Raw genomic sequence first — 57671 nt, 5'->3', positions numbered from 1 at the left:
AGCTCCGAGACCCCGGGTTAGATTGTTACCCAGTTGAATGCGTTTTGAGGCTTTACTGTTTTGTAAAGACTGTGCGTCAGTATTAGCACTGATAAACTCAATACCGGCAACCGCATTTTCAACCATATTGTTAATAGCATTACAGCCACCACCGCCAATACCAATGACTTTGATAACGGCAGCACCGACTACTGTCTCCACAACATCATATACCAATTGCATTTATGTCTCCTGACAAAACATGCGCATAATCATTTTAAACCCTTGTATAACTATCATTATATCGACAGTTATACACAATGCGCAAAAGTTCTGTCATTTATTGTGTTGGATAAGTTAAAAATTGTTTTTAAACCAAGCTTGTAATTTGGAAAGCCATGACTCTTTCGGTTCGGCAGCAGTGGCAACAGGCAGGTCATTTTTACTGTCATCTTCACATGCTGCCTGCAATAGGCCAATTGCGGTGGCATAACGCGGGTTGCGAATCCGCTCGGATACACCGCCCATTTCCTGTGGAACGCCAATACGCGCAGGCAGATTGAATACATCTTCAGCCAGCTCTACCATGCCGGGTAATAATGACGCACCACCAGTTAAAACCACACCGGACGTGAGCACATCTTCCGGAAAGCCAGAACGACGTAATTCGTTTAATGTCAGCTCCAGAATTTCTTCCACACGCGGACCAATAACACTGGCCAATGTCCGGCGTGAAATCTGACGTGGATTGCGATCTCCAACGCTGGGCACTTCAATCATGTCATCCAGTCCATCCATTGTAGCCAGCGCTACGCCATGGTTGATTTTGATGTATTCAGCAGCACTGTGCGGTGTGCGTAATGCCTGAGCCAAATCCTTGGTAATCAAGTCTCCCGCAACAGGAATGACAGCTGTATGCCGGATAGCTCCGTTGGTGTAAACAGCAATATCAGTGGTACCTCCGCCGATATCAATTACACAGACGCCAAGATCCTTTTCATCTTCAGTCAACACCGCTTGTCCGCTCGCCAACGGCTGAAGAATCATTTTGCTGATTTGCAAACCGCAACGATTGACGCATTTCTGAATATTCTGCATGGCAGTGACTGCACCAGTGATAATGTGAATGCGTGTATCCAGACGCACGCCGCTCATACCGATCGGTTCGCGTACACCGGGCTGATTATCAATAATAAATTCCTGTACCACTGTATGCAGAATATCGTGGTCAGGCGGAATATTCACTGCTTTAGCGGTTTCAATCGCACGGTCGATATCGGCCTGACTAACTTCACCATCCTTGATTTTTACCACACCCTGCGAATTGAAACTACGGATATGATTGCCCGCAATGCCGGTGGTAACGCTTTCTACCGGTACATCAGCCATCATCTGTGCTTCTTCCATGGCCTGCTTGATAGCCTGTGCTGTGGTTTCGATATTGGTCACCATCCCTGCCTTCAAACCGCGAGATGGCGCTTGTCCCAGACCAACAATGTGGATTTGGTTGTCTTCCTGTACTTCACCAATCAGGGCGATTACTTTTGACGTGCCGATATCCAACGCACTGATGTATTTTTTACCTTTAACCATGGTCATCACTTTAAATTCAAATTATCAATCGGTCTGTCCGGATCAATCCAACTGTGCTTCCTGCTGATCCATTGTTGCAGCATCTTCTGAAAGATTAACGTCAGCAGAAGCTGATACAGCTTTGTTTTTATAACGTATTGCAAAACCATCTGGATAACGCAAATCCACATAGTCAATAGCAGCGGCCTGATTGTGCAATACCTGAGGCCATGCCCAGACAAAATGCGACAGACGCTGCTGTACTTTTTCCCGCCCCAGTCGCAGTGTCATACCATTAGTCAGTTTCAACTGCCAGGCAGAACGGTCACTCAGCTGTAATTGCTGAATATGCAAGCCGGTTGGTTGTAGCAAACTTTCGAATGTTAGCAAATGTACAGTCATGTAGCGAGCGGAACTGTTGGTTCCAGTAAATAATGGCAACTGTTGCTGACTGGTTGCAGTAAATATTTGTCCATCGTTGTCCACCAGTTGCTGAGCATTCCAACGTGCCACAGGTACCCGCTCTTTAATCTCCAGCTGTACAGTATCAGGCCATATCCGCTTTACCTGAACTTTGGCGACCCATGGCAGTTTAGCTAAAGCCGCCTGTGCAGCACTAACATTCACGGTAAAAATATTACCACGCAAATACTGCTTACTGATTTCTTCAATTTCGGAAGACTGCAAATTTTTCAACGGCTGTAACACTTTTATTTGCCGTACCGGAAAGTAAGGTGAGTGAACCAGCCACGTTCCGCCTGCACCAAGCAGACAGAACAATACACAAACATATAACCAGCGATAAAGCCGTTTTAAGGCCTGCGCATTATCCCAAAGTCGCATGACTTAAAATTTCAACACACAAATCTTCAAAACTCAAGCCAATTTCACGTGCCGCTTTAGGCACCAGACTGTGACCTGTCATGCCTGGCACAGTATTGACTTCCAGAATATAAATCGTTCCGTCTGCATCACGGAGAAAATCTACTCTTCCCCAGCCGCGACCCCCCAGAGCTTTAAATGCTCGGGCTGTCAGATCCCGCATGTGCTGCTCATCTGGGGGTGTCAGATCTGCGGGACACAAATAAACGGTATCATCACGGTGGTATTTGGCCTCATAATCATAAAAGTCAGTTGCCGGAAGAATACGTATACTGGGCAACACCTTCTCACCCAAAATAGCACAGGTATATTCTCCACCCTCAATAGCACGTTCTGCCAGAATTTCACCGTGATATTGTTTAAGCTCCTGATAAGCCTTAGCCAGTTCACCCGTCTGTCTGATTTTCATCACACCTACACTACTGCCTTCGGCTGCCGGTTTAACAAACAGAGGCAAACCCAGTTTTGCTTCTACATCAGCAAAATCACTATCGTCATGTAATACAATAAAGGGGACACAGGGTAAACCAACACCCTGCCAGATAAGACGGCTGCGAAATTTGTCCATACCTATAGCACTAGCAGCTACGCCGCAACCCGTATAAGGTATACCCAAGGCTTCTAGTGCGCCTTGCACCACACCGTCTTCCCCAAAGGAACCATGCAAAATATTGAAAGCATGTTTAAACTTTTCACTGACCAAGTCAGACAAGGGTCGCTCAGCTGGGTCAAAAGCATGTGCATCCACACCTCGGCTTTTGAGCGCTGTTAAAATTGCCGCGCCACTGGCCAGTGACACCTCACGTTCACTGGAGAAGCCACCCATCAGTACGGCGACTTTACCAAAATTATTCATTACTTTATTTTTTCCTGTATTTCTTTCAATTATTACTATTTTTGCACACGATATAGATTGCCATACCTAAATAGCTGCGGCCATTTCTGTAATCATGGCTGGTACTTTATTGATACTACCAGCACCCATATTGAGCAAAACATCACCATCTTGCAACACATTTAATAAAGTGGGTGCCATTTCATCCACGTTTGCTACATAAATCGGTTCAACTTTGCCTAAAACCCGAATAGCTCGCATTAATGCTTTACTGTCTGCGGCCACAATTGGATCCTCACCTGCTGCGTATACTTCCGTTAACACTACGCCATCAGCTTTAGTCAGTACCTGTACAAAATCTTCAAAAAGGTCACGGGTTCGGGTATAGCGATGCGGCTGAAAAGCCACTACCAGCCGGCGGTCTGGATAGGCACCACGCGCCGCAGCAATAGTAGCAGACATTTCCACCGGATGATGTCCATAATCATCAATAAGTAATGCTTTACCGCCATCCGGCAAAGAAATATCACCGTATTGCTGAAAACGGCGACCAACACCGGCAAAGCTTTCTAGCCCAATCTGTATTGCGGAAACAGAAACACCGATTTCCAGTGCCACACCGATTACAGCAAGTGCATTTAAAACATTATGCTGTCCCGGCATATTGACCGTTACACTAAATGGATTAATACCTTTTTTGCGCGTATGAACATCAAAACGCATCTGCGCACCGCAGGCTTCTATATTGCTAGCATATAAATCGGCACTGTCATCCAGTCCGTAAGTAACAAAGGGTTTCTGAATAAGCGGCAATATCTGACGCACATGTTCACTGTCAATACATAAGAAGGCTTTGCCGTAAAATGGCATTCGATGCACAAAGTCAACAAAGGCCTGATGCAGTTTTTCAACATCATGGTCATAAGTATCCATGTGATCAGTATCTATATTGGTCACAACTGTGAATAGAGGAGTCAGATATAGAAAAGATGCGTCGGATTCATCAGCTTCAGCAACAATATATTCCCCTTTACCCAGCTTGGCATTGCTGCCGGCAGCAGTTAAGCGTCCGCCGATAACGAAAGTCGGATCCAGTCCGGCAGCGGCGAGCACAGAAGCAGTTAGGCTGGTAGTTGTCGTTTTTCCATGTGTACCGGCAATCGCAATACCCCGTCCAAAACGCATGATTTCAGCCAACATCATGGCACGAGGGATAACCGGAATTTTTTGTTCCAGTGCAGCCACCACTTCCGGATTGTCTTTCTTCACCGCGGTTGAGGTCACAACCACATCAGCACCACAAATATTATCTGCACTGTGACCACAGCTAATCTGCACGCCGATAGCACGCAAATGTTGAGTAGCGGCATTATCAGCTAAATCAGAACCACTAATCTGATAGCCTTCATTATGTAAAACTTCAGCAATACCGCACATACCCGTACCGCCGATACCCACAAAATGTATGTGACGGATCCGGTCTTTCATATTTTCTTTCATACTATATTTACTTTTCCGGCCGGCTCAGGCTATACAACATCTTCCGGCCATTCTTTAATCATTGTTCAAAGCACACTAGCCACTGCCGCCGCTGCGACCTTAGCCGCACTATCCGGCTGAGCCAATGCCCGAGCTTTCTCTGCCATCTGCAAACATTGTTCGCGTGATAAATCAGCCAGTACTGTTTGCAGGGACTGAGCATTTAGGCTAGTTTGAGGCATTAGCACGGCCGCGCCATCCTTAACCATATACTGTGCATTAGCAGTCTGATGGTCGTCAACAGCATGCGGATAAGGCACCAAAATCGCGCCTAAGCCAGCAGCGGTTAGTTCAGCTATAGTCAGTGCACCAGCACGGCATATCACTAGATCAGCTTCACGGTATGCAGAAACCATATCGGTGATAAATTCCACACATTCTGCTTTAACACCACACTCAGCATATTGATGCTGTAACTGTGCCAATTTATTGCGACCAGACTGATGCAGCAGATTCGGACGCTGCGATTCCGGCAATAAAGCCATAGCCTGTGGGACAACTTTATTTAATATATCGGCTCCCAGACTACCGCCCACCACCAAAATATTCAGCACGCCCTGCCTACCAGCAAAGCGTTGTGCTGGTGGGGTTAATGATGCAATATCTGCTCGAACAGGATTACCCACCAGCCCGTTTTGGTTGGTAAAAACCTGCGGGAATGCATACATTACCTGACTAGCAAAATGAGACAGCACTTTATTAGATAAACCGGCAATAGCATTTTGCTCATGTACAATCAACGGCAAGCCACATAATCTGGCAGCGATGCCGCCGGGAAAAGAGACAAATCCCCCAAAACCGATAACCGCATCAACATTGTACCTACGGATAATTCTCCGTGCGGCAGCAATGGTTTTTACTAAAGTAAACGGCAACAGTAATTTTCTCTTAATTCCGTTACCGCGAATGCCTTTAATAGAGAGAGTTTCCAACGGAATGTTGTATTGTGGTACCAGACGCGTTTCCATTGCACCTTCACTACCTAGCCAGACAATACGGTGTCCCTGCGCCTGCAACTCCTGTGCAACAGCAAGTGCAGGAAATATATGCCCGCCTGTACCGCCCGCCATGACCATAAAGGTTTTTGCATTCATTGAATATCCGCTTTACTCATTATGTTTGAGGATAAATTAAACTTTAAAACCACGCATGACCCGTCGGTTTTCATAATCAACTCGTAATAGCAAGCCCACGCAAATAAGAATAATCATCACCGCAGAACCGCCATAGGAAAGCAAAGGTAAAGTTAAGCCTTTAGTTGGTAGAAGTCCAATATTGACACCAATATTAAAAAAGCTCTGGATACCTAACCAAATACCAATACCTTTGGCAACAAATGAACCATAAAACAGCTCTAGATCACGTGCCTGCTTGCCAATTGAAAAAGCTCTGATCACCAACCAAATATAACAAAACATTAGTACCAGAATACCAACAAAACCGAATTCTTCTCCAATTACCGCGAGAATAAAATCGGTATGAGCTTCTGGTAAATAAAAACGTTTTTCCAAACTGGCTCCAAGCCCGACGCCAAACCAGCCACCACGACCGATGGCCATTAATGAATGGGTCAACTGATAGCCTTTACCAAGCGGATCAGCCCACGGGTCAAGAAAACCGGCCACGCGCGCCATACGGTAAGGTTCAAACAGCACCAGCAAAATCATGGCCAGCAAACCAAAACCAACAACCGCCATAAACCAACGAAAAGGTAAACCAGCCAGAAACAGCAGGCCGACAGCAATAACGGATACTACAACAAATGATCCAAAATCCGGTTCCAGCATAATCAGCCCAAGACCAAGACCGACAGGAATACCAGCAAACCAAACCTTTTTGAATTCTTTTAATATTTCTGCTCGACGGGTAAAGAAACTAGACAGATACAGAATAATAGCCAGCTTGAACACTTCGGTAGGCTGAATATTGACCATACCTACATTAATCCAGCGGCGGGCACCGTTAATTTCACGCCCCATCACCAGTACCAGTATCAACAACAGAATACTGAGCAGTAATACTAGTGGTGTAAGTTTTTTCCATGTACGTAGAGGAATACGCGCGGCAATACAACCAAGCAGCCCACCGCACAGCAGAAAAACTGCCTGACGTACTAGATAAAAATAAGTACTGCCGCCATCATGTCTTGCATAAGCAATAGAAGCCGAATACACCATAATCAGGCTAAAACTGGCCATCAGCACTACCATCCATAGCAGTGACTGGTCGAATGTATCGCCGCGGCGTAATAATTTACGGTCGAGTAAACGTGATTCGGTAATCATGCTTGGCTACCCTGCAGCTGTCGCACACTGGCAATAAATACTTCACTTCGGTGGGCATATCCTTTAAACATATCATAACTGGCACAAGCTGGACTCAGTAGCACAATATCACCCGCTTTAGCCAGTGCAAAGGCACGCTGAGTAGCCTGCGGTAAATCATCACAGTATTCAACCGGATAATTTTCTCCGTCCAGAACAGATCCTAGCTGATGTGCATCTACTCCAATAAGCAACACTGCCCGAGCCTTATCACGTAAAGCTGTTTGCAACGGCGAAAAATCCTGTCCCTTCCCTTGTCCACCCGCTATCAACACGATTGGTTTATCCAGCCCAAACAATGCTGCACAAGTTGCACCGACATTGGTTCCCTTTGAATCATCAATAAATGTGACACCATTGACTTCAGCTACTTTTTCAACCCGATGCGGCAAACCCTTGAAAGCACCAACATTGTGCAGCAGTTGAGCTCGCGATAAACCTATGGCCTCACATAAAGCAAACGCAGCCAGCACATTGGCAGCGTTATGTTTACCTTGCAGAGGTAATGCATCAAAGGATAGTAGAGCTTCATTACCAGCAGAGAGCACACCTTGATTCAGCCAGTAGTCGGTATTTTTTTGTAAAGAAAACCATTTCACATTATGTTCGTGGCGCAGCATGGCACAACAGAATGTGTCATCAGCATTCAATACCTGCATGGCGTGACCACGAAAAATCCGGTCTTTACTGTGTGCATAATCAAGTAAATCATCATAGCGATTCAAATGATCTTCAGACACATTCAGCACTGTAGCCACAGTGGCATTGAGACATGGAGTGGTTTCCAGCTGAAAACTGGAAAGTTCCAGCACCCACACATCGGCGGTTTTGCCGTCGCGTGCTAGATAAGCTTCAAGAACCGGTGTGCCTATATTGCCTGCAACGACGGTATCCAGACCACACTTTTCACATAAAAATCCTACCAGACTGGTAGTGGTGGTTTTGCCATTTGATCCGGTAATTGCAATTACTTTGCTACCGCTACCAGCCAGTAGTTCAGCTAAAATAGCTACATCGCCAACTACTTGCCCACCGGCACGTTTAAAAGCAACAATTGCTGTATCACGTTGGCTTATACCTGGGCTTAATGCCAGCACATCAAAATGATGCTGATTCAACACTGCCGCCAATTCACCTGTATGAATGTCAACCTGATAATGATTGAGAACTGACTGACGTGTTGCCTCATCCGGCTGCATATCATATGCGGACACGTTAGCGCCAGCTTGAGTCAAAAATGCCAGCATTGAAACACCGGTACGTCCCAACCCTGCAACCAAAACTTTTTTATTACGCCAGTCAGTCATGGCTTAGTCCTACATTTATTTTTCAGTTACACATTCAAGGCCTGAAACTAATATTTTAAGGCCATTATCGTATTTTCAGAGAAGAAAGTCCCACCAGCACCAAAATCATGGTGATAATCCAGAAACGTACTACTACCTGCGTCTCTTTCCAGCCTTTCTGCTCAAAATGATGGTGAATCGGTGCCATCAGAAAAATACGTTTACGCCGTAATTTATATGAACCTACCTGTAGCATCACTGACAAAGCTTCTACAACAAATAAGCCGCCCATAATCACCAGCACAATTTCCTGACGCACTATCACCGCTATCGTACCCAAGGCGGCACCCAGAGCCAATGCACCGACATCTCCCATAAATACCTGTGCTGGATAAGCATTAAACCATAGGAAACCCAGACACGAACCACAAATGGCTGCACCAAATATCATGACTTCATTGGCGCCGGGCACATGAGGCAACTGCAAATAATGTGCAAATTCTGCATGTCCACTCACATAGGCAAAAATAGACAAGCCCGCAGCCACCAGCACTACTGGAAAAGCCGCCAACCCATCCAAACCATCCGTCAAATTAACCGCATTGGATGTGCCAACAATCACAAAGTAAGTCAGCACCACAAAGCCTATACCACCTAAAGGATAAGCAATTTCCTTGAAAAACGGCACAATAAACGTAGTTGTTGAACTTAAATGCGCAGCATAAAACAGCACCACTCCAGCAATTAGCGCTACGGTAGATTGCCATATCATCTTGAATTTGGCCGATACACCATGCGGGTCTTTGTAAACGACCTTTTTCCAGTCATCATAAAAGCCCAGCGCTCCGGTACTGAGCATTACTAGCAACAGCACCCAAATATAAGGATTAGCCAGATTGGCCCATAATAATGTTGTAACCGTAATTGCCAATAAAATCAGCGTTCCGCCCATTGTGGGAGTACCGCTTTTAATTAGATGGGTTTTGGGTCCATCATCTCGAACGGCCTGTCCGACCTTGAGTTGAGTTAATTTGCGGATCATCCATGGCCCAAATGCAAGACTTAGTCCCATAGACGTAAGCGCAGCCATTACAGCACGGAAAGTAGTGTATTGAAATAAATGAAAACCACTTATCCAATAATGAAAAAGTTCAGCTAACCACAAAAGCATGGTTGTTTTTCCTTGCCACAGCTCAGGCCATGACGGTTAATCAAATAATCACTGCTGACGGAAATAATTGTTCCGACAACCTAAACCGGTAACGAAAGCATCAAACAATCAAACCGGCAATCAATGGTTACCGCATTTTATTCTTGCGTTAAAGCCGCAACCACATCTTCCATGTGCATAAAACGTGAACCTTTCACCAGAATAGTCGCCGTTTGCTGATCCCAGGCGCGTAAATCCTCAATAAGCCGGTTTCTGTCCTGATAAAACGCTTCTTTAGCGCCATAAGCTTCGGCAGCATATTGGCTGTTATCACCGATAAAAAACGCAGCCTCAATACCTCGTTCACGCATGTAGGCACCAACTTCAGCATGCAAAGCAGGAGCATTATTGCCAAGCTCACCGATGGCACCCATAACAATGACCCGTGGTGCCGGAAAAGCCGCCAGTACATCAATCGCAGCCTTGAATGCATCAGGATTGGCATTATAAGTGTCATCAATAACCAGCGCACCATTCAAACTGTGCTTCTGCTGCAAGCGGCCTTTGGCGTTTTGAAATGCATTCAGTCCATGCAAAGCTGACAAAGGTAAACCAGCTGCCAGCGCCATCGCGCAGGCTGCTACCGCATTGTGTACCATATGCAATCCGGGCACGGGTATATTTATATGAGTCTCACCTTGCAGGCTGTGCAGGTCAAAAGCAATGCCTAATGGCTGCAAAACAATATTTTCAGCATGCACATCACCCAGCTTTGTACCAAAGCGGACACATTTTTTACCATGCAAAGCTTTGATATAAACCTCAGACTGTCCGTCATCAGTTGGGACAAAGCCAATTCCATCAGCATTTAAACCTTGGTAGATTTCACTTTTAGCACATGCAATATCGGCCACATCTGCAAAACCGCAGCCAATGTGAGCACGCAAAGCATTATTAACCAGAGCAAAATCTGGACGCGCCAAACCAGTTAAATAACTCAGTTCGCCAGCATGATTCATGCCCATCTCAATTACGGCGTAGCGATGCTGCGGTTTTAATTGCAGCAATGTTAATGGCAACCCTATGTGGTTATTAAAATTACCAGCAGTTGCCAAAATCGCATCTTTACCCGCGTGGCAACGCAGAATAGTAGCCAGCATTTCCTTTACAGTAGTTTTGCCAGCCGAACCAGTCACACCGAAAACCTGCAATTGCGGATTAACAACCATACGCCATGCATGAGCCAGCTGGCCTAAAGCCTGTTGTGTATCGGCAACCACTAAACAACGTGCATTAGTCTTCCAGTCAGAGCAGCTGACAATGCACAACGCTGCTCCTTTTGCCAGCACTTCATCAATAAAATCATGGCCATCAAAATGTTCTCCCTGAATAGCCACAAACACATCACCCTGCTGAATCAGGCGGCTATCGATAATCACCCTATTTACCGGCTGGTTATGGCTTGGTAATACCTGTCCAAAAGTCTGATAAATAAAATTTAGATCTAAATTCGACATGTTATTTCTATATATGCATTTCAGCAGCCACGTTGCTGTAAGGCTGCCTGCGCTACTTCAAAATCAGAAAAATGATGCTTGTGGCCACCGATATCCTGATAGGTTTCATGCCCCTTACCAGCAATCAGTACAATATCGCCTATGGCAGCATGCTTTACTGCATAATCAATTGCCTTGCAGCGGTCGATTTCCACCAAAGCCGGTTCAGCCACTGCCGGTAAAATATCATTGATAATCGCCTCTGGATTCTCAGTACGCGGATTATCACTGGTTACCACCACATAATCTGCTCCTGCTGCTGCAGCCGCGCCCATTAGTGGTCTTTTACCTGCGTCACGGTCGCCGCCACAGCCGAATACACACCATAAATGTGAACCTGCCGGTTTAATTTCTTGTAAGGTAGCCAACGCCTTTTCCAACGCATCTGGCGTATGTGCATAATCCACCACTACTAATGGCTGTTTATCGCCCATCAAGCAATCCATGCGTCCGGTAGCTGGCCGAATATGCGGCCAGACCGCCAGTACATCTGCAAAAGTAAAACCGTTGGCACACAATACTCCGACACATGCTGCCAGATTCTGTGCATTGAAACGCCCGAGTAAATGGGTATGCACAATACCTTCTCCCCATGGGGTGCATAATTGTACTTGCATACCATTAGCTGAGGCCTGAAAGTGAGAGATGTGAATATCTGCTTGTGCATGAAAACCATAAGACAGTACAGTTAGCTGCGAACAATCACGATGCAGTTGCTGCCATAACTGAAAGCCGAATTCATCATCAATATTAATAATGGCGTGTTTTAGGCCCTGCCAGTAGAAAAGTGAAGTTTTACAAGCACCGTAATTCTGCATGCTATGATGATAATCAAGATGATCACGGGTTAGATTAGTAAAGACAGCGCTGGTAAAAGGCACACCCACTACACGATCTTGATCCAAGCCATGACTGGATACTTCCATGGCCACTGCAGCGGCATTTTCTTGAACAAAGCGGCGCAACCAAGTCTGATTGGTTACCGCGTCCATGGTGGTATTGACAGTATCATGTAGCTGCTGCCAATACCCATTGCCTACCGTACCCATAATGGCGCATTTCTTACCCAGAATATCTGATGCCTGCGCCAGCCATTGTGATACCGAGGTTTTACCATTGGTACCGGTCACCCCCCAGATAGCTAGTTTGCTGCCCGCATTATCATAGCAGGCAGCTGCTACCAGACCGGCACGCTGGTGTAAATTTGCTACCGGCTCATTTTTTACTTTCCAGCTTTCCTGCCACTGAAAATGGCCATCATCGTCCCAGAAAACAAATTCTGCCCCATTATCGATAGCAGACTGAATAAAATCGCGACCATCGGAATACTCTCCCTGACAGGCCACAAACACATCGCCTGGCTGAACCTGTCGACTGTCCGCACGCAAGTTTCTACCTGCAACTATAGCGTGTGTTTCAGCCGCTAAATGATACTCAGGCAAAGGCTTTTTCAGGGAAAACATAATACTGCCGTTTCAAATATTTTTATCAGTTATAAACAGAAGACAATCTGTGATGACACAGATTGTCTGAAGATTAATGTTTTTCAGTATGCACACTTGTCTTAACTGGTCTTGTAGGTGAAACACCAAGCACATTCAATGTGCCGACCATCACATCATGGAATACCGGACCGGAAACCGGACCACCATAATAGCCATTGGCAGTAGGATTCTGGATATTCACTGCTACAATTACTCGCGGATTGTCTGCCGGTGCAAAACCAATGAATGTAGCCATGTGCTTGGAATCTGAGTAATGACCATCAACAAGCATACGTGCAGTACCAGTTTTAGCTGCAACATCATAGCCATCAATCGCACCTTGCAGGCCGGTACCACCTGGTTGGGTAACGGCAATCATCATATGCCGTACTTCCTGTGCCGTTTTCGGCTGGATGATGCGCTCACCCTGCGGTGCTTTGTCCAGTTTCAGAAAACTTACCGGCAATAGCACACCATCATTAGTAAATATGGTGTATGCACGTGCCAACTGGAGCAAACTCATCTGAATGCCGTATCCAAAAGACATGGTTGCCTGCTCAATAGGGCGCCAGCTATGCCAGTCGCGCACGACCCCTGGTGTTTCACCGGGAAAACCAGAATGCATGCGATGGCCAAAACCGATAGAAGTATACATGTTGTACATTTCTTCCGGCGTAAACATAGCAGAAATTTTACTTGTACCTACATTAGACGACTTCTGAATAATGCCGCGGACATCTAGGTAAGGGTAATTATGTGTATCCCGCACTGTGGCCGGACCAATTTTATACGGTAGAGTATTGAAACCGCTGCTAGGTCTGATTTTACCGCTGTCCAGCCCTTTAGCAATGGTAAACGGTTTCATCGCACTGCCCGGCTCAATCATATCGGTTACCGCACGGTTCCGGCGGGCATCACTCTCTGTGGCTCCAGGATTATTAGGGTCATATCCCGGTGAATTTACCAGTGCAAGAATTTCCCCTGTTTTACCATCCAGTACCACTACCGAACCCGCTGAAGCTTGATGGAATTGCATTGCTTTATTTAAAGACTCATAAGCAATAGACTGAATACGCTGATCAACGGACAGTACCATATTGGTACCATTTCTGGGCGGCTGGTTACGTGGTGAATCCAGACTGTCAACTATGTTGCCTTTGTTATCGCGTAATACCACTTTAGCACCGTCTACACCGTGCAGAACACTTTCGCGGGACAGCTCCAAGCCTTCCTGTCCTTTGCCGTCAATATTAGTGAAACCAATAATATGGGAAAAAATCGGCCCCATAGGATAATGACGCTTACTTTCATGTTGAAATGCCAGGCCTTTTATATTAAGCGCAGCAACTTTTTCGGCAACTTCTGGTGGCAGCTGACGTTTCAGATAGATAAAGTCTTTATTACGGCTGAGACGGCTTTTGATCGTTGCCAATGGCACATCTATCAAAGCTGACAATTGCTGTAGTTGCGCATCGGTCGGCATCTGCTCCATGGCTGAAGGCACTGCATACAAAGAATCAGCCGGCGCACTGATAGCCAGTGCTGCGCCATTACGGTCAGTAATTGTGCCGCGTGTGGCCACCAATGGCAGAGTACGCACAAATCTCTGGTCGCCTTGTTCTTTTAAAAATTCGTGTTTTTCAGTCTGTAAATACACACCGCGTCCGATTAGCATGGCGAAGGCCACAGCCAGAGCACCCAGCACCAATACTATTCTTCCGTTCGTGGTCACAGGTTTTACCTGCTGCACTTCGCGGGTCAGCATGCGTGGCTTATAATCGTTTTTAATTAACATAGTAGTTTGTTCCACTGCTGGATAGTGCTGCCGGTTAGCAGCGTTTCCATTAATCTGTGACCTTTTATTTCATCATTTAACAGGCCGCGGAGCAGCCAGCATCCGTGTCTCGGCCAATGATGGTGAATGCAGATTCTGGCGTGCTGAAGCGTCCTGAATCAGCTGATGATTGGATAGCCGCGCCTGTGCCAATTTCAGTCGGCTGAAATCTTCATTTAAAAGACTCTCCCCTTTTTGAGCCTTATCCAACGCTATAAAAAACTGGCGCGAACGATCTTGTACTGTTACAACAGCAAAAGCTGAAGCCAGTACTAATACCAGCAAAATAATGTTGATTTTATTCATAGCCAATCAACCATAAATCTTTTCCATCAACTACGTTCTGCTACACGCAATACTGCCGAACGGGCGCGTGGATTAGCTGCAATTTCAGCAGCAGCAGGCTTCTGCGCTTTACCAATCAGACGTAGCGGAGGCTGTTCACGCTCCGCTTCCTTAAGCACAGCCCAGCGTGGCAGAGGCGCTGGCCGACTATTTTGTTGCATAAAATGTTTTACAATTCTATCTTCAAGTGAATGGAATGAAATCACTGCCAGCCGGCCGCCAGTATTCAGGCTTTCCATTGCCTGTGGCAGCACCCCGCTTATTTCTTCCAGTTCACGGTTAATAAAGATGCGAATGGCCTGGAAGGTACGTGTGGCCGGATCCTGTGCGCGCTCACGAGTACGGACGACTTGTGCGACGAGACGCGCCAGCTGGCCGGTTGTGGTAATTGGCTTCTCTTCTCTCTGTGCCACAATTGCCCGTGCAATCTGGCGACTAAACCGTTCTTCACCATAATTTTTAATTACCTCGTGTATTGCCTGCTCCCCAGCCACCTCCAGCCATTCTGCAGCCGATTGCCCGCGTGTGGTATCCATGCGCATATCCAAAGGTGCATCGAAGCGAAAACTAAAACCTCTCTCTGCTTCATCAATTTGCGGGGATGAAATTCCCAAATCAAACAGCGCTCCGTTAATCTTGTCGATACCCAACTGCTTCAGTGAGCTGTTTAACGCTGAAAAGCCTTCATGTACTACCTGTACCCGATTATCCTGTTGTGCCAGCTGCCTCGCCACAGCTATTGCCTGTGGATCCTTGTCAAACACCACCAGCCTGCCATCATTTCCCAGCTGTGACAGTATTTGACGCGAATGGCCGCCACGGCCAAAAGTTCCGTCAACATAGACACCGTTAGGTTTCACATGTAAAGCAGCAACTGCTTCATTCAGCAGCACTGTTATGTGGCCGCCATTACTCATTGATTTATTCATAATTGCAGCTGGGTCTTGCCCAGCTCTGCTGCCAGCATGTCTTCATCCATATCCAATGCGGCATTATTTTGTTCTTCCCACAGTGCCCTACCCCATACTTCGATGCGATTAGCACGACCTACTACATATACTTCACGCTCAAAATTCACCAACCGACGCAGATGCGCCGGCAACAATACTCTGCCTGCACTATCCAGCTCCATAGTATCTGCATTATGCAAGAGCAAATTCTGATAAGCCTGCAATACCCTGTTACCCGCCACCGGTAACTGCAAAAGCTGCGCCTCTACACTTCGCCATGATGATTCAGGATAAAGTAATAAATGTGTGCGCTTTTCAAGCGTAGCCACCAGTACTGGAGTGAAATGACGCGCCAGCAAGTCGCGAAACTTAGCTGGTATTGCCAGTCGCCCTTTGCTGTCTATACTTAATTCATACGCGCCGCCAAACATTATTAGCTCCAGTTGAGTGATTCGGGATTATCCCCCACTTTGCCACACCTTTACACACTTATTCACACTATAAGTCAATTTTGCTTGCATGGTCAATGCAATCAAGTCAAATTTTAGCCACTCAGAAAAACGACTATTTATTGAAAAAATCATCTAATTCAATACATTAATTAACTATTCTTCTAAACCCTAACTATTGTGCCGTTTAAGCATATTGATGCAAGACAGCACAGGCTGAAGGGAGCGTTTATAATGCTCTTCTGTTTACATATTCACCATATAACCTATGGATAATTTACCTATCCCGGATAAAGTTGCTGCAGCTAGCTCTGCAACACTCACTTCTCTAATTCAGCAAAAAATAAACCAGCAGGGTGGTTGGCTGTCTTTTGCTGATTACATGCAGATGGCACTGTACACACCGGCTTATGGTTATTACACCGGCGGTGCACAGAAATTTGGACAAGATGGCGATTTTATTACTGCTCCCATACTGACTCCGCTTTTTGGTCATACACTAGCACAGCAATTAAATGCACTATTGCCACAAACAGCTGGCAATATTTACGAATTTGGAGCTGGTACTGGCCAGCTAGCTACTTCTGTATTGACTGCATTAGATAGTGGACAACTTAAGCATTACTACATCATTGAACTATCCGCCGAGCTGGCCGAGCGTCAGCGCACATATATTCGGACCCATATCCCTGATTTGGCCGATAAAGTTGTTCATTTAAGCTGTTTACCGGCACAGTTTGACGGCATTTTGCTCGGTAATGAGGTATTAGATGCCATGCCGGTACCGATATATCAGTGTGTGGGAAATCAAATAGAAGAAATGGGCGTGAGCTGGCAGGATAACCGTTTGTGCTGGTCTCCTCAGCCCGCCAAAAATCAGCAGATAAAGCAACAGGTAATGGAAACTTTTCCTGTCACTAGCGAAATGTATCAGTCTGAACTGCATCCGCAACAACATGCTTTTGTGACCACACTGGCGCAGAAACTGCACCGTGGCGCCATGATTTGGATAGATTATGGTTTCGATGCAGCGCAGTATTACCATCCGCAGCGACGGCAGGGCACTTTAATCGGCCATTATCGCCATCACACCATCCATGATCCTTTTTATTACCCCGGCCTAACCGATCTAACCGCGCATGTTAATTTCACCCGCATAGCCGATGCCGGGGTAGAAAATAAGCTCGATTTAATTGGCTATACCACTCAGGCAACTTTTCTGCTGAATCTAGGTATTACCGAACTTTTAGCTCAAACAGGCCTGCCGGATGAAACAGCGTATATAAAGGCAGCAGCGGCCTGTCATACCCTTCTTGATACACGGGAAATGGGCGAATTATTTAAAGTGATTGCTTTTGGAAAAAATATTGATGTTGACTGGCTCGGTTTTAAATATGGCGATTTGTGCCATAAATTATAGCAATAAATAATTTAAGCATTCTTAGCCAGCACGAATTGGAAAGATACTGTATTAGGAAAAAATTTTCGAATTATATCAATAATTTAAATTATAACTCCGATAAAAAAGCTACATTAATTAATAAGCTGTGATTTTTATAACTATTTATAAACTGGATTTTAACCTTATCTAAATATGGCTACAGACAAACAGTTCCAGAAAATCACGCTCATGTAGGAACTTAAAAAAAGGAAAACATGATGTCAGTATTGTTATCCCCTATTACCATTGGACAATTGTCACTGAAAAACCGCGTTGTTATGGCACCAATGTGCATGTATGAAGTTAAAAAAGAAGATGGCATTGTCACGCCGTTTCATTTTGCTCATTATGGGGCACGAGCCATTGCTAATGTAGGCCTGATTATGATTGAGGCCACTGCTGTACAGCCTGAAGGACGTATCACCAAACATGATTTAGGTTTGTGGGATGATAAGCAGACTGAAAAATTCACTCATTTGGTGGATTCGTTGCATTATCTGGGCAGTAAAGTTGGTGTACAGCTGGCTCATGCCGGACGCAAAGCCGAAGACGCACTCCAGCCACTTGCACCCAGTCCCATTGCCTTTAATTCTAGCTCCAAAATTCCAAAGGCAATTACTCAGGACGAAATCAAACAAATCCGTACTGATTTTATTGCAGCAGCTAGGCGAGCACAGCAAGCAGGCGTAGATGTAATTGAAATTCATGCCGCACATGGCTATCTAATCAGTGAATTTCTATCGCCATTGAGTAATCATCGAAGCGATGACTATGGTGGTTCTTTAGCCAATCGATATCGTTTATTGCATGAAATTGTTACCGATATCCGTGCGCATTTTTCTGGTTCACTATGGGTACGTCTGTCTTTATCAGACTACGACCAAAGTGGTCAGCAAAACACAATTGCCGACTGGCAGCAAATAGGCCAGTGGTTAGAACGTGACGGCATTGATGTAATTGATGTATCTACCGGTGGCGTAATGGATTACGCTCCTGATTTACCTTTACACGGCGGCTATCAAACACCGTTTGCTACCGCTATGAAGCAAGTAGTTGGAATCCCAGTGGCAACAGTGGGCTTACTGGATAGTCCGGATTTAGCAGAATATATATTGCAAACCAAACAGGCCGACCTGATTATGGAGGGACGGGTATTGCTCCGCAATACAAACTGGTTAGCTGATGCTGCTCAGAAACTTCACGACCACAACTTCAAACCTTTTAATGATTCTTATCAGCGTGGGCAACTGAAATAAATGTTCTCTTGTTGTGGAACGCACAGGCCAGACCATTGTTCGGTTTGGCCCGTATACTAATTAATATTTATTCTGTTTCTGTAGCCACGTGCACCGATTGTGGTTGCAGACAAGCCAAATACTGTGGCTGTATTTTTACAAGAAATCCGCGTTTGCCGCCATTTATATAAATCAGTGGCAAAGCATAGATACTCTCTTCAACATATATCGGTAAACCCGCCTTATTACCAAACGGACTGGTACCACCTACCAGATATCCAGTCCATTTACTGGCCTGCTGGGGACTGGCCGGTTCGATATGTTTCATGCCGAGCTCTCGTGCCAGCTGACGTGTAGAAATATGCCGGTCACCATGCATCAGTACAATCAGTCCCTGTTTCTGCTCATTTTGCAGAACAATGGTTTTAATTACTGCATGCTCGTCCACATTAAGCGCCAAAGCAGATTGTGCTGTCCCTCCATGCTCAACGTAAGCATACTCCATTGGTTCATATGGTATCTGATGGTCGCGCAGAAAACGAATTGCAGGCGTGACTGGAAATTTACTTTTACTCATCCGTACACCGCATCCTTTCAGACCAAAATAACTGTGCTAACATCATTTATTTACCTTCATCAGGAACCTGTATATGAGTATCAAATTTTACCAGAGCGGTGACCGCCTTGCTGAAGCCACCATTGCCAATGGTCTGATATTTCTGGCCGGACAAGTACCCACGAATGAAGAAGCAGACATCACCGCCCAGACTGCCAACGTACTGGCACAGATTGACAGTATCCTTGCCGCCTGTGGCAGCGACAAACAACATATATGTGAAGCCGTGATTTACTTGAATGATTTACAGGATTATGCAGGTATGAATCAAGCGTGGGATAAATGGGTGGTCCCTGGCCACACACCGGCACGAGCCTGTGTGCAGGCCGCACTGGCCAATCCGCAATGGAAAGTAGAAATCAAAATTACTGCCGTACAAAAATAAATAAACAGCCATCAAGCTGATGTTATATCGGCTTGATGGCTAGAATATTACATACATTATATTTAACTGCGGTAATCCGCATTAATGGCCACATACTCTTTAGATAAATCACAAGTATAAATCTTCGCTTGAGCTTCACCACGAGCCAAATCAATTGTTACTGTTATTTCGTCCTGTGCCATAACTTGTTGTCCGGCTTCTTCAGTGTAGCTTGAGGCGCGCCCACCTTTTTCGGCTACCAATACATCACCTAAATACACTTTAATAGCGCTAACATCAAGGTCAGTAATACCGGCATAACCAATGGCACACAAGATACGACCAAGATTAGGATCACTGGCGTAAAAGGCTGTTTTTACCAGCGGTGAACGGGCTACTGCATAACCCACCTGACGGGCTTCAGCCTCCGTCAACGCATTACGCACATCAATAGTAATAAATTTGGATGCACCCTCACCATCACGTACGATAGCCTGCGCCAGCTCCAGTGCTACATCAGCCAGTACCGTTTTAATTGCAGCATAATCCTTGCTGGCTTCAGAGTCGATCCGACCAAGTTCAGTTTTTCCGGTAGCTACCACCACAAAACTATCATTGGTAGAAGTATCTCCATCTACCGTTATGGCATTAAAAGAAGTATTTGCTACTTCAGCCACCATCTGCTGCAACAATGGCTGAGCGATATCAGCATCGGTAAACACAAATCCCAGCATTGTAGCCATGTTCGGATGAATCATGCCCGAACCTTTGGCAATACCAGTGAAATGTACTTTATGTCCATCTATAGAGACTGTACGGCTGGCCATTTTGGGAACGGTATCGGTGGTCATAATCGCCGCTGCTGCCTGCGGCCAGTGTACAACTTTCACTTTAGGTAGTGCCGCCACGATCCTGTCTACCGGTAATGGTTCTAAAATCACGCCAGTTGAAAACGGCAGCACTTGTGCTGCTGCACAGCCAATTTGTTGAGCCACTTTTTCACAGATAAATTCAGCATCGGCCAAACCCTGCCGGCCAGTGCCTGCATTGGCATTACCCGTATTAATCACCAGCGCACGCACACCTGTATCCGTAGCCAGATGCTGCTTAGCAATTTGTACCGGTGCGGCACAGAAACGGTTTTGAGTGAAAACAGCGCCGATGCTGTTGACGCCATTCAGTACTATCAGGGTTAAATCATCATGATCGGGCTTTTTAACACCCGCTTGTCCCACAAAGACCTGTACACCATCAATGGCTAGAACCTGCCTATCATTTGGCACGGCCAGATTAACAGCCATAGCTATCCTCCTTTATTTCGAATAAACCAGCTTATTGTTGTTCCCTTAGTAAATTATTTTTTATCACGATTCAGGCTGAATCTTGCGTTTCGTCAGTAAGCGCCAGATAAACATCACATAACCAGACAAACTATAAAGCAAGAAAAAGGCAAACAGCACTACTGATGGTTCCCACGTCACTACCAGCAATGCAATCACCGCCAGAATCATTACAAAAAAGGGTACCTTACGATAGGCATTAATTTCTTTAAACGACCAAAAAGGAATCTGCACCACCATGGATAAACCGCCAAACAAAGTAATAATCAGACATAACCAGTCCAAATGAGGCAGTCCTTGAAAAGTATGACTTACCCAAATCAGGCCAATTACTAGTGCAGCAGCCGTCGGACTAGGGATTCCGATAAACCACTTCTTGCTGACTTTACCTATTAATGTATTAAATAAAGCCAAACGCAAAGCAGCGCAGGCACAATAGATAAATGCTACCGAATAGCCAATTTTACCAAAATGGAATAATTGCCATTTATAAGCAATAAGTGCTGGAGCCACACCAAAACTCACCATATCGGCCAGACTGTCTAGTTGTTCGCCAAATGCACTCTGGCTATTGGTGAGACGCGCTACCCGTCCATCCATACCGTCCAGCAGCATGGAAATAAAAACAGCAATCGCCGCAATTTCATAATGCCCATGCATAGACTGAGTAATCGCGTAAAAAGCGGCAAACAGTGCAGCTAAAGTAAACGCATTAGGCAATAGATAAATGCTATTATCACGCAGGCGGCGTCGGTACGGCCGATTTGGACGGTTAGATTTCATTACTTCAGCTTGTTGTGTCATATTTAGTTATATCCTCGACAGGCTTCATTAACCCGTCCTGTTCATGATGTGGTGTATGCTTCAGACTGGCCAGTTCTATCATAGCCATACGCAAATCAACTAATCCGCTACCATCCTGTACCGAAATATATACAGCCTGAGGGCGCCCGCGAATGTCGCGTACTATTCCCTTCGGCCGCTGCTCTGCAGCCAGTCTGTCAATTTTATTATAAATAATCAATTGTGGTATGTTTGCTGCATCAATTTCCGTCAATACAGTATTTACATCATCTATTTGGCGTTCGAACTCAGGATGCGTCACATCCACCACATGCAGCAGCACATCAGCCAGAGCTGTTTCCTCAAGCGTTGCCGCAAATGCAGCCACCAGACCATGCGGCAAATCGCGAACAAAACCAACAGTATCCGATAAAAGCACACTGATCTGCTCATTCAGATACAAGCGACGCACCGTATTATCCAGCGTCGCAAATAACTGATCCTCAGCCACCACTTGCGCTTTAGTTAAACGGTTAAATAAGCTGGACTTGCCCACATTTGTATAACCGACCAACGCAAAAAGCGGTAATTTTCCTTGATTCCGACTTTTACGCTGCGTAGCCCGTTGCTGTCGAACTCGCTGCAACTCATGACGCAAGCGCGTGATTTTCTGCCTTATCAGGCGTCGGTCTGTTTCCAGACGAGTTTCCCCCGGCCCGCGCAGCCCTATACCACCACGCTGACTCTGCAAATGTCCGTAACCACGCACCAGCCTGCTGGATAAATGCACCAGCTGCGCCAGCTCAACCTGCAGGCGCCCTTCTTGACTTTGTGCCCGTCGAGCAAAAATAGCCAGAATCAGACCAACGCGATCTAACACCCGACATTGCAGCAATCTTTCCAGATTACGCTCCTGTGTCGGTGTCAGAGCATGATTAAAGACAACCAGATTAGCTTCCGTCTCAAATACCTGCTGAGCCAGTTCTTCTGCCTTGCCTTTACCTACAAACAATGCAGCATTTGCCTGCTGGCGTTTGCATGGCACCAAACCCACCACTTCTGCTCCGGTAGCTCGTACTAACTCCTGCGCCTCATCTAGCGCTGCTTCAAAGAGACTGGTTCGGCGCTCAGCCGTAACCGGAAAATCTTTGTCCAGCAACACACCCACCAGCAGCACTCGTTCAGGTTCTAGTCGAGCAGATAAACTGGCTTTAGATAATTCTTTCATAGACTAGCGTTTGTACAACAACAGGCTGCCTGAACTCATAAAGAACAGACAGCCTGTATAACCATTAATAACATCATTCCTGAGACAAAACATGCTGTGCTGCCGCAGCAGCCTTAGTGGTCGCATCTTTCACCATATCAGCCTGCTCTCCCGTATTTTGTTCAGCACCCTGTCTTTCTGCTACATCCGAACCTTCCTCAGGTGCCGCTAACGGCAACTTAGCCAATACTGTACTGCTGGCACGAACCTTATCCCCGATGGCCACCAGCGGTGTAGCATCTTCGGGCAGATACACATCCACACGCGAACCAAAGCGGATAAAACCATAACGGTCGCCACGGTGCAATAAATCATGGGCATGCACATAACACAGAATACGCCGTGCTACCAGCCCAGCCACCTGCACAAAAGTTACCGGCCGGCCTGTCTTTGTGACCGCCAGTACCGCATTACGCTCATTCTGCACACTGGCTTTATCCACTGCCGCATTCAGAAAACTACCTTTGAAATAATCAACCCGTTCTACCTTGCCATCAATCGGACTGCGATTGGAGTGGACATTAAATACATTCATAAACACACTGATTTTCAGCGCATTCACTTCTCGATACGGATCAGAGGTTTTTTCTACCACAACAATACGTCCATCCGCCGGACTCAGCACATCTTCAGGATCTGCAGGAATATCACGTGCCGGATCTCGAAAAAACTGCACCACAAATACTGTGATTACCCATAATGGCAGCGACCACCAGCCGCACCAGACAACTGTTAATATGCTCAGCACGAGACTGCCGATAATAAACGGCCAGCCTTCCTTTGCAATCAAAGGATAAGGATACATATGCGACACAAGGCTACTCCTTTACAGATAATCTACTGCGGACAGGTCGCAGCGAAAAACAAACAGAATACTTTGCTGAAATCCACACCATCAAGTCCTATAACTATAAGCAGATTTCACAATCTCAACAATATAAAAACTGCACCAACAATTAATTGAGGCGCACACAAATCACTTAAACACAAACACAGCCAGCAGAACCAACGCAATCACTGCAAGCCAGAAGTTCTGCTGCCGCTGCGTGCGCAGCAGATGAACATAAGCATCACGCCATTCCAACTGGCGCTTTTCATCCACCAACGCATTCAGCTTGCGCGGTAGCGCCGGCAGCATCTGTGCCCAATCCGGGGCTTCCTGTCGCAGCGTTTTCCACAAAGCCTTTATACCAATCTGATTATGCATCCAACGTGTCAGAAAAGGTTTAGCAGTTGCCCATAAATCTAACTCTGGATCAAGCTGCCGTCCCAAGCCCTCAATATTCAGTAAAGTCTTTTGTAGTAACACCAGTTGCGGCTGAATCTCCACATTAAAGCGGCGGCTGGTCTCAAATAGGCGCATCAGCACCATCCCAAAAGAAATCTCAGCCAGCGGCTTATTAAAAATCGGTTCACATACCGCACGTACCGCTGCTTCCAGCTCTTCCACTCTGGTGTCAGGCGGTACCCAACCGGATTCCACATGCGCTGTTGCCACACGATGATAATCCCGATTAAAAAAAGCAAGAAAATTAATCGCCAGATAGCGTTTATCGTAATCAGTCAGCGTACCGACAATACCAAAGTCCAAAGCGATGTAACGACCATCATCCGCCACCATAATATTACCCGGATGCATATCTGCATGAAAAAAGCCGTTATCAAAAACTTGAGTAAAGAAAATTTCCACACCATAACGGGCAAGCTGATGTAAATCAATATTTTTTTCACGCAACCTGTCTAAACACGCTACCGGAATACCATCCATCCACTCAATAGTTAGGACACGGCGGGCACAATAATCATAATAAACTGCAGGGATAATCAGCATCGAACTGTCAGTAAACTGGCGCCCGAGCAGACTGGCATTAGCAGCCTCGCGCATCAGATCCAACTCATCATGCAGATAATTTTGAAATTCTGCCACCACCTCCCGAGGTTTCAATCGCTTGCCATCAGCAAACAACCACTCTACCCAGCGTGCGCCCACTGCCATTAGGGCTAAATCCTGATCAATTACTGGCGCTATGTTCGGACGTAATACTTTAACTGCCACTTTCTGGCCTACCCCGCCATCAGCAGCAAACAAATTAGCCTCATGCACCTGCGCAATAGAAGCACTGGCAACTGGCTGCGGATTGAAGCGTGCATAAATTGCATCCAGTGGCTTACCCAGTTCTGCTTCAATCACTTTAATGGCCACATCACTGTCAAAAGGCGGCACTCGATCCTGCAATAATGACAGCTCACGCGCGTAATCAGCAGGTAGCAAATCCGGACGAGTTGATAAAACCTGCCCAAACTTTACAAATATTGGCCCCAGACTCTCCAGCGCCAAACGCAATCTTACCGCAGGCAACTCTTGCCGGTACTGGCGTCCGCGCGGAAACCAGCGTGCCAGTTTTTGCAACCATAACGGTCGAATATGTGGCTGCACCAAATCCAGCAAACCAAATACGTATACCGTATGAATAATTACCCATATTCGTTTAGGCCAACACCACATGCACGCAGCTCCGGTATATCCGCAGAAAACAGCTATTGTACGGGATTTTATCTTTCTTTACCGGCCAATAGCCACGTACAAAAGTATCACACTGTTTTCGCATTCTTTTCCGTTAACTGCACGGCACCAGCCACATCACCTGGCGTAAACACAAAAGCACGTCCAAAACCAGTTACCAGCCGTGCCTTTTCCAGCCGCAACCGGAACAGCATAAAATCTGGCAGCCCACTAAGCACATCAACAGTATTGCCCAGCTTGGTCTTCATTGCCTCCAAAGCGGCAATACCCTCAGTTGTATCTTTTTCAACAGTCGTCACAGCGGCAGCATAATTCATACGTGCACGTGCAAAAATATTGCGCGCAGAAGCTTCATCTTCTATTAGCAGAACATTTGCCTGCTGTTGCTGTTGCAAATTCTGTGTATGCAAAGCCAGACCGGACAACAGAACATACAGATAGCCATCATGCTCGGCAAAAGGTGCATAACTTGCATGCGGTTCACCATCCTGCCCTACTGTAGCCAGTACCAGAGAATCCAGTTGCTGTAACCGCGTGACTGCTGCCTGAAGTTCAGCTACATCGTATTGTTCACTCATGTATTATTACCCTAAAAAATTATCCAAATTTAATGATAATAATTTTCATCTGAAAACTCAAATACCATTTATACTCAATACTACAAAAGCAGCAAGCTACCATTACCCCAAAAAGTACCGTACCATAAAAAATAAATTCAATTCGAGCATAAAAAACACAAAATCTTACAGTCAATACTGTCCGCTCCAGACTATAAGTTTTCACCAAACCACAAATAAAATTGAGCTTCAGCACAGTCAGAAATTAGGTAAAATCACCACCCAGATCACAGTCAAGCTTACGGCCAGCTCCAAATAAACCACAGTGGTACAGCACATCATGAATAATCAGCCTCATTCCGCAACCCATTCTTCCACAACCCAGAAACGTCCGCGCCAGTTGAAACAGCGCATACTTAAATTAATATTATTCTGTGGTTTCTGTATTCTGTATATCTTTATCCTAGCCACAATAGATAGCCGCACTGCCAGCAACCACAAACCGTGGCATTCTGATTTAACCATTGCTGCATTTAATCCAAATGGTTCATTTCTAGCCTTACCCTATTCCTATATTCAGCAGCACCCATTGGCCGGCACATCTTTTTTGGCCAAAAACACAGAAGGCAGCAAACAGAAAAATGACAACGATACCTTCAAATACACAATCATCGAGCAATCAGCCCAACATCAGCAGATACGCACTAGCCTGCGTACCAACCGCAGCATGACCATTGCAATCTATCAAGCAACAGCACATACCGTTACACCCATCAAATCCATCAGCTACAATATAGAACAGATATCCATGGCAGCCGTAATGGCTCTTATCAGCGTTTTAATTCTTCAATTTGCATACCGCTTGCTAGGCCGCCGTACTGCTAAAAAGCAGACAAGATAAACATACATTTTCTTCATACAAAACAAATTCCATAAAAAAGCCACCTGCAACAGGTGGCTTTTTGCAATTATGGCGAAGTCATTCCGGCTGGATTAAATTATTAGATGGCATAATCTCAGTTACAGCCTCATCTGAATCCTGTAACTCTGCTTGTAATTTATGCCGCGTATCCAGATACCGCTGAATAGTCTGCACTAACTCCTGAGTGCCCTGATGTGCCAAAGCACTGATTTCAAATACCCGCGGCACAGACAGGTCAAATTCATACTCATCATCCGGCTGCGGATAATCCCAGCCAATATCAGCAAGAAATTGCGCCACCCGTGCTGACCGTTCATCTTCAGCCAGCATATCGATTTTATTCAACACCAGCCAGCGCGGCTTATCATGCAATGCTTCATCAAAACGGCGCAGCTCTTCTACAATCGCCAGCGCTTCGGCTGCTGGATTCACTCCATCATCAAATGGAGCCAGATCCACCACGTGCAGCAACAAACCAGTACGCGAGAGATGTTTCAAAAAACGGTGGCCCAGACCAGCCCCCTCAGCCGCACCTTCAATCAAACCTGGAATATCAGCCATCACAAAACTATGATTATCATCACTACGCACCACGCCCAGATTCGGATGTAATGTAGTAAATGGATAATCGGCTACCTTCGGACGCGCTGCTGAAACCGCACTGATTAAAGTGGATTTACCCGCATTGGGCATACCCAGCAAGCCCACATCAGCCAGCACTTTCAATTCCAGCAGCAAACTGCGTGCCTCACCCTCTTCCCCCGGCGTCGCCTGCTTTGGCGCACGGTTAACTGAAGATTTGAAATGAATATTTCCTAAGCCACCTTTACCCCCTTTAGCTAGGCATACCCTTTGGCCATGATGAGTTAAATCAGCCACCACCTGCTCCGTATCCGCATCACGAATCAGCGTTCCCACCGGCATTTTTAGCTCAATATCATCGGCACCACGCCCATAACGGTCAGAACCATGGCCTTTTTCACCATTTTTAGCCTGATAGCGTTTAACAAAACGATATTCAACCAGCGTATTGATATTCTCATCTGCCACAGCCCAGACGCTACCGCCTTTACCGCCATCACCACCATCCGGTCCACCCTTAGGCACAAATTTTTCGCGCCGGAAGCTGGCTGCACCATTGCCGCCACGGCCGGCAACTACCTCAATTTTTGCTTCATCAATAAACTTCATAACGTTCTCAGTCTGCAATATTTATGCTCAGGCCAAAACCACATGTCTCAGGGCTAGCGTCGTCACACGATTATAACCAAACTCCAGCAGAATAGCGCTAGCTGTAAATCCCCTGCTGCGTCCCAACAAAAAAGCCCTGCCAGACAGGCAGGGCTTGATAGCTGTAAAAACTTACTCGTCTGCGCCAGTATAGGGACGCACACTTACGGTTTTACGGTTCAACGCGCCTTTCACAGCAAATTCCACATAACCATCCACTTTCGCGAATAGAGTGTGATCTTTGCCCATACCTACGTTTTCACCGGCGTGAAAACGAGTACCACGCTGACGAACAATAATAGAACCAGCCGGAATCAGCTCATTACCAAAGGCTTTAACGCCCAAGCGTTTGGCTTCTGAATCACGACCGTTGCGGGAGCTACCGCCTGCTTTTTTGTGTGCCATTCTGTTATTCCTTCACTCAATTAGGCAATCGCCACGATTTCAATCTGGGTAAAATTCTGGCGGTGGCCCTGACGTTTCTGATAGTGTTTACGACGACGCATCTTGAAAATGCGTACTTTATCGTGACGGCCATGTGCAACCACTTTAGCGGTTACTTTAGCGCCTTCAATAAAAGGCGTACCCACCTTCACCGCTTCACCGTCAGCAATCATCAAAACTTCATTCAGTTCGATCTGGCTGTCGAGTTCTGCTGGTATCTGTTCTACTTTTAATTTTTCGCCAACGGAAACTTTATACTGTTTACCGCCGGTTTTTACGACCGCGTACATACTCAACTCCAATAGGAATTCAATTAAAAAACAAAAACTAAATTTCCGCACAAAACGGAATTGGCGATTATAACAACCACGGAATTAACTGTCAAAACAATAACAACGTTGTATAAGCGCAGAAGATGGCTACCGCAGCAGGTTTCAGTAAACCATAATACATAGTATTACCAATCATAAAGCAGTGACAAAAACCAGCAACCGTTATTAACTAAAATTTTAAAAGAAATAAACACCAACTGAATAAACAAGCACCTAAAGCAACCGCAAAAAGATTGCTTTTAAAATGAATTATAAGCAATTGAGTAAAACTAAATTCTTTTATTCTTAAAGCCTTGATTAATCACCGCACAGCAAACTATGTTAGCTCAGAATTTCATAGCAAAATGGTCAAAAGAAACGTCAGTTGGCCCTCGTTAAACCTATCGATACCTACAGAAAAACTGCTGTAAGCACAGAAGAAACAAAAAATACATCTTTCCAATCAAAAAGAAAGATGTATTTAAGATTTCAATTTCTAAAAATTTATGCCACCGACAAAATTAATAGGCCACAGGCGGCTGAGGTTCCAGAGGGTCGATAACTTTTGTCGGACCATTTTTGAAAGCACACCAATTAACTCTCAATAAATCACATGGCAGCCACTTTGAAGGCGGTAATTTAACAATCGGATTAGCGATAGAAGGTGATTTAAACAAACTGATATGCACACCACCCTTGTCAGGTGGATTACCTGCATAACAAGAAAAAGAAGCAACACTTAAACTTAAAATACCCAAAACAGTTAACACAGATTTTTTCACAATGATACTCCTTTGGCTAAAGTAAAGAGTTTAAATAAACTCATTGATTACAATACATTTTTTAATATATGTTGTAAACTTTTTATTTAAAGAAACAAAAAAATTGTCTGATTAACACAACCATAAAAAATCCAACCAGCCAGCCCGTAATTTAAAAAAATTTATATATTCCACGTAGCCAACCAATACCAAAAACATAAAATCAATAAAAAGCTTCCTTTCCTTCACGCCAGCATAAAACAAAACCTAATACAAAAACGTTCAAACTACATATACAAAAGATATACAGTCCTATAGCAAGATTGATTTATCTAATCTCACTCACAACCAAAGCCAACAAAAAATATTCAGCGTTGAAATAAATTAATTTTAATCACAACTCACAAATCCTATTACTTTCTTAGGAAAACAGATAGATAAATGAAAACTCTACTCAGAAAATAATTAATAAACATACCCTGATTGATCTAGACAGCATTAGCTGGCTTCAGTTCCAGCCCAATTTATCCGAATTCTCCCTAAGCAAGAAATCATCAGAATTTACCCAATCTAACTTTTCTATCCCCAAAATTAATTTCAAGTATAATATTAAGCAATAGTGCTCAGTAGCAAACAGCACATTTCGATTAAAACACACCACCAAAATACGTTGCAGAAACACATACACATGCTCGAAAACCTGCCCTATTTCCAAAAACACCTACCTGAAGACCTAAGCCGCGTTAACGCTGTCATCAACCGTGCAGTCGAATCCGAAGTCGTACTTATCTCCCAAATTGGCCAGTATATAATTAGCGCCGGCGGCAAACGCTTGCGGCCGATTATCACCATTTTGTCCGGCAAGGCACTGGGCTATGATAAAGACCCACTATTTTCCCTTGCTGCCATGGTGGAATTTATTCACACTTCTACCCTGCTGCACGACGATGTAGTAGATGAAAGCGATCTGCGCCGCGGCCGTGAAACTGCCAACAATCTTTTTGGCAATGCCGCCGCCGTACTGGTAGGCGACTTTCTCTATACCCGCGCCTTTCAGCTGATGGTAGGTTCCGGTAGCCTGCGTATACTGGAAGTCATGGCTGAAGCCACCAACATCATCGCCGAAGGTGAAGTGATGCAGCTGATGAATATCGGCAATATTGACGTCACCGAAGAGCAGTATATTCAAGTAATTGAATACAAAACCGCCAAATTGTTTCAGGCGGCAGCACAAGTGGGCGCCATATTGGCCGGCGCCAGCGCTAAACAAGAATCGGCACTAAAAAACTACGGTACCTATCTGGGCACTGCCTTCCAGATTATTGATGATGTACTGGATTACACCGGTGATGTAGACACCATCGGCAAAAATGTCGGCGATGATCTGGCCGAAGGTAAACCTACCCTACCCCTGATTTACCTGCTCAACCAAGGCAGCCCTGCTGCCGCAGCCGATGTGCGCCACGCACTGGAACATGCCGACCGCAGCTACTTCGACAAAATTCACGACCATGTACTGAATTCAGATGCGCTGGCCTATTGCACTGCGCAAGCCAAAAAAGCGATAGATAAAGCCGTAAGCTGCCTAAATGATTTACCGGCTAATGAAACCACGCAAGCTATGCGCGATTTAGCATTGGCATCTTTAGCCCGAATCTCATAAAATAGCGGGCTATAGCCGCTTTTGACTATAGCCCTTCATTGTACAAGTCTCGCCGTAGTTCAACGGATAGAACACATGCCTCCTAAGCGTGCGATACAGGTTCGATTCCTGTCGGCGGGACCAAATTTATTCAAATTTTATAAATTTATTAAATACTTAGCAAGTAGAATTATATCTTTTACCGTTTTCTATACCGCTAAAAACATTATAAGAAACCCAGCAAAGCAGCAACGTCACTAATTTTTTTAAGCATCAGTTTTCTTCCTGATAATAAATTTTGTAAAATTTACGTCCATCGTCATCTCGTCCTTTTTCAATCATATCCTTACCACCGTGTATATAGATATGAAAGTTTTTATCCAGCTTCACTACACTTTTAAAATATTTCTCCTGCTTTTTTACAGCTTTCGGAGAAATATCAAAGTTTCTGACGGGTTCCAACTGATTTTCCTGCGCATAATTCTGACTAAAATCCTGATATTTTTGAATCAAATCATCTTGCGCAAATACCTCCTGCTCAAATTGCTGCAAATCGAACTGTTCATTATTTTTAAAATAATCAACAGACCTATTCAGCAATCCGATTTTTTCTGATTTACTGGCCTCATCATCAGCATCTATGGTTTGAGCAATAAATTGCTTAGCTGATTCCATAATATGAGTTGTCTGATGATAGTCGTTGTTAATGGGTCTAATACTTAGAAAATCATCAGTCCAGTATTTGGCTTCCGCACGCCGGTTGGTGTTATCCACAATAGCTACCAGATAACCCTGCTCTTTATGCAAATTAAAAATCAGACACCCCTTATCTAGCTTATGAATACTTAACCCCTCAATATCCGCCAAATCATAACCAGTCTGTTTGTCCTCAACCTTCAGAATTTTCTGTTTGTTTTCTGATTTAAAAATACCGATACAATCGACTATTTCATCATCAACCGTACAATCAGCGAGATTAAATACACTCAATTCTCCGGCCTTAATTTGCGGATGGTTACTTTTTTCATACAAATAACGCCCCATATTTTTAGACTGATTAATAAAATCATCAATATCAGTATACTCAAACATGGCTTTGATAATGGTATAAACCGGATTGAGCGCCAAATCGGGAAAAAAATGAAACTGATACAATTCATCAAATTTAAAATTGGAAGTGATTAACTTATTAAGTGTTTCTTCCACATTTTCATAATTACTTAACTCATCACACAGCCGCACACCGTCTGCAGTACTTTTATTGCCTATACTGTGTATTATTAATCTGCTGATATTTCCAAGAACAAATTTCGGCATAGATTTAACCATTTTTATAAGAGCTCATTTGGTATAAGAGCATTTCCATCAATAAATTCAGCAATTAATTTAAAATTCGGTAATTTATCCCAATCACTTGCTAGTGCATGATCAGTCAAAATTATTTGAAACGAATTTTTATTTTCATTAACCATTATATCAATAAAAGAATTAAGTACCTTAAATATTATGTTCAACATTTTTTGATCTTTTTCATAACGTAAAAAAGGAGTGCTAGGTTGATCAATAAATATAATTTGTGGAACATAATGAAGATTCATTTTGGCCATATGCATATGCAATGCCAAAAACATGCATAAATGCAAAAACACATAATTAGCCTGACTTCCTATTTCGCTTATAGGCAAAAATGCTGACATATTTGGTGGAAAAATATCTAACATCAAGTTTTCTTCATTTAAAGCTACACAATATCCTTTGTATTCAGTATCTTTATTAAGCTGATCATACACTTTTTGTGCAGTTTCATTAAATGATTTTATTTTTTCCAATTTTATACATTCAAATTGAACAGTATCAGATTGTGAAGATAATGTTTTTTTCTGTTCATTTAATATTTTTAATCGATTTGAGCTATCAATTAATTCACTTTCAATTTTTTTAATTTCTTCAGCTGTTAAAATAGATTTTAATCTACCTTCTATATTACCAATATTGATATAATTAGTATGATTAAACTGAAATTTATCTGCTGATTCATTTTTTTCTGTAATTTCTTTATTTATTTTGATTAATTGCTCATCAAATTTCTTTAAATCCTCAGAAACATCTAAGGGTGAAATTTGCTGATTTATATTATTTTTAATAGAGTAAAAAGAATCTCGTAAAGTTTGTAAAAATTTTTGTGTTTCATGAGATTGGACTAGTTGATTTGATAAATTCTCATATAAAAACTTAATAGGCTGCAAACTATCTGCTGATTTTTTTAAGTTTTCTTGATACCGATTATATTCACGCTTATATCTTTTCAACTTCGCTATTTCTAGTTCAATATCATTCTTTTGTTGATTAAGCTTTTCATTTTCTTCATTAAATATATACTTACCCTCTGCCATATTTTTGGCGGTACTAATAACTTGCTCAATAAATAATATTGCTTCATCTTCATTTTCAAACGATTGTGACAAATCAATAAAATTATATTTTTTTGATTCTTCTATTAAAAATTTAACTTTAGCTTTAAAATCTATAATTTTTTTCTCCCTTTCTTGAATGTCGGCTTTAATTTGCTTAATTTCTCTTGCTATTCCTTTTCCAGCTTTATTTGTTGCTTTTATTTCAGTGTTATCAGCACCTATGATTAATTCAAATATTTGATTTAACATTTTACCGGTAGTACTGTTTTTAAAATCATCTTTAAAAAAATGTAGATCAAAATATCTATCTGGTTGAGCAATGACTTTTTCTGTTAAAGAGCAGAAAATTAAAAAATGCCTATAACATAATAAATTGTTATAAGCTTGTTTTAATTCACCAGAAAAATTAAATAATTTATTCAAGCGTGATTTAACTTGTGAAATAGTCTGATTACTCGACGGCATTTCAGGCAAAGGGCCTAACCCAAAATATACATCTTGAGAAACTATACTTTTTTCAGGAGAACCTCGAGCTATTGAAATTTCTTGCTCATTGATGATAAAAGTAATACCAAACCATGAGACAGCATTAGCAATTTTATCTGCAATTTGTGTTATACCAGATAGTAAACAATAATCAACAATGCGCCAGATAGTTGATTTACCTGTGCTTGAAGCTCCAGTTATAACATTAACTTTATTTTTTTCAAAAAAATAGCTTTTCGGTTCTGAAGTGTCATTTTTAAACCAAAGTTTAATTTCGAGTAGTATAAAGTTCATAATTGTATTCTAAATATAAAATATAAATCAGAAAGGGAATAATTTTTAATCAATGCAACAAATTTAGGTATAACATGTTCAATTTTTGTGAATCTTAATCCTAATTCATTAACATTAAATTCAAATTCTTTATTGATTGTTATCGAATCTGTTATATTAATGACATTACTTTTTTGAAGAATCATTAACGAATTAACAGTAACAGGCAACAATGAGAGAAATCTGTTATTAAACGAAGTAAAATATAAACGTTTAGATTGGATAAATTGTTCTATATTTTCATAGTTAGCTTCATCTTTTAATAAATGATTAACAATGCGATTATCTAACAAAAATGGTAAAACTAAAGGGGCTGAAGCAATATCCATGCGTTTTAACTTGTTAATAACAGACATTAAAACCGTGGTAGCAATAGCTTCATTATTATAAATGTAATATAATTTTTTCATAAATTTTTATACCTATTTTTCCAGTCATAATGCCAACCTATTTTTAATTCATCTGAAAGTAAATATAAATAACCATTACTTGTATAAATACTAAGAGGAAAAGTATTACCTGGTACAGTCATTTGTTTTTTTCTTAATTCATCAAGAATACCAATCGCTAAAGACTTAATATCTTCTTCTAAATCTTTTATTAAACATCCTTCATTAATCTTTTTTTTAATTTCCCTATATTTTTCTTTAGAGACGTTTCTCCAAGTACCCATAATATTTTCTTCAAACATATCCAAATCAAATTGGTATATTTCTTTATTTTCAATCCAATCTGATAATATATTTATTGTATGAAGTTTTTGGAATGTAAAGTCTCTTATTTCGTCAGAATCATCTTGATAAATATCTCCTATATCCAGTAATTGTTGAATAAATATCTGGCTTTCTAAATTGTCTAGAAGATCCATTTCCAATCTTCTTTCAGGTAATGGACAGTTTTTATACATTATTCTCATACACTGACCAAAATCTTTTAAAAAATCATTAAAACTTATTTCATATTTTCCTTCAGAACAAATTTGACTATATTTTTTCTCTTGAAGTTGAGAACAAAAGGAATTAAAAATAGTTTCAGTATATTTATCATTCATGCATTTTTTTAAGATTTCATCTTTTATTTTTTTTATTACATCATTATTTCCAGTTTCAATATTCAAATTATTAAGAAATAGTCTTAAATTGCTTGATGATAATTTTTTAAATTCCGTAATACAATTTGCTATTTCTGGGTTATTTGTAGAAATAGAACTAATCTTGTTTAAAAATATTTGTGTATCGTTATCTTCTTTTGATTTAAAAGCCTTTAAGGCATCTTGAAATTTATTTTCTTTTTCTTCCTTATTTGTTATCAAAATAAATTTACACTTTTCAAGATTTTCAAAATTTGGTAATTGGATTAGATTTAACCAATTTAATAATGTTTTCCATAAGTCCTTATCAAGGGTAGTAAGATTAACTGAATTTCCTTGTGCCGCTTTTTGTATTGTATGTTTGATTTGAATAAATTCAGTAGTACCATCTGCTTTTTGAATATGTATATCTTCTTTAACTTCGAATCCAATTTTTTCCCCAACTTCCATTCTCAGTAAAAGCAATAAAAAATAGTAAGAATGATAACTCTGGGCTGCATCTTGAGCACCAGCCCCATGATTTTTATAAAATTTTTCAACGTCATTCATGCTAATTTACTCTAATTTTTTTACATTTGAATCATTAATTTACAAAAAAAGTTAGTAAATTTTGAAATTACAAATTTGCTTTTGTTTAATCTTAAAATATTTTATATATTTGTACATAAATATTAATAATAATTTACTGATTATAATATTAGAAATTATTATGATGAAAAAATACAATTGCAAATTAAATACTTACATAAAACTTCAGTAATTCAACCAAATTTAGAGTGGTATTTAAACCACATATTTTTTTCGCGCAAACGTCTTTTAGATTTTATTCAAAATAAATTGCAAAATTTATAACTAAATTTTAATGTAACCTATATTAACTGTTTTACAATTGTATACTTACTATATATTTACATAAATAGCTTATCGTCACGTCAATAAGCATTAATTTAAATTGTTCTCAAATTTTTAGGAATATAAGAATGACTGCATCTCTACTCCCGATTACCGAAGTCGCCCGCAACTGTGGTATCCCCGAACAATACCTGATTCCTTACGGCCGTGAAGTGGCCAAGGTAGATTTGGGGGTGATTCAGCCGCAAGCTAAACAGGGCAAGCTGGTATTGGTGTCGGCAATTACGCCTACGCCGCTGGGAGAAGGTAAAACGGTAACCACCATTGGGTTAAGTCAGGGGCTCAATTTTATCGGGCAGAAAGCAATAGCCTGTATCCGCCAGCCTAGTCTGGGGCCAGTGTTTGGAGTAAAAGGCGGTGCGGCTGGCGGTGGCAAGGCGCAGGTGTTGCCGATGGAAAAGCTGAATCTGCATTTAACCGGTGATATTCACGCGATTACCGCTGCGCATGATCTGGCTTCGGCAGCTTTGGACGCGCGTTTATACCATGAAGAACATCTGGGTGAAGATTTTACGGCACAAACTAAGCTGCCACGGCTGAATATTGATAAAAACCGTATAGTCTGGAAACGGGTGATTGACCATAACGACCGTGCTTTGCGGCGGATTAAGGTTGGCCTAGGTGGCGGCGCCAATGGGGTGGAACGCGAAGACGGATTTGAAATTTCAGCCGCTTCGGAGCTGATGGCGATTCTGGCACTGGCGACAGATTTACAGGATATGCGCCAACGTATCGGCCGCATTATTCTGGCTTATGATACCCAAGGCAAGCCAATTACGGCGGAGCAACTCGAGGTAGCCGGTGCAATGACGGTGCTGCTGAAAGATGCTATTAATCCGAATCTGATGCAGACGGCAGAGCAGACACCGGTGCTGATTCATGCTGGCCCGTTTGCCAATATTGCCCATGGTAATTCTTCGGTACTGGCAGATAAGGTGGGCTTACAGCTAGCTGATTATGTGGTTACCGAGGCAGGGTTTGGTTCGGATATGGGTATGGAGAAATTCTTCAATATCAAATATCGTCAGACGGGTGTAGCCCCATCCTGTGTGGTGCTGGTAGCCACAGTACGCAGTCTGAAATCCAATAGTGGGCGCTTTAATATTAAGCCGGGTCAGCCTTTGCCGGATGAAGTTAGCCAATGCAATGTGGCGCTCTTGGCAGAAGGCAGTGCCAATCTGGGCTGGCATATCCGCAATGCGAAAAGCTATGGTCTGCCGGTAATTGTGGCAATTAATCGTTTCCCTTATGACCATGAAGAAGAGCTGGAATATGTGCGCCAGTATGCACTGGAACAAGGTGCCAGTGCCTGTGAAATCAGTGAAGCATTTACTCAGGGTGGAGCGGGTACGCAAGCTTTAGCCCGCCACGTGGTGGCGGCATGCGCACAGAATAATACAGTTACCCTGCCCTACGCGGACAGTATGCCGCTGGAAGAAAAAATTCAAACTATGGCGAAGAAATATGGAGCACGGCAAGCAAATCTGTCGGAGCGGGCTCAACAGAATATGGCGGAAATCCGTCAACTCGGACTGGATCATTTGCCTTTGTGCATGGTGAAAACGCCGTTGTCTATCAGTGCTGACCCAAATCTAAAAAATGTGCCTATTGATTTTGATATTGATATTGCGCGCTTGCAGGTATCAGCCGGTGCAGGTTTTATTCGTGTATATGCGGGTAATGTGATGACGATGCCGGGTCTGGGTACTTTACCGGCTTACCGTCAGATTGATATTGATGCTGAGGGTAATATAGTTGGTTTGCATTAATGTTGTCTTAGTCGAATAATATTCAGTTGTTTGATTAATGTTATCAAAGCCATAATGGTTACTATGCTGTTGTGGCTTTTTAATTTGCAACTAATAAACAATAGGATGGTATTGTGCAGATAAATCTGAGTGAGGATTTCATCTTTTGTATCAAATAAGTATAAATTTTTAGATGTATTTATATTTAAAGATGGAATAAACATAACAGATACAGTTTGGCCAATGACAAATCTGTCCTGTTATGTTTTCAAATCAATGCTTAAGCCAGTGGTTGTAATAAAGCGTCAAAGGCATCAACAAATTGCTGCAAGCCTTCCTGTTGCAATCTGCTGGCAAGTGATTCGAGGTTGATACCTAGTTGTTCGATTTCAATCAGTACGCTTTTGGCCTGTTGTACTTCCTGAGTAAGGGTAGCTGCTGCGCGGCCGTGGTCAATAAATGCTTTCAGGGTATTGGCTGGTACTGTATTGATGGTATCTGCTCCGATAATGTTCTCTATATAGCAGACATCTGAATAAGCCGGATTTTTGGTGCCAGTAGAGGCCCAGAGCAATCGCAATGGCGCAGCCTGCTGTGCCGCCAGATCGGTAAATTCACGGCTTTGAATAAATTCCTGCCATTCGGCATAAGCGGTTTTAGCCAGTGCAATAGCGGTTTTTCCCTGTAAGGAAGCTGGCAAAGTGATATCCAGTGCACTATCAATGCGTGATAGGAAGAAGCTGGCCACTACTTGAATGCGGTTAACAGGCAAATTCTGTGCCAGTCGCTGGCGCAGGCCTGCTGCGTGTGCCTGCCATGCTTTCTGTAGCTGATCTTTGGAGAAAAGCAGGGTCAGGTTGACATTGATACCTTGTGCCACAAGTGTGGGTAAGGCTTGTATGCCGCTATCAGTAGCAGGTACTTTTATCATGACATTGGGGCGATCAAGCTGCTGCCAGAGGCGTACGGCTTCAGTAATGGTGGCCTGTGCATCATCGGCCAGATCGGGCGCCACTTCCAGACTGACCAATCCAGCTTTGCTATGACTACGTTCATACAGTGGCAGGCAAACATCACAGGTAGCCTGCACATCCGCCACTGCCAGCTGCTCGTAGCGCTGTTTTGGGGTGAGCGCTTGTTGTTTGAGGTGGTCGATGTCGCTCTGATACAGGCGGTCACCCGCGAAAGCTTTCTGAAAAATGGCCGGATTGGAAGTCACGCCACTGATACCGCTTTCCAGCATTTGTGCTAGCTCTCCCGACTGAATCAGACTCCTGGAAAGATTGTCCAGCCAAATCTGCTGTCCCAGTGTGTTGACTTGTGCTAATACGGCCATATTTATTCCTTGTGGTAAATATCTGTTAGATATGTTTTGTTAAGGTTAATCAATTGATTGAACCAGTTACGTTTACGTTGAGGTTTACTCTAACGAGGCTTGGCTATTTTGACAAGTTTCTGATGCAAACAAAATGACCGTTATCAGGTTATAATCAGGTTAAATTTGTTGTGTCTTTGTTTGCGTTTTTCTGCTGCAGATGGTGTTATGAACATTCAGGATAAATATTTGGACTGGGGCAAAGAAGTATTTGCTATTGAAGAACAGGCTGTACGCGAAGTTGCAGCCAGTCTGGATGAGCATTTTACTGCGGCTGTGGCCACGATTCTGGATTGTCGTGGCCGTGTGATTGTCACCGGTATGGGTAAAAGTGGCCATATTGGGCGCAAAATTGCTGCTTCGATGGCATCTACGGGTACGCCTGCTTATTTTGTTCATCCGGCCGAGGCGGGACATGGCGATCTGGGTATGATTGTAGATGGCGATGTGTTGATTGCACTGTCCAACTCTGGTGAAAGTGAAGAAATCCTTGCTTTGATACCGGCAATCAAACGCAAACATGTACAGCTCATTTGCATCACCGGCAGAAATGATTCGAGTATGGCCAGACATGCTGATATACATCTGTGCGCTCATGTCTCACAGGAGGCTTGTCCATTGGGGCTGGCTCCAACGTCTAGCACAACAGCGGTAATGGTATTAGGGGACGCTTTGACGGTAGCTCTGCTACGGGCGCGCCAGTTTACGCCGGAAGATTTTGCACTGAGCCATCCGGCCGGTAGTCTGGGTAAACGGCTATTGTTGACAGTGGCAGACGTGATGCATGCTGGTTCGGAAATGCCGCTCGTTCAGGAAAATACTCTGTTGCGACAGGCAATCGTAACCATGAGCGAAAAAGGCTTGGGTATGCTGATTGTGGTAGATGGTAACGGGCAACTTAGTGGTTTGTTTACTGATGGCGATTTACGCCGTCTGTTTCAAAGCAATCAGCAATTGCAAGACTGGGTGATGGCCGATGTGATGGGCCACGCACCAAAAACCATTACGGCGGATCGGCTAGCGACGGAAGCTTTAAAAACCATGCAGACAAACAAAGTTAATGGTCTGGTGGTGATTGATGAACTGAATCATCCTGTAGGCGCGCTGAATATGCATGATTTATTGCAGGCACGTATTGTTTAGGCGCGTTGAGGAGTGATATTAAGGGTATGTTGATGAATGCAATGATGTCGGCTACTGCACGATTACAGGCTGCAAAGCAGATCAGGCTGTTTATTATGGATGTAGACGGTGTACTCACTGATGGCCGTATCTTTATCAGAGATAACGGAGAAGAAATCAAAGCATTCCATACTCTAGACGGGCATGGGCTGAAAATGCTGCACCGGCACGGAATTCAGACTGCCATTATAACCGGACGCGATGCCCCCTCGGTTGGCATTCGTGTTCAGCAACTGGGTATTAAACATTACTTTAAAGGAATTTCTGATAAACGCAGTTGTTATCAGCAACTGCTCGAACAACTACAACTTTCAGAACAGCAATGTGCCTACATTGGAGATGATGTGGTGGATTTACCGGTGATGAAGCACTGTGGTTTGGCTGTGGCTGTGCCAAATGCACATGCACTGGTATTACAGCATGCTGACTATGTCACTGAGGCTGCCGGCGGTGCTGGGGCAGTACGTGAAGTATGTGATTTACTGCTGGATGCACAAGGATTTATGGCAGCGGAAATGGCGGGGTATCTGGCATGAGTATGCTCCGTAGCCGCAGTAACTGGGCATTTCCGCTGATTCTGGCAGTGGCGCTTGGCGGTGTAAGTTTCTGGCTTGACCGCATTACTGAAGTTAAGACAGTGGAAATCTCGCTCAATCCGAAAGAACCGAAATACGTTATCAATACTATCCACGGTGAAAGATTTGATGATAAAGGCCAGCTGAGTGAATCCATCCAAGCCTCTGCTGCACGGCAGTTTCCTCAGCAGACGGTGATTTATATCGATAATCCCGATATGAGTCTGTACAAAAATGGTACTGAGTTGTATCGGATTCAAGCCAAGAGCGGCCAATATTACACCGACAGCCGTAAAGTAGATTTGCTTGGTCAAGTAAACTGGCTCAAACACCAAGTGGGTGATGAACCGGAAGGACAACTGCAAACAAGTATTTTACATGTAGATACTCAGACTCAGGTAATTAAAACTGATGCGCCGGTTGCGTACCGGTATGGTATGTCGAGTGGGACATCGCAAGGTTTTGAATATGACAAACAGCGTGGTTTTTTAAATCTTCCCGCGCGTGTAAGGGCTATTATTTATGATCCGCATTCACATTAGTGGTAAAGTTCTCGCAGCCATGATGCTGCTGACTGGCAGCATGCCCCTCTGGGCTCTGGACAGTGACCGGCAACAACCAATACAGATTGAGGCTGATCAGGGTTCTCTGGACAAACAGAATCAGACAACGGTATTCACTGGTAATGTTAAGATGCGTCAGGGCACGATGTATATGAATGCTGCCCGTGTTACCGCCCACAAAGATAATGCCGGCAACCAAACCATCATTGCAGACGGCAAACCGGCAACTTTTGGTCAGCAGCTTGAAAAAGATGGCATGGTATTTGGTCACGGCGATAATGTCCATTACGAAAGCCAGAGCGGCATTGTTACTATTACAGGCAACGCTCAGGTAAACCGCGGGGGAGATATGGCTCGTGGTGCTGTGATTGTTTATAACACCAATACTGAGGTTTATACGGTGAAAAGCGCGCCTAAAGGGCGTGTACACGTGATTATCCAACCGCAACAGAAAAAGAAATAAGCCAATCCCATGAATGAAACTCCTACTGCGCCGCAAAGCCAGCTCTGTGTCAGCGGCCTGAAAAAAAGTTTTAAACAGCGACAAGTAGTCAACGATGTTGCTTTGGAAGTAAACAGTGGTGAGGTAATCGGCTTACTGGGACCAAATGGTGCCGGTAAAACCACTAGCTTCTATATGATTGTGGGACTGATTGCAGCCGATGGTGGCTGCATCACACTGGATGGTCAGGACATAACTCATCGGCCGATTTACGAGCGTGCCCGTTTGGGTCTGGGTTATCTGCCGCAGGAAGCTTCGATTTTCCGTAAAATGACGGTAGCACAGAATATCAATGCAATTCTGGAAATCAGCTATCCGCCGGAAAAACGTGCAGAACAGCTGGAATTACTACTGGCAGACCTGCACATAGAACATTTACGTAATAATACTGCTCTTTCGCTGTCTGGTGGTGAACGCCGCCGTGCAGAGATTGCACGGGTGTTGGCGATGAATCCGCGCTTTATTCTGCTGGATGAACCATTCGCCGGAGTAGACCCAATTGCACTGATAGATATTCAGAATCTGATTTCTTTCCTGAAACAACGCGGTATCGGCACCCTGATTACCGACCACAATGTACGTGAAACACTACGTATCTGTGACCGAGCTTATATTATCAATCAGGGTAGCGTTCTGGCTTCCGGTGTACCGGAGGAGCTGGTTAATAATGAGCAGGTACGCGCTGTTTATTTAGGTGAGCATTTCGAGTATTAGGTGCGTATGCAAAAGCCTGCCGCTCAACTCAAACTCAATCTTACCAATCGTCTTAGCCCCAGACTGCAACAATCTTTACAGGTGTTGCAATTATCTGCACTGGAATTACAGGAACTGGTATCAGGCTGGTTGGCTGATAACCCTTTTCTGGAAGAAATTGAAAATTCAGCTGAAGATATTAGCCCTCAGACTCAATATGTACAGCCACCTCAACATGGCTTTATACAAAATGAAAGCGATATCTGGGAAACACTGGCGGATGAACCCGATATGTATACGCTGCTGCGCCGGCAGGTATGCGAGTTTGATTTAGATGTAGACACAGCAGCACAAGTTTATTTTTTGATTGATAATTTAAATGAACAGGGATATCTGGATTGCAGTCTAACTGACCTTGTAGAAAATTCACCACTGGAATGGCGGCTGGATGAAACCGAGCTTGCTCATGCTCTTTCTATTCTGCAACAGTTTGAACCAGCCGGTGTGGGCGCACGTAATTTGCAGGAATCACTACTATTGCAGTTGGATAACCTGCCAGACTCCCACGATGCAAATAAAAAAAACATTCAAAACTGTGCACGGTTACTAATCAGCGACTATTTCGGAAAATGGCTAAGTACCCATCAATTCAAACAGCTATGCCGGCAACTACCACAGTTTTCTACCGCCACACTCGAAGCAGCCTGCAAACTGATTGGCTGCCTCAACCCTTTCCCCTGTTATGGTTTACCAGACGGCCACGGTATTCTCGCAATACGCCCAGATATGGAAGTATTTGCTGATAACAATGGCTGCTGGCAGATTCGTATTCTGCGTAATGCATTTCCTCAATTGCGGATTGAGCCAGCTGCGGAAGATTTGTTACAACAGCCGCATCCGGAAATAGATACCATGTGTAAAAACAAGTGGCAGGAAGCTCAAACTTGTCTACATAGTCTGCAGATGCGCAAAAACACCCTGCAACGTCTGGGAGAATGGATTGTGCAGCAACAGCAGGATTTTTTCAGTTTCGGTTCGCTAGCTTTGGTTCCGTTAACCATTAAGGAAACGGCACAGACACTTGAGCTTGCAGAAAGTACCATTTCCCGCGCCATTAATCAGAAATACCTTACTTGCTCTCAGGGTGTTTTTCCTCTGCGGTATTTTTTCAGCCAATCTGTAGCTGCAACGGATGATGGTGCAGGCAACAGCCAAACAGCAATTAAATCTTTGCTGCAAAGCATGATAAACGAAGAAGATGCAAAGCATCCCTATTCTGACGCCTATCTGGTCAGCCAGCTAGCCAAGCAAGGAATTAAACTGGCGCGGCGTACAGTGGCAAAATATCGTGAGGCCTTGAAAATTCCGCCGGCGCACCAACGTAAAGTAAAGTTTAAGAATTACTAACTAACTGTTTACCTTCTTTAAAATTTGTTTGGTCTTCACTAAAACCCTTTTATTAAAAGGAGTCAGGCTATGAATCTTAAATTTGTTGGACAGAATCTGGATGTAACCCCTGCTTTAAAGGATTACACACTAAACAAGCTAGAACGCATTAGCCGCCACGCGGATCAGGTAATCAGTGCCACCGTTACATTTTCAGTACTAAAAGTTCAGAAAAAAGCAGAAATCAATTTACATCTTTCGGGCAAGGACATTCATATTGATTGTGTAGACAATGATATGTATGCAGCTATTGACTGTCTTATGGATAAACTAGATCGCGCCGTGATTAAATATAAGGAGAAAAAGCAGCCTTCCCGTGAGACACCAGAAATCGTGGCTGACACTATTAAAGAAACAGACTAGCTGGCCGCCCCTCTTTCTCTATCAGAAAACTGCATTATTGTTAATAATGCAGTTTTTCCACCAGACTGTCTTCTCACTGATATAATTAATACAGTAATAATATATTGTTGACTTTCTATACATTCGCCAGCAATATAGCAATATAATGAAGAGTTAATACACACGATAAATCTATTTTCTTACAAAGAGGCATATATATGAAATCTAAAATGAAAACATTAGCTGTAATAGCCGCAGTAGCAGCATCTCTTTCTGCCTGTGCAGATATGACTCCGGCTCAGCGTCACACTGCCGAAGGTGCAGTAGTAGGTGGTATAGCTGGTAACCTGATGGGCAAAGACACAGGTGCCACCTTAGGTGGTGCTGCATTGGGCGGCGTAATTGGCAGCCAGATTAAATAAGCAAGTACGAAATAAAAAAAGCCTGCTGTACTAGCAGGCTTTTTTTATATTCTGATAAATTCAGATTATTCTGATTCAGGAAGTTCAATTTTGCTGATGCGTACTCTTTCCAGCCGATGTCCGTCCTTACTTAAAACCTCAAAACGATAACCGGCATAATCAATGGTATCCCCCACATCCGGAATATCCTGCATTTCTTCCATTATCAGTCCGGCTACTGTGTGATATTCGGCATCTTCCGGCAAAGTTGGCAAATGCAGATGCTGAGCCAATATTGCATATTCAAGGCTGCCATCTACCGTGACACTTTTGTCAGCATTTTGCTGAATACTTGGCGCATCAGCACGCTCATACTCTTCTGGAAAATCACCGGCAATGGTTTCCATCAAATCCTTCATGCTCACAAGTCCGAGTACGGCACCAAACTCATCCACCACGAGCGCAATATCGGCACTGCGTGAGCGGAACAATTCCATGGCATCCAGCACAGTACTGCTGTCTGGTAAAACCAGTGGTTGACGCAGTGCGGCCTGTATATTCAGTGCTTCACCTTTGAGTAGCTGATTCAGAAGATCTTTTTTATTAACAAAACCCAGCGGTTCATCAATACCGGCTTTGCCAACCACCACCAGTCTTGAAAAAGGTGTGTCTTGTAACTGCTGATGCTGCTGCTCACGCGTTTGCGATAAATCCAGCCGCTCGATATCACTGCGCGGCGTCATCACACCCATGATGGGGCGCTCGGCCAGCGTCAGCACACTCCGAATCATGGATTTCTCATTTTCTTCGAAATGCTCATCATCTTCGGTTGGGGTACCATTCTTGGCCAGCTCCTTTTCACGCAGCCCCATCATACCCAGCACACTGTCTGCGGTACGGTAGCGCCACGAACGGCCGATCATATCGTTACGACGGGTATTTCGCGTAGAAATCTGGTTGAAAATCTCAATTAGTATGGAGAAAGCAATGGCCGCATACAAATAGCCTTTGGGAATTTCAAAATGTAGACCTTCTGCAATCAGACTGAAGCCAATCATCAGCAAAAAACCAAGACATAACATCACCACAGTAGGATGGCGGTTTACAAACTCGGTAAGCGGACCACTAGCCCATATCATCATCCCCATCGCGATTATCACAGCCATCATAGCCACAGTGATATGTTGTACCATCGCGACAGCAGTAATCACAGAATCAAGTGAAAAGACTGCATCCAGTACCACTATTTGTAAAACCACACTCCAGAAACTGGCATAGACAGCCACATTGGTAATCGAAGCCATAGCGGTATGGCCTTCAAGGCGTTCATGTAATTCAGTGGTGGCCTTGTACAGCAAAAACAATCCACCGCCGAACATAATCAAGTCCTTAACCGATATACCAAAACCTCCGATATGCACAAACGGCTTCGTCAGGGTGATGATAAATGACATCAGTGCCAGCATCACAATCCGTATCAGTACGGCTAGAGTAAGGCCGGCGATACGAGCATGGTCGCGCTGTTTCGGACTGGCTTTATTCGCCAAAATAGCCACAAATACCAGATTGTCGACACCTAAAACAATTTCCAGAATTACCAGGGTAATTAGTCCCACCCACGTGGCCGGTTCTCCCAACCAGCTAAAATCCATTTTCTTTTCCTATACGTTAAACGGAAACAGGCAGCCTGCTGCACGAGCAAAGCTGCCTGAAAATCAGAGAAAACCAGTCTACACGCACACTCTTGCGGCCCGAGACCCCGTCTTTCATCTGAACATTTCCTAAAAATAAACTTCTTATCAGTTTAGCAGTATGCAACAAAAAATCAAGTACCACACCATTAATCCGGCGTTAACATCTGTTTTCGAAGCCGAATCAGACTTAAAAACATGGTATGCTACAGCCTTATTTTCATATTTTGTTACTCATGAATCTGTTTCGTCACGCCCGTTTCTATACTACTGTTAATCATTTAAAAGACCTGCCAGACACACGTGCAGAAATTGCTTTTGTTGGCCGAAGTAATGCAGGCAAATCCAGCGCCATTAATACCCTCACTAACCACACGCGTCTGGCCTACGTTTCCAAAACGCCAGGACGTACCCAACACATAAACTTTTTCGAACTGACAAACGGCGGGTATATGGTAGATTTACCCGGCTACGGTTATGCTCAGGTGCCAGAAGCAGTACGCAGACACTGGGTCAGTTTACTGGGAGATTATCTACAGACACGGACTCAGCTTATTGGGCTAATTCTAATTATGGATGCACGCCATCCTCTGAAAGAGCTAGACAAACAGATGCTGGATTTTTTCACTGTAACCAATCGTCCCGTGCATATTCTTTTATCCAAGGCTGATAAATTATCCAAAAATGAGCAAATTAAAACTTTAGCCTGTGTCAGAAAAGCGTTACAACCATACATTGCTCGCCAGCAGGTTTCGGTACAACTATTTTCCAGCTTAAAAAAGCAAGGTATGGAGGAAGTTAATCAGATTGCTGCAAGCTGGTTTGCTCAGAATGCTACCCTGCCAGCGATTGAAACCGAAACACCTGCCTCCAAGGCAGACAAGTAATTGATGTGCTTCAAGACAAACTTACACTAAAGCCAGAGAATTCTTCAGCTCAACCAGAAATGTTGAGCAATTAGACAGAAAACCGGATAAAGACTATTACTTTATCCGGCTTGATTCTTCAGTAATTTATTATTCAACTCTTATTTTTCTGCCGATTCCGGTTTCTACTTGGCGTAAATTTAGGCAGCAAAAAATGCATACTCAGGCCTTTTGGCTGTTGATTATCTGCGTATATCTTACCATGATGGCGATCGATAATATGTTTGGTTAGCGCCAGACCAAGCCCCGTTCCTGGCTTATTGGCACTGCTGTCCGCCCGATAAAAAGCAGTAAAAATATGCGGCAGCTGGTTTTCAGCAACCCCCGGACCATTATCACTAATATCCACCTGCCATTGCTGCTTACCGCCCTCATGCAGATGAATTTTGATTTCACTACCATCTGGGCTGTAATTTATTGCATTACGAACAACATTATCAAAGGCGCGGTACAAATAGCTTTCGTTTGCCTTCACCATTGCCGTATCCGGAATATCACACTGCCAAGATAAAGTCTGCTGATGCTGCATGGCTACCGCCTGATTGTCTTCAACAATCTGCTTGATAACTGGCACCAAGGCTAGCGGTTCCAGCGTTATAGGTAAATCAGACGTTTCCAGTCGAGACAGAGTGAGTAGTTCACCAACCAGCAAATCCATACGTCCAAGTTCACTTTCCAGCCGCTGTAAATGCTGTTCTTGCTTCTGTGGCTGTACCTGTATCAAGCCAATAATTGCCTGCATGCGAGCCAGTGGCGAACGCATTTCATGCGAAACGTGATGCAGCAAATGACGTTCTTTTTCCACCAGCTTCTGCAATTTATCCGCCATATTGTCAAATTGCACTGCCAATGAATAAAGTTCATCACGTCGTTCTGATAGCTGATGTGACACACGTGTCTGTAGATTGCCATGAGCCAGCCGATCCATACCCCGCCACAACACACGAATTGGCTGGGTAATATTATTGGCCAAAATATATGCCGTAAGCAGACCAACAATAATAATAAAGCTGAGAATTATAAATTCGTGCCAGACCGGTGCAATCGGCAAACCGGGAATAAAAAACGGGCTAGGCGGACGTGGTGTACGTTCATGATTCCAGCCGCGAATCATAAACAGATATTCCTCGCCAAGAGAATTATAGGATATCTGCACCAGTTTTGAATTAGGATGCGACAAGGCAAACTCATGAGCCTTATCAATGTCCTCAGGGTCTATAGGACGGCCAAGAATATCATTTTTGTTATCACCGGTAATAACATAAAGATTTTCACCGCCCGGACTGTTTCCCCATTCCAACAATTGCTCACGAATACCGGCATCACCACGTGCTTGAAAGGCATTCATGGTACTGCTGAGCAAATTTTCTTCAAAATTTCGCTGTTGCTTGAAGCGGGTCTCAGCAAGCGTATTCTGCACCAGCCAAAAAGAAGAGCTGGCCACAAAAATCGCACAAACAATCACTGCGCAGAATGTAGCAAATATACGGGGAAACAGTTTCATAATTTAAAACAGGCTGTTTAACAACAGCCTGTATTCTGGTTCAGTTTTTAACAAACAGATAACCCAGACCACGTACAGTCTGAATCAGACTAGCATTGCCCAGCTTATGCCGGATACTAGAAATATGTACATCAATACTGCGGTCAAATTTGGCCAGTTTTCGATCCAGCGCTTCCAAAGATAAAGTTTCCTTACTTACCACTTGTCCTGCGTGGCGCATTAGTACTTCAAGCAGATTGAATTCTGTGCTGGTCAGCTCTAGTGGTTCTTCATCAATGGTAACCTGACGTTTGGCCGGATACAGCACCACCCCACTGGCTGAAATACTGTTAGGAATTCCATTCTGATCATTGTCTTGACTCTGGTGTGTACGACGTAAAATGGCATTGATTCGAGCCAATAATTCGCGAGGCTGGCAGGGTTTTGGTACATAATCGTCTGCACCCATTTCCAGACCTATAATTCGATCAATATCATCGCCTTTGGCAGTCAACATAATAATTGGAATCTTACTTTGTACACGTACCGTTTTCAGCACATCCAAACCGTTCATTTTCGGCATCATGGAATCCAATACCACCACATCGTACTGACCGGTTAAAATTTCTTTCACACCTGCTTCGCCATCGGCAACGCGACTCACTTCCAGCCCTTCAGCTGTCAAATATTCAGTGAGTAACTCTGTCAACAAATTATCGTCATCTATTAATAACACACGATTCATATCATCCTCCTAAATGGAAGTGCACATTCTGTATTGACTACAGACGTATTTACTATATTTACACTTGATATCTTAACATGTAGGTTGGAATTATCTTTACAATAGCAAGGCTTTTGCTCACTTTTTCATTAAAAACCACAATGTTAAATATCTGTCTGAACACTACATACAATTCATTTTCAGCGCACTTTGCTGCTGATATTTCAGGCAATCCTGCTGCATTTGTTGTATTGCTGCGACGGAATATGGTTGATTTCTGATTCTGCTTATAAAACTAGGAATCATTCCGGGATAGTAATGACTTACCTCTGTAAACCAGTCATGAGCAGCCGTTTTTTGCTGTGCCTGCTCAAGGTAAAGTCCACGTATAAATGTGTTGCTGTAAGGTCGATATCTTCCCGCCAACAATGCCGCTTGTTTACCCCATAATGGTAAAAAAGAATCAGTAACATTCAGTTTTTCGATAACAGCCATGTCAACATAATAACGCATAAAGTACATATGCTTACGCAAATTATGCAATCTGCTCATTTGCTCAGCCTGCGCTATCTGACCATTAGCACGAACTTTTAAAAATTGTTGATACAGCAGCATTTGCCAGATCATCATCAACATGGCGATTAAAGCCAGAATCGCTCCAGCCTGATTGGAGAACTTAGAAACAGGCCGACAAGATTTTGTTAATTGAGCGCTCGTAATCGGTGTCAATGCCATAAATAGAACAAATATAGCAAGAAAATAGCTATACCAAAGCGGATATTCCAACATACTGTGGCATAAAGAAACCAATATCATACTTACTAAAACAATTGAAGCCGGATTAAATCCCTTGCGTAGATGTGGCCAGATCACCAAAGCAAAACAAGCCAACACAATTAACAGACCAGTAATACCGGTTTCTGCCAATAGCTGTAACACCAGATTGTGGCAGTGTGTAAATAGCACCGTGTTTTCATATTGGCGGAAACCATTCGGATACACATCTGCAATTGCAAATCCCTGATAGGCATAGCTACCCCAACCATAACCAAACCATGGGGCACTTTTAAAAATTAACCATGCCTTATGCCACTCCATATGGCGCCCTGACTGAGCAAACCCACCCTGCTCCAGACGAGCAGTACCAGACTGAAAACTAATATGCAGAAAAAAATCAAACAGTGGACTCAATACCAGTTGAAACAGCAATACCAAGCCAATGGCAATAGCCAGTTTCATTAAAAAACGATTAGCAGCAGAACCCGCACGCCAACGCCAGAAAAACAGTGATAACCCGATAACCAGCACATACAGAATGATCGTACGAGAACCAATCAGCCCCATTACACCGGTAAACCAAAATAGCAATGCCCACACCACCCATTTCGGCAGGCGTCGCTGCTGCCACAAAAAACACAAAGCCAGCACGCCCCACATCAGGTAATGTCCTAGATGATTGCGCTGAGCTAGCTGACCATAAATATAATGATTTCCTGGTCCACGCAATATTCCCGGAATCCAGCTATTTACACCCACAAACTGCATTAAACATACTAGAGACTGTAATAGCACCCCCAGTACCAACGCCATAGCCAAAATCGTAACAGCCTGAGTCTGGCCGATGCGAATAACCCATCCACGCGCCGCCCAAGCAAGTATAGCCATTACCACAAAAACTAATGCGGTCAGGTCGGACTGACTAGCATATGTAAGATTCATTACTCGTGCCTGAATCACAAGCAATAGTGCCAACACCAACAGTACAATACTACTGTTGGGCAATGAAAATTTGGTTTTGCGAGTCAGTACCGTCAGCCCAGCAAGACATAGCACAAAAAATAATGTTCCTGTTTCCAGATAAAAACTAGACAGGGTACCCACGCGCCAGCTCGACATAAACGGCACAATGCACAGCGACAACATTCCCAACCACCAGACCCATGTAGCAGAGCGGTAAATATTCGAACACGAATCAATTGGCGACTGATCCATACAATTCTCCATCGAACAACGTCGTTAACTGTCTTGAATTTATTTATAAACAGGCTGCCTGAAAATGTTCAGGCAGCCTGTTTATTTCAGTATAAAAATTAATTTATTGTCTTTGTACCGGATATGATAAAGAGGACTTTTTCTTATCACTGCCAACACAACGACAAACCAAAATCCCGATTTCATAAAGAAAAATTAAAGGGATCGCAAGTAGCGTTTGTGACAGAATATCTGGCGGTGTAACCACTGCCGCCACGACAAATGCACCAACCACAACATAAGGGCGAGCTTTTTTCAACTGAAGCACAGATACTACCCCTATTCTGTTTAACAGAATTACCAGTACCGGAACTTCAAATGTTACTCCAAATGCCACAAACATACCTAATATAAAAGACAGATATTTGTCGATATCGGTAGCCATGCTTACCCCAACAGGTGTAATACCAGTCAGAAAACGGAAAATAACTGGGAAAACCAGATAATAGGCAAATGCCATTCCCAGAGTAAACAAAAAGACACTGGCAATTAATAGAGGCAGTATCAAACGTTTTTCATGACGATAAAGGCCTGGAGCTATAAAGGCCCAGACTTGATATAACGTATGTGGCAATGTTAGTAAAAAAGCAGCCATCATTGTCACCTTCAAAGGTACAAAAAATGGCGCGATCACTTCGGTTGCTATCATATGCTGTCCAGCTGGCAGATTCACCATCAAGGGTTCTGCAACAAAAATATATATTTTCTGTGCAAAAGGCACCATAATCGCAAAGCATAACAATAGAATAGCCAGAATCCACATCACACGGCGACGTAATTCCAACAGGTGATCTATCAGTGTCAATTCAGTATTTTCATCTACCGGCATTACTATTACTCTGCTCATTTATCCGTGCCGGCGTATACGCAATTTAGGCGTAATACGATGTCGGGGACGCATATCGCGCCGGCGTTGTATCGCCTGCCGATGCAGCGAAACCCGATGCACCAGCGGAGCATCAGACAAATTGGTACCACTGTAGTGCAGTGGCTCGGAAAGGTTCATCTTGGTTTCGGTCTCTGCTGCTTCATCAGTAGCGATCTGACGTTTTAATGCATCTACCTCGCCACGTATACTACGCACATTATTATTAACATCAAGCTCAAATGACCGCGCAGCGGCCTCAATACTGTCACGTGCTTGTCTAAATTCTGCTACCCCAGTCTGCTCGCTTAGTTCGGTTTTAACATTATTGATGAAATTCTGAATACGCCCCACCCAGAGACCAGCACTGCGTGCCACCTTAGGTAGACGTTCCGGCCCCAGAACCACCAGAGCCACTACCGCAATCAGCAGAATCTCTCCAAAACCCAAACCAAACATAAATACCTTCTAAACTTTACTATCGTCTTTATTATGTTCGATTACATCATCTTTTTTCTGTGCTTCACGATCACTTTCATTCAGACCCTGTTTAAAATCATGTACAGCACCGCCCAGATCTTTACCAATATTACGTAACTTTTTGGTACCGAAAATCAGTACTACAATCAGCAATACCACTGCCCAGTGCCAAATTGAAAAACTACCCATGATGCTTTTCCTTTACCTCAACTACTTAAAAAACATGCGCCCGCCGTATGAAGACAGCAGCGCATATTAAGAAAATTGGTTGCAATTACTGCGGCTGACGACTGGCTTTTTCAGCCAATCCAGACACATGCTGTCGCTGTTGTAACTCCTGTAAAACTTCTTCTACGCGAATCTGATGATAGGTCAGCAATACCATAGTATGAAACCAGACATCAGCTACTTCCTTAATCAAATGATGCTTGTCACCGTCCTTGGAAGCCATCAGCACCTCGCCTGCTTCCTCGATAACTTTCTTCAAAATTTTATCTTCACCACTTTGTAATAACTGAGCTACATAAGAAGTCTGTGGCGAAGCCTCGCGTCTGGAATCCAGCACATCAGCTAATTCAGTTAAAATCATGGCTACATCTGCTGCAACCGGCTTAGTTGTCATCATGTTCTCTTTATTTTATTTATGTTTCTGAGCGCACTCAGACTGGGTATATATTTCATTTTCTGATTTAATAACAGGATCGGTACTTATCCAGTCATTATTCCGATAAATGCGGTAAAAACAGCTAGCATGTCCGGTGTGGCAGGCAATACCACCCTGCTGTTCAACCAGCAAAACTAGCGCGTCACCGTCACAATCCAAACGCAGCTCATATACCTTTTGCGTATGCCCAGACTCTTCACCTTTCATCCACTGCCTCTGTCGTGAGCGGCTGTAATAATGTGCAAAACCAGTAGCAACAGTCTGTCTCAACGCTTCGGCATTCATCCATGCCACCATCAGCACGCGCAAAGTGCGCCTGTCCTGAACCACAGCGCAGACCAATCCTTTATCATTCCACTTTACCGCATCCAAAAGCGTATTGATCACAACTATTGTCCTTATTTTCTAACAGACATTCAACCTATATATAGACAAATTAAATACGCATTTCAATACCAGCCTGCTGCATGGCTAATTTAGCGTCATGAATCCGTACTTCACCAAAATGAAAAATGCTTGCTGCAAGTACCGCATCAGCATACCCCATCTGCACACCTTCAATCAGATGCTCAATATTGCCAACACCGCCCGAAGCGATTACTGGCACACTGACAGCATTACTTACCGATTGGGTAAGTGGTATATTGAAACCAGCTTTAGTTCCATCTCTATCCATGCTGGTTAGCAAAATTTCCCCTGCTCCACGCATGGCCATATTTTTCGCCCATTCCACTGCATCAAGTCCCGTTTGACGCCTGCCACCATGGGTAAAAACTTCCCAGCGTGAATTTTCAGCATCCACTGCTTTAGCATCCACGGCCACAACAATTGCCTGATTGCCAAAAAAAGCACTGGCCTCATTAACAAGGTCTGGATTGCTGACAGCGGCTGTGTTAATTGAAACCTTATCTGCACCGGCATTCAGAAGGCGGCGGATATCTTCAACACTGCGCACACCACCTCCTACAGTCAGCGGAATAAATACCTTACTAGCTACCGCTTCGATAACATGCAAAATCGTATCGCGATTATCTGAGCTAGCAGTGATATCAAGAAAAGTAAGTTCATCCGCCCCCTCATCATTATAGCGCTGGGCAATTTCCACTGGATTACCGGCATCGCGCAGGGAGATAAAATTAATCCCTTTCACAACACGCCCATTGTCCACATCCAGACACGGAATAATGCGTTTGGCTAAAGCCATAATGCCATCTTTCTCAGCTAAACTATATGGTAATTATTTTATCCAGTGCTCAACCAGAGCAGGAATATTTAATTGTAAATAGTAATAGATAACGCCGACTACAATCGAATAAATAAGCGCACTGATGGTACCCAGTGCAACAATATCAAACAGCCAAATTGCGATAAAGACAAAAAACCATTGCACAATCCAGCCTAAAAGCCATGCACTATTCACATCCGGCCATGCATGTTGCATAATACAGTTAATCCCTATCATCGCAATGATATAAATGCTGGTTTCAAAAAAAATCTGCCTTGACCGATTCATGCTAAGAACCAACCACAATGCCAAAATCAGGGAACTTAATATATTAATCATTACTCGGTCTCCATAAGTACTGTAAGGTTATTGTTAAATAAAATATTCAGCTTATCTATCACCTAGCAACTCTGATCAAAATATACAGATACTTTACAGCTACAGCATAAAACTGAATGCAGATATTTTGATGCACATAAAATGAGAACTAGTGTTCGTACTGATCCGCTATTTTCTGTGCTGTTGCCAAATCGAGCGTACCTTCATAAATAGCACGCCCAACAATGGCTCCAGCAATGCCATCCTTTGCGACAGCACACAGGGCTTCCACATCCGCCAAATCAGTTACCCCGCCAGAAGCAATAATAGGTATAGATGTCTGTTGAGCCAATTTGACTGTGGCATCAATGTTGACCCCGCTCATCATGCCATCACGGCCGATATCCGTATAAATAATACTATTTACACCATCATCAGCAAAACGTTTGGCCAGCTCTGTTACCTGAAAATCTGTTATCTTCGCCCAGCCGTCTGTTGCCACCATCCCATTTTTTGCATCAATTCCAACAATAATTTGCCCGGGAAAGGCAGCACAAGCCTGACGCACAAATTGCGGGTTGTTTACCGCAGCAGTACCAATAATGACGTAGCTCAAACCCAGCTGCAAATAGCGTTCTATTGTATGCAAATCACGAATTCCACCTCCAAGCTGCACCGGCACATTATCTGCCACCTGTTTCAGTATATCTTTGATTGCGGTCATGTTTTCTGGTTTTCCGGCAAACGCCCCATCCAAATCCACCAGATGCAAGCGGCGAGCTCCTTGGGCACACCAGCTCAAAGCCATCTGTGCAGGATCATCAGAAAATACGGTGGCCCGCTCCATCAGGCCTTGTTGTAAGCGCACACACTGTCCGCCCTTTAAATCAATTGCAGGAATCAATAACATATTAAATTCACATAATCTAGACGAGTTGAAAACAGATACTTTAAGGACACTACTGCGTACCATCCCACTTTAAAAAATTACCTAGCAACTGCAAACCCGCCACATGGCTTTTCTCTGTATGAAACTGTGTGGCAAATACATTATCTCTGCCCACGATACAGGCAAAATCTTCACCATAATCTGACATACCCAATACCAGAGATGATTCCTGCGGCGCCAAATAATAGCTATGTACAAAATAAAACCATTCATTCTGCGATATACCGGCAAATAGAGGGTGCTGCTGAGTCTGATGAACACGGTTCCAGCCCATATGCGGTATTTTCAGCGGACGATTATTCACAGCTACAATGGATTGAAACCGCTTAACACAACCAGGAAACCAGCCCAAGCCGGATGTATTACCTTCTTCGCTGTGTTCAAACAGTAGCTGCGCACCAACACAGATACCGAAAAACGGTTTACGCTGCAATCCATCCATTAATGCTTCTGCCAAACCGCTTTTCAGCAAAGCTGCCATACAATCTGGCATGGCACCCTGTCCGGGAAAAATTATTTTGTCTGCTGCATAAACCTCATCCGGTTCAGACGTCAGCATAATTTCAGCCTTAATCTGCTGTAACTGACCAGCCGCCTGAACTGATTTCAGCACCGAATGCAGATTACCCAT

The 57671-nt window shown here is 43.7% G+C and carries 59 protein-coding genes and 1 tRNA gene (2 of these 60 running past the window's edge); 16 read left to right on the top strand and 44 right to left on the bottom strand.

The window, feature by feature from the left end; genetic code table 11:
- The 15 genes from ftsZ to mraZ form a co-directional block, all read right to left on the bottom strand.
- Nucleotides 1-222, bottom strand: the beginning of a protein-coding gene (gene ftsZ, locus J3U67_RS05930; RefSeq protein ID WP_267390621.1) for a cell division protein FtsZ. It extends 957 nt beyond the left edge of the window; only the first 222 of its 1179 coding nucleotides appear in the window; its start codon is at nucleotides 220-222; the stop codon falls past the left edge of the window.
- A gap of 114 nt (nucleotides 223-336) precedes the next feature.
- Nucleotides 337-1572: a cell division protein FtsA gene (gene ftsA, locus J3U67_RS05925; protein ID WP_267390622.1), complete on the bottom strand. Its 1236-nt coding sequence runs from the start codon at nucleotides 1570-1572 to the stop codon at nucleotides 337-339.
- A gap of 42 nt (nucleotides 1573-1614) precedes the next feature.
- Nucleotides 1615-2394, bottom strand: a complete 780-nt coding sequence (locus J3U67_RS05920) for a cell division protein FtsQ/DivIB (protein ID WP_267390623.1) — start codon at nucleotides 2392-2394, stop codon at nucleotides 1615-1617.
- Nucleotides 2378-3289 (bottom strand): D-alanine--D-alanine ligase, encoded by a 912-nt coding sequence (locus tag J3U67_RS05915; RefSeq protein ID WP_267390624.1) that lies wholly within the window; start codon nucleotides 3287-3289, stop codon nucleotides 2378-2380. Before J3U67_RS05915 ends, J3U67_RS05920 begins: the two co-directional genes overlap by 17 nt.
- Before the next feature lie 66 nt (nucleotides 3290-3355).
- Nucleotides 3356-4756 carry a UDP-N-acetylmuramate--L-alanine ligase gene (gene murC, locus J3U67_RS05910; protein ID WP_267390625.1) on the bottom strand — a complete coding sequence of 467 codons (1401 nt, stop codon included), beginning with the start codon at nucleotides 4754-4756 and terminating at the stop codon, nucleotides 3356-3358.
- Between the two features lie 77 nt (nucleotides 4757-4833).
- Entirely contained in the window at nucleotides 4834-5901 is a 1068-nt protein-coding gene (gene murG, locus J3U67_RS05905; RefSeq protein WP_267404247.1) for an undecaprenyldiphospho-muramoylpentapeptide beta-N-acetylglucosaminyltransferase, read from the bottom strand.
- Nucleotides 5902-5937: 36 nt separating this feature from the next.
- Nucleotides 5938-7092 carry a putative lipid II flippase FtsW gene (gene ftsW, locus J3U67_RS05900; protein ID WP_100140387.1) on the bottom strand — a complete coding sequence of 385 codons (1155 nt, stop codon included), beginning with the start codon at nucleotides 7090-7092 and terminating at the stop codon, nucleotides 5938-5940.
- Nucleotides 7089-8438 carry a UDP-N-acetylmuramoyl-L-alanine--D-glutamate ligase gene (murD, locus tag J3U67_RS05895; protein WP_267404245.1) on the bottom strand — a complete coding sequence of 450 codons (1350 nt, stop codon included), beginning with the start codon at nucleotides 8436-8438 and terminating at the stop codon, nucleotides 7089-7091. Before murD ends, ftsW begins: the two co-directional genes overlap by 4 nt.
- A 64-nt stretch (nucleotides 8439-8502) precedes the next feature.
- Nucleotides 8503-9588: a phospho-N-acetylmuramoyl-pentapeptide-transferase gene (gene mraY, locus J3U67_RS05890; protein WP_100140389.1), complete on the bottom strand. Its 1086-nt coding sequence runs from the start codon at nucleotides 9586-9588 to the stop codon at nucleotides 8503-8505.
- Between the two features lie 137 nt (nucleotides 9589-9725).
- Nucleotides 9726-11084 (bottom strand): UDP-N-acetylmuramoyl-tripeptide--D-alanyl-D-alanine ligase, encoded by a 1359-nt coding sequence (locus tag J3U67_RS05885; protein WP_267404243.1) that lies wholly within the window; start codon nucleotides 11082-11084, stop codon nucleotides 9726-9728.
- Nucleotides 11085-11104: 20 nt separating this feature from the next.
- Nucleotides 11105-12586, bottom strand: a complete 1482-nt coding sequence (locus J3U67_RS05880; protein WP_267404241.1) for a UDP-N-acetylmuramoyl-L-alanyl-D-glutamate--2,6-diaminopimelate ligase — start codon at nucleotides 12584-12586, stop codon at nucleotides 11105-11107.
- Nucleotides 12587-12659: 73 nt separating this feature from the next.
- On the bottom strand, nucleotides 12660-14402 hold the full coding sequence (locus J3U67_RS05875; protein ID WP_267390631.1) for a peptidoglycan D,D-transpeptidase FtsI family protein: 1743 nt from the start codon (nucleotides 14400-14402) through the stop codon (nucleotides 12660-12662).
- A 72-nt stretch (nucleotides 14403-14474) separates the two neighbouring features.
- Nucleotides 14475-14747: a cell division protein FtsL gene (gene ftsL / locus J3U67_RS05870; protein ID WP_100140393.1), complete on the bottom strand. Its 273-nt coding sequence runs from the start codon at nucleotides 14745-14747 to the stop codon at nucleotides 14475-14477.
- 26 nt (nucleotides 14748-14773) lie between these two features.
- Nucleotides 14774-15715, bottom strand: coding sequence for a 16S rRNA (cytosine(1402)-N(4))-methyltransferase RsmH (rsmH, locus tag J3U67_RS05865; RefSeq protein WP_267404239.1), 942 nt, complete (start codon nucleotides 15713-15715; stop codon nucleotides 14774-14776).
- The gene (mraZ, locus tag J3U67_RS05860; RefSeq protein WP_037404983.1) at nucleotides 15712-16167 is read right to left on the bottom strand and encodes a division/cell wall cluster transcriptional repressor MraZ; all 456 of its coding nucleotides are present in this window, start codon (nucleotides 16165-16167) and stop codon (nucleotides 15712-15714) included. Before mraZ ends, rsmH begins: the two co-directional genes overlap by 4 nt.
- Nucleotides 16168-16453: 286 nt before the next feature.
- Here mraZ and J3U67_RS05855 point away from each other — a divergent pair, with 286 nt between their 5' ends.
- Nucleotides 16454-17605 (top strand): class I SAM-dependent methyltransferase, encoded by a 1152-nt coding sequence (locus J3U67_RS05855; RefSeq protein ID WP_267404237.1) that lies wholly within the window; start codon nucleotides 16454-16456, stop codon nucleotides 17603-17605.
- A gap of 236 nt (nucleotides 17606-17841) precedes the next feature.
- Complete coding sequence (locus J3U67_RS05850; RefSeq protein ID WP_267404236.1) at nucleotides 17842-18882, top strand: oxidoreductase; 1041 nt, start codon at nucleotides 17842-17844, stop codon at nucleotides 18880-18882.
- A gap of 67 nt (nucleotides 18883-18949) precedes the next feature.
- On the opposite strand, the gene ybaK is transcribed toward J3U67_RS05850, so the two are convergent.
- A complete protein-coding gene (ybaK, locus tag J3U67_RS05845) occupies nucleotides 18950-19438 on the bottom strand; it encodes a Cys-tRNA(Pro) deacylase (protein ID WP_267404235.1) in 489 nt (162 codons plus the stop codon).
- A 73-nt stretch (nucleotides 19439-19511) separates the two neighbouring features.
- Here ybaK and J3U67_RS05840 point away from each other — a divergent pair, with 73 nt between their 5' ends.
- Entirely contained in the window at nucleotides 19512-19862 is a 351-nt protein-coding gene (locus J3U67_RS05840; protein ID WP_267404234.1) for a RidA family protein, read from the top strand.
- 62 nt (nucleotides 19863-19924) lie between these two features.
- Here J3U67_RS05840 and argJ read toward each other — a convergent pair whose 3' ends face one another.
- The 6 genes from argJ to J3U67_RS05810 all read right to left on the bottom strand — a co-directional run bounded on the left by argJ (nucleotide 19925) and on the right by J3U67_RS05810 (nucleotide 26333).
- Nucleotides 19925-21142 carry a bifunctional glutamate N-acetyltransferase/amino-acid acetyltransferase ArgJ gene (gene argJ / locus J3U67_RS05835; RefSeq protein WP_267404233.1) on the bottom strand — a complete coding sequence of 406 codons (1218 nt, stop codon included), beginning with the start codon at nucleotides 21140-21142 and terminating at the stop codon, nucleotides 19925-19927.
- Between the two features lie 63 nt (nucleotides 21143-21205).
- Nucleotides 21206-21964: a CDP-diacylglycerol--serine O-phosphatidyltransferase gene (pssA, locus tag J3U67_RS05830; protein ID WP_100140537.1), complete on the bottom strand. Its 759-nt coding sequence runs from the start codon at nucleotides 21962-21964 to the stop codon at nucleotides 21206-21208.
- A gap of 4 nt (nucleotides 21965-21968) precedes the next feature.
- Nucleotides 21969-23192: a GTPase HflX gene (gene hflX, locus J3U67_RS05825; RefSeq protein WP_267404232.1), complete on the bottom strand. Its 1224-nt coding sequence runs from the start codon at nucleotides 23190-23192 to the stop codon at nucleotides 21969-21971.
- Between the two features lie 73 nt (nucleotides 23193-23265).
- On the bottom strand, nucleotides 23266-24036 hold the full coding sequence (locus tag J3U67_RS05820; RefSeq protein WP_416384679.1) for a phosphatidylserine decarboxylase: 771 nt from the start codon (nucleotides 24034-24036) through the stop codon (nucleotides 23266-23268).
- 171 nt (nucleotides 24037-24207) lie between these two features.
- Nucleotides 24208-25737, bottom strand: coding sequence for a ubiquinone biosynthesis regulatory protein kinase UbiB (gene ubiB / locus J3U67_RS05815; RefSeq protein WP_267390642.1), 1530 nt, complete (start codon nucleotides 25735-25737; stop codon nucleotides 24208-24210).
- A gap of 86 nt (nucleotides 25738-25823) precedes the next feature.
- Complete coding sequence (locus tag J3U67_RS05810; protein WP_267390643.1) at nucleotides 25824-26333, bottom strand: HugZ family protein; 510 nt, start codon at nucleotides 26331-26333, stop codon at nucleotides 25824-25826.
- 319 nt (nucleotides 26334-26652) lie between these two features.
- Between J3U67_RS05810 and J3U67_RS05805 the strand changes: the two genes are divergently transcribed.
- On the top strand, nucleotides 26653-27213 hold the full coding sequence (locus J3U67_RS05805; protein WP_267404230.1) for a hypothetical protein: 561 nt from the start codon (nucleotides 26653-26655) through the stop codon (nucleotides 27211-27213).
- A 78-nt stretch (nucleotides 27214-27291) separates the two neighbouring features.
- Here J3U67_RS05805 and obgE read toward each other — a convergent pair whose 3' ends face one another.
- The 4 genes from obgE to J3U67_RS05785 form a co-directional block, all read right to left on the bottom strand.
- Nucleotides 27292-28425 carry a GTPase ObgE gene (gene obgE, locus J3U67_RS05800; protein ID WP_267390645.1) on the bottom strand — a complete coding sequence of 378 codons (1134 nt, stop codon included), beginning with the start codon at nucleotides 28423-28425 and terminating at the stop codon, nucleotides 27292-27294.
- A gap of 171 nt (nucleotides 28426-28596) precedes the next feature.
- Nucleotides 28597-28869, bottom strand: coding sequence for a 50S ribosomal protein L27 (rpmA, locus tag J3U67_RS05795; protein WP_025331257.1), 273 nt, complete (start codon nucleotides 28867-28869; stop codon nucleotides 28597-28599).
- 20 nt (nucleotides 28870-28889) lie between these two features.
- Nucleotides 28890-29198: a 50S ribosomal protein L21 gene (gene rplU / locus J3U67_RS05790; RefSeq protein ID WP_267390650.1), complete on the bottom strand. Its 309-nt coding sequence runs from the start codon at nucleotides 29196-29198 to the stop codon at nucleotides 28890-28892.
- A 542-nt stretch (nucleotides 29199-29740) separates the two neighbouring features.
- A complete protein-coding gene (locus J3U67_RS05785) occupies nucleotides 29741-30001 on the bottom strand; it encodes a hypothetical protein (RefSeq protein WP_100140407.1) in 261 nt (86 codons plus the stop codon).
- Nucleotides 30002-30668: 667 nt separating this feature from the next.
- Here J3U67_RS05785 and J3U67_RS05780 point away from each other — a divergent pair.
- Together J3U67_RS05780 and J3U67_RS05775 are read left to right on the top strand one after the other, a co-directional pair.
- Nucleotides 30669-31643 carry a polyprenyl synthetase family protein gene (locus J3U67_RS05780; protein WP_267390652.1) on the top strand — a complete coding sequence of 325 codons (975 nt, stop codon included), beginning with the start codon at nucleotides 30669-30671 and terminating at the stop codon, nucleotides 31641-31643.
- A gap of 48 nt (nucleotides 31644-31691) precedes the next feature.
- Nucleotides 31692-31766: transfer RNA gene (locus tag J3U67_RS05775), tRNA-Arg, on the top strand.
- A gap of 129 nt (nucleotides 31767-31895) precedes the next feature.
- Here the strand turns inward: J3U67_RS05775 and J3U67_RS05770 are convergent.
- Genes J3U67_RS05770 through J3U67_RS05755 form a run of 4 tightly spaced genes read right to left on the bottom strand, consistent with a single transcriptional unit; the run spans nucleotide 31896 to nucleotide 36494 of the window.
- Entirely contained in the window at nucleotides 31896-32939 is a 1044-nt protein-coding gene (locus tag J3U67_RS05770) for a nucleoid-associated protein (protein ID WP_267390653.1), read from the bottom strand.
- Between the two features lie 14 nt (nucleotides 32940-32953).
- Nucleotides 32954-34816, bottom strand: a complete 1863-nt coding sequence (locus tag J3U67_RS05765) for a DUF3732 domain-containing protein (protein WP_267390654.1) — start codon at nucleotides 34814-34816, stop codon at nucleotides 32954-32956.
- Nucleotides 34813-35265 (bottom strand): three component ABC system middle component, encoded by a 453-nt coding sequence (locus tag J3U67_RS05760; RefSeq protein WP_267390655.1) that lies wholly within the window; start codon nucleotides 35263-35265, stop codon nucleotides 34813-34815. The genes J3U67_RS05765 and J3U67_RS05760 overlap by 4 nt, the downstream gene beginning before the upstream one ends.
- Nucleotides 35262-36494, bottom strand: coding sequence for an ABC-three component system protein (locus tag J3U67_RS05755; protein ID WP_267390656.1), 1233 nt, complete (start codon nucleotides 36492-36494; stop codon nucleotides 35262-35264). The genes J3U67_RS05760 and J3U67_RS05755 overlap by 4 nt, the downstream gene beginning before the upstream one ends.
- Before the next feature lie 431 nt (nucleotides 36495-36925).
- Here J3U67_RS05755 and J3U67_RS05750 point away from each other — a divergent pair, with 431 nt between their 5' ends.
- Nucleotides 36926-38626 (top strand): formate--tetrahydrofolate ligase, encoded by a 1701-nt coding sequence (locus tag J3U67_RS05750; RefSeq protein WP_267390657.1) that lies wholly within the window; start codon nucleotides 36926-36928, stop codon nucleotides 38624-38626.
- A 259-nt stretch (nucleotides 38627-38885) separates the two neighbouring features.
- Here J3U67_RS05750 and tal read toward each other — a convergent pair whose 3' ends face one another.
- Nucleotides 38886-39941: a transaldolase gene (gene tal, locus J3U67_RS05745; protein ID WP_267390658.1), complete on the bottom strand. Its 1056-nt coding sequence runs from the start codon at nucleotides 39939-39941 to the stop codon at nucleotides 38886-38888.
- Between the two features lie 207 nt (nucleotides 39942-40148).
- Between tal and J3U67_RS05740 the strand changes: the two genes are divergently transcribed.
- The 8 genes from J3U67_RS05740 (at nucleotide 40149) to J3U67_RS05705 (ending at nucleotide 45705) form a co-directional block, all read left to right on the top strand.
- Nucleotides 40149-41123: a KpsF/GutQ family sugar-phosphate isomerase gene (locus tag J3U67_RS05740; protein ID WP_267404229.1), complete on the top strand. Its 975-nt coding sequence runs from the start codon at nucleotides 40149-40151 to the stop codon at nucleotides 41121-41123.
- 41 nt (nucleotides 41124-41164) lie between these two features.
- Nucleotides 41165-41698, top strand: coding sequence for a 3-deoxy-manno-octulosonate-8-phosphatase KdsC (gene kdsC / locus J3U67_RS05735; protein WP_267404400.1), 534 nt, complete (start codon nucleotides 41165-41167; stop codon nucleotides 41696-41698).
- Nucleotides 41695-42279: an LPS export ABC transporter periplasmic protein LptC gene (lptC, locus tag J3U67_RS05730; RefSeq protein ID WP_267404228.1), complete on the top strand. Its 585-nt coding sequence runs from the start codon at nucleotides 41695-41697 to the stop codon at nucleotides 42277-42279. The genes kdsC and lptC overlap by 4 nt, the downstream gene beginning before the upstream one ends.
- A 19-nt stretch (nucleotides 42280-42298) precedes the next feature.
- Nucleotides 42299-42763, top strand: a complete 465-nt coding sequence (gene lptA / locus J3U67_RS05725; protein ID WP_370387856.1) for a lipopolysaccharide transport periplasmic protein LptA — start codon at nucleotides 42299-42301, stop codon at nucleotides 42761-42763.
- 9 nt (nucleotides 42764-42772) lie between these two features.
- On the top strand, nucleotides 42773-43516 hold the full coding sequence (lptB, locus tag J3U67_RS05720) for an LPS export ABC transporter ATP-binding protein (RefSeq protein WP_100140416.1): 744 nt from the start codon (nucleotides 42773-42775) through the stop codon (nucleotides 43514-43516).
- Between the two features lie 6 nt (nucleotides 43517-43522).
- Nucleotides 43523-44902 (top strand): RNA polymerase factor sigma-54, encoded by a 1380-nt coding sequence (rpoN, locus tag J3U67_RS05715; RefSeq protein ID WP_267404227.1) that lies wholly within the window; start codon nucleotides 43523-43525, stop codon nucleotides 44900-44902.
- Nucleotides 44903-44971: 69 nt separating this feature from the next.
- On the top strand, nucleotides 44972-45304 hold the full coding sequence (gene hpf, locus J3U67_RS05710; protein ID WP_100140417.1) for a ribosome hibernation-promoting factor, HPF/YfiA family: 333 nt from the start codon (nucleotides 44972-44974) through the stop codon (nucleotides 45302-45304).
- Nucleotides 45305-45513: 209 nt separating this feature from the next.
- On the top strand, nucleotides 45514-45705 hold the full coding sequence (locus J3U67_RS05705) for a glycine zipper 2TM domain-containing protein (RefSeq protein ID WP_267404226.1): 192 nt from the start codon (nucleotides 45514-45516) through the stop codon (nucleotides 45703-45705).
- A 65-nt stretch (nucleotides 45706-45770) separates the two neighbouring features.
- Here the strand turns inward: J3U67_RS05705 and J3U67_RS05700 are convergent, their stop codons facing one another.
- A complete protein-coding gene (locus J3U67_RS05700; RefSeq protein WP_267390664.1) occupies nucleotides 45771-47336 on the bottom strand; it encodes a TerC family protein in 1566 nt (521 codons plus the stop codon).
- Nucleotides 47337-47611: 275 nt separating this feature from the next.
- Here J3U67_RS05700 and yihA point away from each other — a divergent pair, with 275 nt between their 5' ends.
- Nucleotides 47612-48262, top strand: a complete 651-nt coding sequence (yihA, locus tag J3U67_RS05695; protein ID WP_267404398.1) for a ribosome biogenesis GTP-binding protein YihA/YsxC — start codon at nucleotides 47612-47614, stop codon at nucleotides 48260-48262.
- 133 nt (nucleotides 48263-48395) lie between these two features.
- Here the strand turns inward: yihA and J3U67_RS05690 are convergent, their stop codons facing one another.
- The 12 genes from J3U67_RS05690 to hisH form a co-directional block, all read right to left on the bottom strand.
- Nucleotides 48396-49805, bottom strand: a complete 1410-nt coding sequence (locus J3U67_RS05690; protein WP_100140420.1) for a sensor histidine kinase — start codon at nucleotides 49803-49805, stop codon at nucleotides 48396-48398.
- Nucleotides 49806-49845: 40 nt separating this feature from the next.
- Nucleotides 49846-50529 carry a response regulator transcription factor gene (locus J3U67_RS05685; protein WP_100140421.1) on the bottom strand — a complete coding sequence of 228 codons (684 nt, stop codon included), beginning with the start codon at nucleotides 50527-50529 and terminating at the stop codon, nucleotides 49846-49848.
- Between the two features lie 162 nt (nucleotides 50530-50691).
- Nucleotides 50692-52500: a PglL family O-oligosaccharyltransferase gene (locus tag J3U67_RS05680; protein ID WP_267404225.1), complete on the bottom strand. Its 1809-nt coding sequence runs from the start codon at nucleotides 52498-52500 to the stop codon at nucleotides 50692-50694.
- Nucleotides 52501-52603: 103 nt separating this feature from the next.
- Nucleotides 52604-53386 carry a twin-arginine translocase subunit TatC gene (tatC, locus tag J3U67_RS05675; RefSeq protein ID WP_267404224.1) on the bottom strand — a complete coding sequence of 261 codons (783 nt, stop codon included), beginning with the start codon at nucleotides 53384-53386 and terminating at the stop codon, nucleotides 52604-52606.
- Nucleotides 53387-53863 (bottom strand): Sec-independent protein translocase protein TatB, encoded by a 477-nt coding sequence (gene tatB, locus J3U67_RS05670; protein ID WP_267404223.1) that lies wholly within the window; start codon nucleotides 53861-53863, stop codon nucleotides 53387-53389.
- Between the two features lie 9 nt (nucleotides 53864-53872).
- A complete protein-coding gene (tatA, locus tag J3U67_RS05665) occupies nucleotides 53873-54073 on the bottom strand; it encodes a Sec-independent protein translocase subunit TatA (RefSeq protein WP_100140424.1) in 201 nt (66 codons plus the stop codon).
- Between the two features lie 85 nt (nucleotides 54074-54158).
- A complete protein-coding gene (locus J3U67_RS05660) occupies nucleotides 54159-54506 on the bottom strand; it encodes a phosphoribosyl-ATP diphosphatase (RefSeq protein ID WP_267390670.1) in 348 nt (115 codons plus the stop codon).
- 15 nt (nucleotides 54507-54521) lie between these two features.
- On the bottom strand, nucleotides 54522-54935 hold the full coding sequence (gene hisI / locus J3U67_RS05655) for a phosphoribosyl-AMP cyclohydrolase (protein WP_267390671.1): 414 nt from the start codon (nucleotides 54933-54935) through the stop codon (nucleotides 54522-54524).
- A 49-nt stretch (nucleotides 54936-54984) separates the two neighbouring features.
- On the bottom strand, nucleotides 54985-55752 hold the full coding sequence (gene hisF, locus J3U67_RS05650) for an imidazole glycerol phosphate synthase subunit HisF (protein WP_267404221.1): 768 nt from the start codon (nucleotides 55750-55752) through the stop codon (nucleotides 54985-54987).
- A 33-nt stretch (nucleotides 55753-55785) separates the two neighbouring features.
- Nucleotides 55786-56061 (bottom strand): hypothetical protein, encoded by a 276-nt coding sequence (locus tag J3U67_RS05645; RefSeq protein WP_267390673.1) that lies wholly within the window; start codon nucleotides 56059-56061, stop codon nucleotides 55786-55788.
- A 199-nt stretch (nucleotides 56062-56260) separates the two neighbouring features.
- On the bottom strand, nucleotides 56261-57001 hold the full coding sequence (gene hisA / locus J3U67_RS05640) for a 1-(5-phosphoribosyl)-5-[(5-phosphoribosylamino)methylideneamino]imidazole-4-carboxamide isomerase (RefSeq protein ID WP_100140428.1): 741 nt from the start codon (nucleotides 56999-57001) through the stop codon (nucleotides 56261-56263).
- A 49-nt stretch (nucleotides 57002-57050) separates the two neighbouring features.
- On the bottom strand, nucleotides 57051-57671 hold the 3' portion of the coding sequence (hisH, locus tag J3U67_RS05635; RefSeq protein ID WP_267390675.1) for an imidazole glycerol phosphate synthase subunit HisH. The gene runs 27 nt beyond the window's last position; only the last 621 of its 648 coding nucleotides appear in the window; its start codon lies beyond the right edge, outside the window — the gene reads right to left on this strand; it ends in the stop codon at nucleotides 57051-57053.

The organism is Snodgrassella sp. B3837 (assembly GCF_026535955.1).
Classification (GTDB): domain Bacteria; phylum Pseudomonadota; class Gammaproteobacteria; order Burkholderiales; family Neisseriaceae; genus Snodgrassella; species Snodgrassella alvi_E.
The sequence above is the reverse complement of the archived record's forward strand: the minus strand, read 5'-3'. Positions and strand labels throughout refer to the sequence as shown.

Coding starts and splice junctions, on each gene's coding strand:
- J3U67_RS05760 (WP_267390655.1), bottom strand. CDS start 35,265: ATGAAAAAATTATATTACATTTATAATAATGAAGCTATTGCTACCACG.
- mraY (WP_100140389.1), bottom strand. CDS start 9,588: ATGCTTTTGTGGTTAGCTGAACTTTTTCATTATTGGATAAGTGGTTTT.
- hpf (WP_100140417.1), top strand. CDS start 44,972: ATGAATCTTAAATTTGTTGGACAGAATCTGGATGTAACCCCTGCTTTA.
- J3U67_RS05645 (WP_267390673.1), bottom strand. CDS start 56,061: ATGAATCGGTCAAGGCAGATTTTTTTTGAAACCAGCATTTATATCATT.
- J3U67_RS05915 (WP_267390624.1), bottom strand. CDS start 3,289: ATGAATAATTTTGGTAAAGTCGCCGTACTGATGGGTGGCTTCTCCAGT.
- J3U67_RS05805 (WP_267404230.1), top strand. CDS start 26,653: ATGAATAATCAGCCTCATTCCGCAACCCATTCTTCCACAACCCAGAAA.
- pssA (WP_100140537.1), bottom strand. CDS start 21,964: ATGAAATCTAACCGTCCAAATCGGCCGTACCGACGCCGCCTGCGTGAT.
- J3U67_RS05680 (WP_267404225.1), bottom strand. CDS start 52,500: ATGGATCAGTCGCCAATTGATTCGTGTTCGAATATTTACCGCTCTGCT.
- J3U67_RS05660 (WP_267390670.1), bottom strand. CDS start 54,506: ATGACAACTAAGCCGGTTGCAGCAGATGTAGCCATGATTTTAACTGAA.
- hflX (WP_267404232.1), bottom strand. CDS start 23,192: ATGAAAGAATTATCTAAAGCCAGTTTATCTGCTCGACTAGAACCTGAA.
- obgE (WP_267390645.1), bottom strand. CDS start 28,425: ATGAAGTTTATTGATGAAGCAAAAATTGAGGTAGTTGCCGGCCGTGGC.
- ftsL (WP_100140393.1), bottom strand. CDS start 14,747: ATGAATAAAATCAACATTATTTTGCTGGTATTAGTACTGGCTTCAGCT.
- murC (WP_267390625.1), bottom strand. CDS start 4,756: ATGAAAGACCGGATCCGTCACATACATTTTGTGGGTATCGGCGGTACG.
- rpoN (WP_267404227.1), top strand. CDS start 43,523: ATGCAAAAGCCTGCCGCTCAACTCAAACTCAATCTTACCAATCGTCTT.
- hisA (WP_100140428.1), bottom strand. CDS start 57,001: ATGTTATTGATTCCTGCAATTGATTTAAAGGGCGGACAGTGTGTGCGC.
- J3U67_RS05755 (WP_267390656.1), bottom strand. CDS start 36,494: ATGAATGACGTTGAAAAATTTTATAAAAATCATGGGGCTGGTGCTCAA.
- murG (WP_267404247.1), bottom strand. CDS start 5,901: ATGAATGCAAAAACCTTTATGGTCATGGCGGGCGGTACAGGCGGGCAT.
- J3U67_RS05750 (WP_267390657.1), top strand. CDS start 36,926: ATGACTGCATCTCTACTCCCGATTACCGAAGTCGCCCGCAACTGTGGT.
- J3U67_RS05855 (WP_267404237.1), top strand. CDS start 16,454: ATGGATAATTTACCTATCCCGGATAAAGTTGCTGCAGCTAGCTCTGCA.
- argJ (WP_267404233.1), bottom strand. CDS start 21,142: ATGGCTGTTAATCTGGCCGTGCCAAATGATAGGCAGGTTCTAGCCATT.
- J3U67_RS05875 (WP_267390631.1), bottom strand. CDS start 14,402: ATGTTAATTAAAAACGATTATAAGCCACGCATGCTGACCCGCGAAGTG.
- tatC (WP_267404224.1), bottom strand. CDS start 53,386: ATGAGCAGAGTAATAGTAATGCCGGTAGATGAAAATACTGAATTGACA.
- J3U67_RS05690 (WP_100140420.1), bottom strand. CDS start 49,805: ATGAAACTGTTTCCCCGTATATTTGCTACATTCTGCGCAGTGATTGTT.
- lptA (WP_370387856.1), top strand. CDS start 42,299: ATGATGCTGCTGACTGGCAGCATGCCCCTCTGGGCTCTGGACAGTGAC.
- J3U67_RS05685 (WP_100140421.1), bottom strand. CDS start 50,529: ATGAATCGTGTGTTATTAATAGATGACGATAATTTGTTGACAGAGTTA.
- lptB (WP_100140416.1), top strand. CDS start 42,773: ATGAATGAAACTCCTACTGCGCCGCAAAGCCAGCTCTGTGTCAGCGGC.
- lptC (WP_267404228.1), top strand. CDS start 41,695: ATGAGTATGCTCCGTAGCCGCAGTAACTGGGCATTTCCGCTGATTCTG.
- J3U67_RS05765 (WP_267390654.1), bottom strand. CDS start 34,816: ATGAACTTTATACTACTCGAAATTAAACTTTGGTTTAAAAATGACACT.
- J3U67_RS05810 (WP_267390643.1), bottom strand. CDS start 26,333: ATGAGTGAACAATACGATGTAGCTGAACTTCAGGCAGCAGTCACGCGG.
- kdsC (WP_267404400.1), top strand. CDS start 41,165: ATGATGTCGGCTACTGCACGATTACAGGCTGCAAAGCAGATCAGGCTG.
- J3U67_RS05880 (WP_267404241.1), bottom strand. CDS start 12,586: ATGTTTTCCCTGAAAAAGCCTTTGCCTGAGTATCATTTAGCGGCTGAA.
- J3U67_RS05770 (WP_267390653.1), bottom strand. CDS start 32,939: ATGCCGAAATTTGTTCTTGGAAATATCAGCAGATTAATAATACACAGT.
- yihA (WP_267404398.1), top strand. CDS start 47,612: ATGAATCTGTTTCGTCACGCCCGTTTCTATACTACTGTTAATCATTTA.
- J3U67_RS05885 (WP_267404243.1), bottom strand. CDS start 11,084: ATGTCGAATTTAGATCTAAATTTTATTTATCAGACTTTTGGACAGGTA.
- ftsW (WP_100140387.1), bottom strand. CDS start 7,092: ATGATTACCGAATCACGTTTACTCGACCGTAAATTATTACGCCGCGGC.
- rplU (WP_267390650.1), bottom strand. CDS start 29,198: ATGTACGCGGTCGTAAAAACCGGCGGTAAACAGTATAAAGTTTCCGTT.
- J3U67_RS05820 (WP_416384679.1), bottom strand. CDS start 24,036: ATGTATCCTTATCCTTTGATTGCAAAGGAAGGCTGGCCGTTTATTATC.
- tal (WP_267390658.1), bottom strand. CDS start 39,941: ATGGCCGTATTAGCACAAGTCAACACACTGGGACAGCAGATTTGGCTG.
- J3U67_RS05920 (WP_267390623.1), bottom strand. CDS start 2,394: ATGCGACTTTGGGATAATGCGCAGGCCTTAAAACGGCTTTATCGCTGG.
- rsmH (WP_267404239.1), bottom strand. CDS start 15,715: ATGAATAAATCAATGAGTAATGGCGGCCACATAACAGTGCTGCTGAAT.
- mraZ (WP_037404983.1), bottom strand. CDS start 16,167: ATGTTTGGCGGCGCGTATGAATTAAGTATAGACAGCAAAGGGCGACTG.
- J3U67_RS05700 (WP_267390664.1), bottom strand. CDS start 47,336: ATGGATTTTAGCTGGTTGGGAGAACCGGCCACGTGGGTGGGACTAATT.
- J3U67_RS05740 (WP_267404229.1), top strand. CDS start 40,149: ATGAACATTCAGGATAAATATTTGGACTGGGGCAAAGAAGTATTTGCT.
- J3U67_RS05840 (WP_267404234.1), top strand. CDS start 19,512: ATGAGTATCAAATTTTACCAGAGCGGTGACCGCCTTGCTGAAGCCACC.
- rpmA (WP_025331257.1), bottom strand. CDS start 28,869: ATGGCACACAAAAAAGCAGGCGGTAGCTCCCGCAACGGTCGTGATTCA.
- J3U67_RS05850 (WP_267404236.1), top strand. CDS start 17,842: ATGATGTCAGTATTGTTATCCCCTATTACCATTGGACAATTGTCACTG.
- hisF (WP_267404221.1), bottom strand. CDS start 55,752: ATGGCTTTAGCCAAACGCATTATTCCGTGTCTGGATGTGGACAATGGG.
- J3U67_RS05780 (WP_267390652.1), top strand. CDS start 30,669: ATGCTCGAAAACCTGCCCTATTTCCAAAAACACCTACCTGAAGACCTA.
- ybaK (WP_267404235.1), bottom strand. CDS start 19,438: ATGAGTAAAAGTAAATTTCCAGTCACGCCTGCAATTCGTTTTCTGCGC.
- ubiB (WP_267390642.1), bottom strand. CDS start 25,737: ATGTGGTGTTGGCCTAAACGAATATGGGTAATTATTCATACGGTATAC.
- J3U67_RS05705 (WP_267404226.1), top strand. CDS start 45,514: ATGAAAACATTAGCTGTAATAGCCGCAGTAGCAGCATCTCTTTCTGCC.
- ftsA (WP_267390622.1), bottom strand. CDS start 1,572: ATGGTTAAAGGTAAAAAATACATCAGTGCGTTGGATATCGGCACGTCA.
- tatA (WP_100140424.1), bottom strand. CDS start 54,073: ATGGGTAGTTTTTCAATTTGGCACTGGGCAGTGGTATTGCTGATTGTA.
- murD (WP_267404245.1), bottom strand. CDS start 8,438: ATGACTGACTGGCGTAATAAAAAAGTTTTGGTTGCAGGGTTGGGACGT.
- tatB (WP_267404223.1), bottom strand. CDS start 53,863: ATGTTTGGTTTGGGTTTTGGAGAGATTCTGCTGATTGCGGTAGTGGCT.